This window comes from Cellulomonas sp. P2_F12 (assembly GCF_056403775.1).
The window spans coordinates 112581-169574 of the sequence record NZ_JBFUEV010000005.1 but is presented as its reverse complement, the minus strand read 5'-3'; the positions used below and the strand labels follow the sequence as shown (position 1 = coordinate 169574).

At 72.6% G+C, this 56994-nt stretch carries 51 protein-coding genes and 1 riboswitch (2 of these 52 running past the window's edge); of the genes, 34 read left to right on the top strand and 17 right to left on the bottom strand.

Going from position 1 to position 56994, the window contains the following annotated elements; genetic code table 11:
- A protein-coding gene (gene purH, locus AC1DWH_RS13390) for a bifunctional phosphoribosylaminoimidazolecarboxamide formyltransferase/IMP cyclohydrolase (RefSeq protein WP_477094087.1) crosses the window boundary here: on the top strand, positions 1-349 show its 3' portion. 1244 nt of this gene lie to the left of the window's left edge; the window shows 349 of its 1593 coding nt (coding positions 1245-1593); the start codon falls outside the window, past its left edge; the stop codon is at positions 347-349.
- A 6-nt stretch (positions 350-355) separates the two neighbouring features.
- Here purH and AC1DWH_RS13385 read toward each other — a convergent pair whose 3' ends face one another.
- Positions 356-1621: an NAD(P)/FAD-dependent oxidoreductase gene (locus AC1DWH_RS13385; RefSeq protein WP_477094086.1), complete on the bottom strand. Its 1266-nt coding sequence runs from the start codon at positions 1619-1621 to the stop codon at positions 356-358.
- A gap of 79 nt (positions 1622-1700) precedes the next feature.
- Between AC1DWH_RS13385 and AC1DWH_RS13380 the strand changes: the two genes are divergently transcribed.
- On the top strand, positions 1701-2234 hold the full coding sequence (locus AC1DWH_RS13380; RefSeq protein WP_477094085.1) for a DUF3017 domain-containing protein: 534 nt from the start codon (positions 1701-1703) through the stop codon (positions 2232-2234).
- Positions 2235-2299: 65 nt separating this feature from the next.
- On the opposite strand, the gene AC1DWH_RS13375 is transcribed toward AC1DWH_RS13380, so the two are convergent.
- Entirely contained in the window at positions 2300-3358 is a 1059-nt protein-coding gene (locus tag AC1DWH_RS13375; protein ID WP_477094084.1) for an aquaporin, read from the bottom strand.
- A gap of 276 nt (positions 3359-3634) precedes the next feature.
- Between AC1DWH_RS13375 and AC1DWH_RS13370 the strand changes: the two genes are divergently transcribed.
- From AC1DWH_RS13370 to AC1DWH_RS13355, 4 genes are all read left to right on the top strand, one after another.
- Positions 3635-4852 carry an NADP-dependent isocitrate dehydrogenase gene (locus tag AC1DWH_RS13370; protein ID WP_456847500.1) on the top strand — a complete coding sequence of 406 codons (1218 nt, stop codon included), beginning with the start codon at positions 3635-3637 and terminating at the stop codon, positions 4850-4852.
- A 116-nt stretch (positions 4853-4968) separates the two neighbouring features.
- Positions 4969-5958, top strand: coding sequence for a malate dehydrogenase (locus AC1DWH_RS13365; RefSeq protein ID WP_477094083.1), 990 nt, complete (start codon positions 4969-4971; stop codon positions 5956-5958).
- Positions 5959-5960: 2 nt separating this feature from the next.
- Entirely contained in the window at positions 5961-6347 is a 387-nt protein-coding gene (locus AC1DWH_RS13360; protein WP_456847502.1) for a hypothetical protein, read from the top strand.
- A 1-nt stretch (position 6348) separates the two neighbouring features.
- On the top strand, positions 6349-6615 hold the full coding sequence (locus AC1DWH_RS13355) for a DUF167 domain-containing protein (protein ID WP_477094082.1): 267 nt from the start codon (positions 6349-6351) through the stop codon (positions 6613-6615).
- Here AC1DWH_RS13355 and AC1DWH_RS13350 read toward each other — a convergent pair.
- Positions 6612-7232, bottom strand: coding sequence for an alpha/beta fold hydrolase (locus tag AC1DWH_RS13350; RefSeq protein ID WP_477094081.1), 621 nt, complete (start codon positions 7230-7232; stop codon positions 6612-6614). The two genes, AC1DWH_RS13355 and AC1DWH_RS13350, sit on opposite strands and share 4 nt — an antisense overlap.
- Before the next feature lie 163 nt (positions 7233-7395).
- Between AC1DWH_RS13350 and AC1DWH_RS13345 the strand changes: the two genes are divergently transcribed.
- The 13 genes from AC1DWH_RS13345 to AC1DWH_RS13285 all read left to right on the top strand — a co-directional run bounded on the left by AC1DWH_RS13345 (position 7396) and on the right by AC1DWH_RS13285 (position 27227).
- Positions 7396-8943: an ABC transporter ATP-binding protein gene (locus AC1DWH_RS13345; RefSeq protein WP_477094080.1), complete on the top strand. Its 1548-nt coding sequence runs from the start codon at positions 7396-7398 to the stop codon at positions 8941-8943.
- Complete coding sequence (locus tag AC1DWH_RS13340) at positions 8940-10043, top strand: ABC transporter permease (RefSeq protein ID WP_477094079.1); 1104 nt, start codon at positions 8940-8942, stop codon at positions 10041-10043. The genes AC1DWH_RS13345 and AC1DWH_RS13340 overlap by 4 nt, the downstream gene beginning before the upstream one ends.
- A complete protein-coding gene (locus AC1DWH_RS13335; RefSeq protein ID WP_477094078.1) occupies positions 10040-10951 on the top strand; it encodes an ABC transporter permease in 912 nt (303 codons plus the stop codon). Before AC1DWH_RS13340 ends, AC1DWH_RS13335 begins: the two co-directional genes overlap by 4 nt.
- A 37-nt stretch (positions 10952-10988) precedes the next feature.
- A complete protein-coding gene (locus tag AC1DWH_RS13330; RefSeq protein WP_456846590.1) occupies positions 10989-12140 on the top strand; it encodes a BMP family ABC transporter substrate-binding protein in 1152 nt (383 codons plus the stop codon).
- Positions 12141-12196: 56 nt separating this feature from the next.
- Positions 12197-12760, top strand: coding sequence for a cysteine hydrolase family protein (locus tag AC1DWH_RS13325; RefSeq protein ID WP_477094077.1), 564 nt, complete (start codon positions 12197-12199; stop codon positions 12758-12760).
- Positions 12760-13485, top strand: coding sequence for a biuret amidohydrolase (gene biuH, locus AC1DWH_RS13320; protein WP_477094076.1), 726 nt, complete (start codon positions 12760-12762; stop codon positions 13483-13485). Before AC1DWH_RS13325 ends, biuH begins: the two co-directional genes overlap by 1 nt.
- 139 nt (positions 13486-13624) lie before the next feature.
- Positions 13625-19459, top strand: a complete 5835-nt coding sequence (gene pulA, locus AC1DWH_RS13315; RefSeq protein ID WP_477094075.1) for a pullulanase-type alpha-1,6-glucosidase — start codon at positions 13625-13627, stop codon at positions 19457-19459.
- A gap of 366 nt (positions 19460-19825) precedes the next feature.
- Positions 19826-20971, top strand: a complete 1146-nt coding sequence (chvE, locus tag AC1DWH_RS13310; RefSeq protein WP_456845499.1) for a multiple monosaccharide ABC transporter substrate-binding protein — start codon at positions 19826-19828, stop codon at positions 20969-20971.
- Between the two features lie 137 nt (positions 20972-21108).
- Positions 21109-22626 carry a multiple monosaccharide ABC transporter ATP-binding protein gene (mmsA, locus tag AC1DWH_RS13305; protein WP_477094129.1) on the top strand — a complete coding sequence of 506 codons (1518 nt, stop codon included), beginning with the start codon at positions 21109-21111 and terminating at the stop codon, positions 22624-22626.
- Positions 22623-23804, top strand: a complete 1182-nt coding sequence (mmsB, locus tag AC1DWH_RS13300) for a multiple monosaccharide ABC transporter permease (RefSeq protein ID WP_456845498.1) — start codon at positions 22623-22625, stop codon at positions 23802-23804. The genes mmsA and mmsB overlap by 4 nt, the downstream gene beginning before the upstream one ends.
- Positions 23805-23866: 62 nt before the next feature.
- Positions 23867-25063: an ROK family protein gene (locus tag AC1DWH_RS13295; RefSeq protein WP_456845501.1), complete on the top strand. Its 1197-nt coding sequence runs from the start codon at positions 23867-23869 to the stop codon at positions 25061-25063.
- 59 nt (positions 25064-25122) lie between these two features.
- On the top strand, positions 25123-25908 hold the full coding sequence (locus tag AC1DWH_RS13290; protein WP_456845497.1) for an ATP-binding cassette domain-containing protein: 786 nt from the start codon (positions 25123-25125) through the stop codon (positions 25906-25908).
- A 335-nt stretch (positions 25909-26243) separates the two neighbouring features.
- A complete protein-coding gene (locus AC1DWH_RS13285) occupies positions 26244-27227 on the top strand; it encodes a type IV toxin-antitoxin system AbiEi family antitoxin domain-containing protein (RefSeq protein WP_477094074.1) in 984 nt (327 codons plus the stop codon).
- Between the two features lie 93 nt (positions 27228-27320).
- Here the strand turns inward: AC1DWH_RS13285 and purU are convergent, their stop codons facing one another.
- Complete coding sequence (gene purU, locus AC1DWH_RS13280; protein ID WP_456845495.1) at positions 27321-28184, bottom strand: formyltetrahydrofolate deformylase; 864 nt, start codon at positions 28182-28184, stop codon at positions 27321-27323.
- A 39-nt stretch (positions 28185-28223) separates the two neighbouring features.
- On the opposite strand from purU, the gene AC1DWH_RS13275 reads away from it, so the two are divergent.
- From AC1DWH_RS13275 to AC1DWH_RS13235, 9 genes are all read left to right on the top strand, one after another.
- On the top strand, positions 28224-28727 hold the full coding sequence (locus AC1DWH_RS13275) for a GNAT family N-acetyltransferase (protein ID WP_456845494.1): 504 nt from the start codon (positions 28224-28226) through the stop codon (positions 28725-28727).
- 12 nt (positions 28728-28739) lie between these two features.
- Positions 28740-28828: riboswitch (ZMP/ZTP riboswitch) on the top strand.
- A gap of 63 nt (positions 28829-28891) precedes the next feature.
- Complete coding sequence (gene glyA, locus AC1DWH_RS13270; protein WP_477094073.1) at positions 28892-30181, top strand: serine hydroxymethyltransferase; 1290 nt, start codon at positions 28892-28894, stop codon at positions 30179-30181.
- Positions 30181-31062: a bifunctional methylenetetrahydrofolate dehydrogenase/methenyltetrahydrofolate cyclohydrolase gene (locus AC1DWH_RS13265; RefSeq protein ID WP_477094072.1), complete on the top strand. Its 882-nt coding sequence runs from the start codon at positions 30181-30183 to the stop codon at positions 31060-31062. The genes glyA and AC1DWH_RS13265 overlap by 1 nt, the downstream gene beginning before the upstream one ends.
- Positions 31063-31130: 68 nt before the next feature.
- On the top strand, positions 31131-31610 hold the full coding sequence (locus tag AC1DWH_RS13260) for a VOC family protein (protein WP_477094071.1): 480 nt from the start codon (positions 31131-31133) through the stop codon (positions 31608-31610).
- Between the two features lie 43 nt (positions 31611-31653).
- The gene (locus AC1DWH_RS13255) at positions 31654-32466 is read left to right on the top strand and encodes an exodeoxyribonuclease III (protein ID WP_477094070.1); all 813 of its coding nucleotides are present in this window, start codon (positions 31654-31656) and stop codon (positions 32464-32466) included.
- Positions 32467-32531: 65 nt separating this feature from the next.
- The gene (locus tag AC1DWH_RS13250; protein WP_477094069.1) at positions 32532-35234 is read left to right on the top strand and encodes an Ig-like domain-containing protein; all 2703 of its coding nucleotides are present in this window, start codon (positions 32532-32534) and stop codon (positions 35232-35234) included.
- Between the two features lie 91 nt (positions 35235-35325).
- Entirely contained in the window at positions 35326-36450 is a 1125-nt protein-coding gene (locus tag AC1DWH_RS13245) for a sensor histidine kinase (RefSeq protein ID WP_477094068.1), read from the top strand.
- A complete protein-coding gene (locus tag AC1DWH_RS13240) occupies positions 36447-37121 on the top strand; it encodes a response regulator (RefSeq protein WP_477094067.1) in 675 nt (224 codons plus the stop codon). The genes AC1DWH_RS13245 and AC1DWH_RS13240 overlap by 4 nt, the downstream gene beginning before the upstream one ends.
- 112 nt (positions 37122-37233) lie before the next feature.
- Positions 37234-37518 (top strand): SHOCT domain-containing protein, encoded by a 285-nt coding sequence (locus tag AC1DWH_RS13235; RefSeq protein ID WP_477094066.1) that lies wholly within the window; start codon positions 37234-37236, stop codon positions 37516-37518.
- A gap of 45 nt (positions 37519-37563) precedes the next feature.
- Here the strand turns inward: AC1DWH_RS13235 and AC1DWH_RS13230 are convergent, their stop codons facing one another.
- Positions 37564-38850: an MFS transporter gene (locus AC1DWH_RS13230; RefSeq protein WP_456845229.1), complete on the bottom strand. Its 1287-nt coding sequence runs from the start codon at positions 38848-38850 to the stop codon at positions 37564-37566.
- 57 nt (positions 38851-38907) lie between these two features.
- Here AC1DWH_RS13230 and AC1DWH_RS13225 point away from each other — a divergent pair, with 57 nt between their 5' ends.
- Positions 38908-39456 (top strand): helix-turn-helix domain-containing protein, encoded by a 549-nt coding sequence (locus AC1DWH_RS13225; protein WP_477094065.1) that lies wholly within the window; start codon positions 38908-38910, stop codon positions 39454-39456.
- Positions 39457-39590: 134 nt separating this feature from the next.
- Here the strand turns inward: AC1DWH_RS13225 and AC1DWH_RS13220 are convergent, their stop codons facing one another.
- From AC1DWH_RS13220 to AC1DWH_RS13195, 6 genes are all read right to left on the bottom strand, one after another.
- The gene (locus AC1DWH_RS13220) at positions 39591-40835 is read right to left on the bottom strand and encodes an ABC transporter permease (RefSeq protein ID WP_456845231.1); all 1245 of its coding nucleotides are present in this window, start codon (positions 40833-40835) and stop codon (positions 39591-39593) included.
- A complete protein-coding gene (locus tag AC1DWH_RS13215; RefSeq protein ID WP_477094064.1) occupies positions 40832-41623 on the bottom strand; it encodes an ABC transporter ATP-binding protein in 792 nt (263 codons plus the stop codon). Before AC1DWH_RS13215 ends, AC1DWH_RS13220 begins: the two co-directional genes overlap by 4 nt.
- Positions 41620-42642, bottom strand: a complete 1023-nt coding sequence (locus tag AC1DWH_RS13210; protein ID WP_477094063.1) for an efflux RND transporter periplasmic adaptor subunit — start codon at positions 42640-42642, stop codon at positions 41620-41622. Before AC1DWH_RS13210 ends, AC1DWH_RS13215 begins: the two co-directional genes overlap by 4 nt.
- Before the next feature lie 219 nt (positions 42643-42861).
- Entirely contained in the window at positions 42862-44061 is a 1200-nt protein-coding gene (galK, locus tag AC1DWH_RS13205) for a galactokinase (RefSeq protein WP_477094062.1), read from the bottom strand.
- A complete protein-coding gene (gene galT, locus AC1DWH_RS13200) occupies positions 44058-45233 on the bottom strand; it encodes a galactose-1-phosphate uridylyltransferase (RefSeq protein WP_477094061.1) in 1176 nt (391 codons plus the stop codon). Before galT ends, galK begins: the two co-directional genes overlap by 4 nt.
- Complete coding sequence (locus tag AC1DWH_RS13195) at positions 45230-46015, bottom strand: DeoR/GlpR family DNA-binding transcription regulator (protein ID WP_477094060.1); 786 nt, start codon at positions 46013-46015, stop codon at positions 45230-45232. The genes galT and AC1DWH_RS13195 overlap by 4 nt, the downstream gene beginning before the upstream one ends.
- 117 nt (positions 46016-46132) lie before the next feature.
- On the opposite strand from AC1DWH_RS13195, the gene AC1DWH_RS13190 reads away from it, so the two are divergent.
- Positions 46133-46792: a dihydrofolate reductase family protein gene (locus AC1DWH_RS13190; protein ID WP_477094059.1), complete on the top strand. Its 660-nt coding sequence runs from the start codon at positions 46133-46135 to the stop codon at positions 46790-46792.
- A 4-nt stretch (positions 46793-46796) separates the two neighbouring features.
- Here AC1DWH_RS13190 and AC1DWH_RS13185 read toward each other — a convergent pair whose 3' ends face one another.
- Genes AC1DWH_RS13185 through AC1DWH_RS13175 form a run of 3 tightly spaced genes read right to left on the bottom strand, consistent with a single transcriptional unit; the run spans position 46797 to position 49850 of the window.
- Positions 46797-47936, bottom strand: a complete 1140-nt coding sequence (locus AC1DWH_RS13185) for an Mrp/NBP35 family ATP-binding protein (RefSeq protein ID WP_477094058.1) — start codon at positions 47934-47936, stop codon at positions 46797-46799.
- Between the two features lie 29 nt (positions 47937-47965).
- The gene (locus tag AC1DWH_RS13180; protein ID WP_477094057.1) at positions 47966-48547 is read right to left on the bottom strand and encodes a DUF1003 domain-containing protein; all 582 of its coding nucleotides are present in this window, start codon (positions 48545-48547) and stop codon (positions 47966-47968) included.
- Positions 48540-49850, bottom strand: a complete 1311-nt coding sequence (locus AC1DWH_RS13175; protein ID WP_477094056.1) for a magnesium transporter MgtE N-terminal domain-containing protein — start codon at positions 49848-49850, stop codon at positions 48540-48542. The genes AC1DWH_RS13180 and AC1DWH_RS13175 overlap by 8 nt, the downstream gene beginning before the upstream one ends.
- 120 nt (positions 49851-49970) lie before the next feature.
- On the opposite strand from AC1DWH_RS13175, the gene AC1DWH_RS13170 reads away from it, so the two are divergent.
- Positions 49971-50669: a YflT domain-containing protein gene (locus AC1DWH_RS13170; protein WP_477094055.1), complete on the top strand. Its 699-nt coding sequence runs from the start codon at positions 49971-49973 to the stop codon at positions 50667-50669.
- Between the two features lie 202 nt (positions 50670-50871).
- Here the strand turns inward: AC1DWH_RS13170 and AC1DWH_RS13165 are convergent, their stop codons facing one another.
- Positions 50872-52395: an aminopeptidase P family protein gene (locus AC1DWH_RS13165; RefSeq protein WP_477094054.1), complete on the bottom strand. Its 1524-nt coding sequence runs from the start codon at positions 52393-52395 to the stop codon at positions 50872-50874.
- 38 nt (positions 52396-52433) lie between these two features.
- Between AC1DWH_RS13165 and AC1DWH_RS13160 the strand changes: the two genes are divergently transcribed.
- Both AC1DWH_RS13160 and AC1DWH_RS13155 read left to right on the top strand, forming a co-directional pair.
- Positions 52434-53276, top strand: a complete 843-nt coding sequence (locus AC1DWH_RS13160; protein WP_477094053.1) for a PHP domain-containing protein — start codon at positions 52434-52436, stop codon at positions 53274-53276.
- Positions 53273-53896: a MarC family protein gene (locus AC1DWH_RS13155; protein WP_456845244.1), complete on the top strand. Its 624-nt coding sequence runs from the start codon at positions 53273-53275 to the stop codon at positions 53894-53896. The genes AC1DWH_RS13160 and AC1DWH_RS13155 overlap by 4 nt, the downstream gene beginning before the upstream one ends.
- Positions 53897-53953: 57 nt before the next feature.
- On the opposite strand, the gene AC1DWH_RS13150 is transcribed toward AC1DWH_RS13155, so the two are convergent.
- The gene (locus tag AC1DWH_RS13150) at positions 53954-55684 is read right to left on the bottom strand and encodes a DEAD/DEAH box helicase (protein ID WP_477094128.1); all 1731 of its coding nucleotides are present in this window, start codon (positions 55682-55684) and stop codon (positions 53954-53956) included.
- 333 nt (positions 55685-56017) lie between these two features.
- On the opposite strand from AC1DWH_RS13150, the gene AC1DWH_RS13145 reads away from it, so the two are divergent.
- Positions 56018-56728 carry a ferritin-like fold-containing protein gene (locus AC1DWH_RS13145; protein ID WP_456845245.1) on the top strand — a complete coding sequence of 237 codons (711 nt, stop codon included), beginning with the start codon at positions 56018-56020 and terminating at the stop codon, positions 56726-56728.
- Positions 56729-56828: 100 nt separating this feature from the next.
- Here AC1DWH_RS13145 and AC1DWH_RS13140 read toward each other — a convergent pair whose 3' ends face one another.
- Positions 56829-56994, bottom strand: partial view of a DUF3107 domain-containing protein gene (locus AC1DWH_RS13140; protein WP_456845250.1) — the 3' portion only. 65 nt of this gene lie beyond the right edge of the window; 166 of the gene's 231 nt are visible here — the last part of the coding sequence; the start codon falls outside the window, past its right edge; the stop codon is at positions 56829-56831.

Sequence of the window (56994 nt, the reverse complement as noted above, 5' to 3'; positions counted from 1 at the left end):
GGACCTCGTGTTCGCCTGGCGCGCCGTCCGGGCCGTGAAGTCCAACGCGATCCTGCTGGCCGACGACGGCGCCTCGGTGGGCGTCGGCATGGGCCAGGTCAACCGGGTGGACTCGTGCCGGCTCGCGGTCGAGCGGGCCAACACCGGGGACGTCGAGCGGGCGCGCGGGGCCGTCGCGGCCTCGGACGCGTTCTTCCCGTTCGCGGACGGCGCGCAGGTGCTCATCGACGCCGGCGTGCGGGCCATCGTGCAGCCGGGCGGCTCGGTCCGCGACGAGGAGGTCGTCGCGGCCGCGGCGGCCGCCGGCGTGACGCTGTACCTCACCGGGACGCGGCACTTCGCCCACTGACCGTCCTCAGACGAGGGCGGCCTCGCGCAGCGCACGCCCGGGGTCCCGGGCGACCGCTCGGTCGAGCCGAGGCAGCCGCGCGCCGGTGAACAGCCGGCGCGCGGCACCCACGTCGCGGGGGCGGTCGACGGTGAGGATCGCGGCGACCTCCTCGGTGCCCCGGCGGAACCAGAGGGCGGCCCAGCCCTCGCCCGCGGGGTCGCCGCGGAGCACGACCTCGTCGTCGGGATGCGGGTGCCCGAACAGCGCCAGCTCGTGCCCGAGCTGGGTGGAGAAGACGTAGGGCGCGACGTCGAGCGCGTCCTGCGGCGCGCCGAGCAGGTCGGCGACGAGGGCGGCCGGACCGCGCAGCGCGCCGTCCCAGTGGCCGCCGGGGACCCAGCCGTGCCGGGGCGAGCGGCGCAGGGCCACGTCGCCGACGGCCCGGACGGTCCGGACGTCCGCCGGCGCGCCGATCACCGCTTGGTGCTCGTCGACCCGCAGCGACCCGTCGGCCTCGCGCGGGAGCGCGCCGGCCAGCCAGTCCGTGGTCGGACGGGCGCCCACGGCCGCCAGCACGACGTCGGCGGGGATCAGCTTGCCGTCGGCGAGGAGCACGCCGTTGGTGCCCACCTCGACGACGTGCTCGCCGGTCAGCAGCCGCACGCCGGCCGCGGCGTACCAGGGGGCGGTGAGCTCGCCGACGGCCGGCCCCAGCGCGCCGGCCAGGGGAGCGCCCGTGGCCTCGAGGACGACGACGTCGACGCCCGCCGCCGCGGCGACCCCGGCCACCTCCGCGCCGATCCACCCGGCGCCGATCACCACCAGGGCCGTGCCGGGCGCCAAGGCCTCGCGCAGGCGCCGGGCGTCCGCGGCGGTGTGCAGCGTCAGGGCGGCCTCCCACCCGGGAGGCCGGACGGCGTGCGCGCCGGTCGCCACCACGAGCGTGTCGGCCGTGAACGAGCCGTCCGCGGTCTGCACCTCGGGCCGGCCACCCGCGAAGGAGAGGCCCCGCGCCGGGGTGCTCAGGTGGACCTCGTCGGCCATCGCGAGCAGGTCCACGCCGATCTCGTCGGTCAGCCACGTGGGCTCCGGCCGGTCGAGCAGGTGCTTGGACAAGGGCGGCCGGTCGTACGGCGCGATCCCCTCGGCGCCGAGCACGACGACCCGCCCGTCGAAACCGCGTTCCCGCAGGCCGGCGACGGTCTGGGTCGCCGCGAGGCCCGCGCCGACCACGAGCACCTCCCGGACGCGCGACGTGTCCAGGGGCTCGTGGTCCGTCCGGGCGATCACCACGCAACGGTAGTCTCCCGTCGGGAGGCAAGGACGGATGGCGGAGGAGCGGATGAGCGGGGGAGCCGGGGTTCGGCGCGTGGGTTCCGCGCGCCCCGACGCCGTCGACCCCGTGCTCGAACCCGTCGGTGCCGCGCCCGCACCCGAGCCCGCGGCCAGCCAGGCCCGACCGGTCGAGCCGGTCGAGGCCGCCGTCCCGGTCGACGCCGTCCCGGTCGACGCTGTGCCGGTCGACGCCGCGCCCGTCGACGCTGCGCCGGTCGACGCCGCGCCCGTCGAGCCCTCGCTCCACACGGGCCCGATCCCGGTCGAGGAGGCGCCCCTGGACCCGCGCGTCATCGCTCGCGCCTCGCTCGACGCGGCGCGCAACGCCTCGCTCTGGTGGTCCAGCTCGGGGATCGTCGTCGCGACGCTCGTCGCCCTCGTCGTCGGCACCCGCGCCGGTGCGTTCGTGCTGGCCGCCGTCGCCCTGGCGTGCGCCGTGGTGCGCGGGGTGCTCCCGTCGCCGGGGCCGGTCGCGCTCTCCGTGCGGGCCAAGGCGATCGACGTCGCCGTGCTCGTGCTGCTGGGCGTCGGGCTCGCCGTGCTCGCGCAGATCCTGCCCAACGGCTGACCGCACGACGAAGGCCCGGGACCAGCTGGTCCCGGGCCTTCGCGCGTGCGGTCAGCGGGAGCGGGTCAGCGCTCCGTCACCACGAGGACGTCGTCGGTCGTGACGTAGGCGTCGTCCTCCTCGAGCAGGTTGTCCTCGGCCGGCTCGGCCGCGAACGCGCGGTAGACCAGGCCGGCCAGCGCGGCGCCGACCAGCGGGGCCACCCAGAACAGCCAGAGCTGGCTCAGCGCCCAGCTCTCGGAGAAGAGCGCCGTGGCGGTCGAGCGGGCCGGGTTCAGCGACGCGTTGGTGACTGGCAGGGCGACGAGGATCAGCACGGCGAGCCCCAGGCCGATGGCGAACGGCGCCTGCTTGTTGGCGGAGCGACGGTCGGTCGCGCCGAGGATGATGCCGACGAACACCGCGGTCACGACGATCTCGACCAGCAGCGCGATGACCAGCGAGAACTCGACCTGGCCGCTGGAGAGCTTGGACAGGGGCGAGTGCGCGCCGTACCCGTTGGAGACGCTCGAGTAGAACGACTTCGCCGTGGCGCTGCCGCTGGTGTCGATGAGCGCCGGCAGCTTCGACGGGATGGTGATGAAGAGGATCGCCGCCGCGAGGATGCCACCGACCAGCTGGGCGAGCCAGTAGGGCAGGACGTCCTTCCACGCCGTCCGGCCGCCGATGGCGGCACCGAGCGTCACGGCCGGGTTGAAGTGGCCGCCCGAGATGTGGCCGACGGCGATGGCGCCCGCGAGCACCGCGATGCCGAAGCCGAGGGCCACGGCGAGCGTGCCGCCGACGCCGCTGAAGCTGGAGTACAGCGCGATGCCGACGCCCACCAGGACGAGCGTGAAGGTGCCGAACGCCTCGGCGCCGAGCCGGGCGACCAGGCCCGAGCCGGTGACGACGACGGTGCCGGCGGGGACGACGTACGCGTCGAGCTCCTCGACGACGACGTCCTCGTCCTCCTCCTCGACCTCATCGGCTGCCGCGGGGAGGGGCGCCGTGGGCGCCGCGGGCTCGACGGGCGCTGCGGGAGCGGCGGCGGGTGCGGCCGCGGCGGGCTCGGGGGTGCCGGCGACCGTGGTCTCGTCGGGCTCCGGGGAGCCGGCGGCCTTGTCGGGGGTGTCCTGTGACATGTCGATCCTGTCGTGAGTAACCGTCGATGAAAGGGGCTGGTGCGCGGGGAGCCTGCCACGTCCGGCTGTGCGGTCGTGGCGACGCGACGATCGGCGCCATGCCCCTGGTGGTGCCAGCATGCCAGTAGCGGTGCCATCGGTCACGGTGCACACCCGGCCTGTGGCCGACCAGCACAGATCTCTCGACGTCGAGTAATCTTGTCCGCGGACCCGCGCCGGCACACCCGCAAGACCCGTGCCGTGCCCCCACCCGTCCCCATCACAGGAGATACCCGCATGGCGAAGATCAAGGTTGTCGGCCCGGTCGTCGAGCTCGACGGCGACGAGATGACGCGCATCATCTGGCAGTTCATCAAGGACCGGCTGATCCACCCCTACCTCGACATCGACCTGCGCTACTACGACCTGTCGATCCAGAACCGGGACGCCACCGACGACCAGGTGACCATCGACGCCGCCCACGCCATCAAGGAGCACGGCGTCGGCGTCAAGTGCGCGACGATCACGCCCGACGAGGCCCGCGTCGAGGAGTTCGGCCTGAAGAAGATGTGGGTGTCGCCCAACGGCACCATCCGCAACATCCTCGGCGGCGTCGTCTTCCGCGAGCCGATCATCATCTCCAACATCCCGCGCCTGGTGCCGGGCTGGAACAAGCCGATCATCATCGGCCGTCACGCGTTCGGCGACCAGTACCGCGCGACCAACTTCAAGGTCCCCGGCGCCGGCACGCTGACCATGACCTACACGCCCGCGGACGGCTCCGAGCCGATCACGCAGCAGGTCGTCACGTACCCCGACGGCGGCGGCGTCGCCATGGGCATGTACAACTTCAACGACTCGATCCGCGACTTCGCCCGCGCCTCGTTCGCGTACGGCCTGCAGCGCGGCTACCCGGTCTACCTGTCGACCAAGAACACGATCCTCAAGGCCTACGACGGCTCGTTCAAGGACATCTTCCAGGAGGTGTTCGACGCCGAGTACGCCGCGCAGTTCGCCGAGGCCGGCCTCACCTACGAGCACCGCCTCATCGACGACATGGTCGCGGCGGCCATGAAGTGGGAGGGCGGCTACGTCTGGGCGTGCAAGAACTACGACGGCGACGTGCAGTCCGACACCGTGGCCCAGGGCTTCGGCTCGCTCGGCCTGATGACGTCGGTGCTCATGACCCCCGACGGCAAGACCGTCGAGGCCGAGGCGGCGCACGGCACGGTCACGCGCCACTACCGCCAGCACCAGGCCGGCAAGCCGACGTCGACCAACCCGATCGCGTCGATCTTCGCCTGGACCGGTGGCCTCAAGCACCGCGGCAAGCTGGACAGCACGCCCGAGGTCACGCAGTTCGCCGAGACCCTCGAGCAGGTCGTCGTCGAGACCGTCGAGAGCGGCGCCATGACCAAGGACCTCGCGTCGCTGGTCGGCCCGGACCAGGCGTGGCAGACCACCGAGGAGTTCCTGGCGACCCTCGACGCCAACCTGGCGGCCAAGCTCGCCTGAGCACCCGCCTCGTCAGTAGAGGCGACGGCGCCCGTCCTCTTCTGAGGGTGGGCGCCGTCGGTCGTCTGCGGGGTAGCGTGAGGGCGCCGTCGTCGTCGACCGAAGGAGCCCGTTCCGTGGCCAGCTCGCCCGTCACCGTCACCGTCACCGGAGCCGCCGGGCAGATCGGCTACGCGCTGCTCTTCCGGATCGCCTCCGGGCAGCTGCTCGGCGCCGACACCCCCGTCCGCCTGCGGCTCCTCGAGATCCCGCAGGCCGTGAAGGCCGCCGAGGGCACGGCGATGGAGCTGGATGACTGCGCGTTCACCACGCTGGACAGCGTCGAGATCTACGACGACGCGACGGCGGCCTTCGACGGCGTCAACGTGGCGCTGCTCGTCGGCGCCCGGCCCCGCACCGCCGGCATGGAGCGCGGCGACCTGCTCTCGGCCAACGGGGGCATCTTCAAGCCCCAGGGGCAGGCGATCAACGCCGGCGCGGCCGAGGACGTCCGGGTCCTCGTCGTGGGCAACCCGGCCAACACGAACGCGTTCATCGCCTCGTCGCACGCCCCCGACGTGCCGGCGCACCGCTTCACGGCGATGACCCGCCTGGACCACAACCGGGCGGTCTCGCAGCTGGCGACGAAGACCGGCGCGAAGGTCGGGGACATCGAGCGGCTGACCATCTGGGGCAACCACTCCGCCACGCAGTACCCGGACCTGTCGCACGCGACCGTGGGCGGCCGCCCGGCGCTCGACGTCGTCGGCGACGACGCCTGGGTCCGCGACACGTTCATCCCCACCGTGGCCAAGCGCGGCGCCGCCATCATCGAGGCCCGCGGCGCGTCGTCGGCGGCCTCGGCGGCCAACGCGGCCATCGACCACGTGTACTCCTGGGTGCACGGCACGCCCGCCGGGGACTGGACGTCGGCAGGCATCGTCTCGGACGGCTCGTACGGGGTGCCCGCCGGCCTCATCTCCTCGTTCCCGGTGACGTCGTCCGGCGGCGAGTGGGAGATCGTGCCGGACCTGTCGATCGACGAGTTCTCGCGCGGCCGCATCGACGCGTCCGTCGCGGAGCTGGTCGAGGAGCGCGACGCCGTGAGGGCGCTCGGCCTGGTCTGACGGTGTGGGCCGAGGAGGTCACGGTCCGGCGCCCGGGCACCGGCCTCGGCGCGTTCCTGGGCTGGGTGCTGCTCGGCGCGGGCATCGGCCTCGGCCTCGGCGCCGTGCTGGTGGCCGGGCTGGTGGTCGCGCTCGCGCTGCTGGCGGTCGCCGGCGTGCTCGTCGCGCGTCAGGGGCTGCGGCCCGCCCAGCTGGGCGTGATCACCGGCCTCGGGGCGCTGCCGCTGACGATCGCCTGGCTGAACCGGCACGGGCCCGGGGAGTACTGCACCAGGACCGCGAGCGGGACCGAGTGCGTCGCGCAGTGGAGCCCGTGGCCGTTCGCGCTGGTCGGGCTCGCGCTGGTCGTCGTCGGGGTGGCCTTGTTCGTGCGCACACGGCGGGGTTGAGGTGCGCCTCGCGATCCGGGTCCGGCCCGGGGCCTCGCGCACGGCCGTCGGTGGCGTGCACGCCGACCGGCTCGTGGTGGCGGTGAGTGCGCGGGCGGTCGACGGGGCGGCCACGGAGGCGGCGCTGGACGCGCTCGCGGCCGCCCTCGGGGTGCGACCCCGCCACGTCACCCTGGTGTCCGGCGCGACGAGCCGCGACAAGCTGGTGGACGTCGACGCGGACGAGGCGCTGGTGCGGGTGCGGGTCGCGGAGCTGCGCGGGGACTAGACCAGGGACCGGACGACCGCGGCGAGGGCCGCGGGGTCGTCGTGCTGGACGAAGTGGCCGACGCCGGGCAGCACGAGGACCTCGACGCCGAGCATGTCGTGCAGGGCCCGGGCGGCCTCGTGCCGTGCGGGCGGCGACAGCTCTCCGACGGTGACGACGACCCGCCCCTGCCCGGGCAGGAGCGGCGCCGGCTCGAAGCGCCGGAACATCGCGAGGTCCCGCGCGACCGCGCCGGGGTCGGCCGGAGCCATCGTGGGCCGCCACGACGGTCCGTACAGGGCCGTGCCGAAGCCCGGGATGCCATCGGCGGCGTAGCCGGCGACCACGTGGTCGAGCAGGCCGGGCACGAGCGACCCGACGGCGGGCTCGTGCAGGACGGCACCCGCCAGGACCTGGGAGGACGCCAGCGCGAGCCCGAGCGTCGCGCCTCCGCTGACGCCGACGACGACGCAACCGGCCGGGTCGAGCGCGGCCAGCTCGACCGCCAGCTCGCCGCTGCTCGGCCGGTCGGGCGCGACGACCTCGAGCCCGTCGGCGCGCAGGAGGCGGGCCAGCGGCGCCCAGACCTGCGACGTCGTCGCGGCTCCGTGCACCAGGAGCACGCGGGAAGTCGGCATGGCGTGAGCGTAGGCGGCCCGGGGAGTGCTCCCGCAGGTCAGACACGTAAGCGTTACGTGTGTCGTCAGTGTCCGAAACATCACACTCCTAGTCTCCGAGCATGGATACACGCTCGGATACCGCTCTGGATACGGAGCGAGACCGCCTGCCTCGGAGCCGTCGATGACCTCCGACGCCGTCGCCCGCGCCAGCAGCCGGGTGGGCAAGCCCGCCGCCCTGCTCGAGGTGCGCAGCCTGTCCAAGCGCTTCGGTGAGGTGCAGGCCAACTGGGACGTGGACCTGACGGTCCTGCCGGGCACCGTGCACGGCCTCATCGGCGAGAACGGTGCCGGCAAGAGCACGTTGCTCAAGATGATCTACGGCGTCTACACGCCCGACGAGGGGCGCATGTTCGTCGACGGGGCGCCGGTCGCGCCGGGCAGCCCGGCGGACGCGCGGGCGCTCGGCATCGGCATGGTGTTCCAGGACCTGCGGCTCGTCCCGGCGCTCAGCGTCGCGGAGAACATCGCGCTCGCGCTGCCGGACGGCCCCAGGCTGCGGCTCCCTCAGCTGTCGGCGCGCATCACCGAGGCGTCCGAGGCCTACGGGCTGGCGGTCGACCCGTCGGTCAAGGTCCGGCACCTGTCCATCGGCGAGCGGCAGCGGGCCGAGATCCTCAAGGTGCTGATGACGGGTGCCCGCCTGGTCATCCTGGACGAGCCCACCAGCGTGCTGGCGCCGCAGGAGGTCGAGTCGCTGTTCGGCACGGTCGCGCAGCTGCGGGACCGGGGTCTCGGTGTCGTCCTGGTGACGCACAAGCTGGGCGAGGTCCGGGCGATCGCCGACCAGGTCACGGTGCTCCGCGGCGGGCAGGTGATCCTCAACGCGGAGGACCCGGGGAACTTCTCGGACGCGGAGCTGGTCGAGGCGATGGTGGGCCGGCGCGTGCCGCCGCTGGCCGTCGAGCGCGTCGCGGTCCCCGAGCGGGGCCGGGCGGTGCTGGAGCTGCAGGGTGCCACGGCGCTCGGTGACCGCGGGCACGTGGCGCTCAAGGGCGTCGACCTCGAGGTGCACCCGGGGGAGCTGGTCGGCGTGGCCGGTGTCGCGGGGAGCGGTCAGAAGGAGCTGTGCGAGGTCGCCCTCGGGCTCCGGCCCGTGACCCACGGCTCGGTCCGGGTGGGGGACTCGGCGGACGGGCTCACCGCGCGGACCGCGATCGACGGCGGCGCGGTCGCGGTGCCGGAGGACCCGGTGGCGGACTCGGTGGTCCCCGGGCTGACCGTGCTGGATCACATGGTGCTCGACGGCCGCCGGGCGCCCCGCAAGGGGTTCGGCATCGACTGGCAGGCCGTGGGGGCGCGGACCGCGGTGCTCGACGAGCGCGTCGGCCTGCACATGGCCCCGACCAAGCGGACGCTCTCGGCGCTGTCGGGCGGCAACATCCAGCGCGTCCTGCTCACCCGCGAGCTCGGCCAGGACGCGTCGCTCGTGGTCGCCGCCTACCCGAGCCGGGGGCTCGACGTGGCGAACACGCGGCGCACGCAGGAGCTGCTGCTCGAGCACCGGGCCCGCGGGGCCGCCGTGCTCATGGTCTCGGAGGACCTCGACGAGCTGATCTCCGTGGCCGACCGGATCGCCGTCATGCACGACGGGCACCTGGTGGGCGTCGTCGACACCGCCGGTGCGGACCGGATGTCCATCGGACGACTGATGCTCGGAGGCGTCGCATGAGCCAGGACGTGACGAAGGAGGCCCCGCCGGCCCCGGCGCCGCCACCGGCCGCGGCGGAGGTGAACGACCCGCAGGCGCGGCTCAAGAGCGGCGGCTACACGCTGCTGCGCTGGGTGGGCGCGCTCATCGCCGGGCTGGTCGTCTTCGGGGCGTTCGTGCTGGCCAACGGGGCGGACCCGATCGCCGTCTACGCCGACATCTGGAGCTCGACCCTGACCCAGTCGGGCCAGTTCCAGCAGATCATCCTGCGGGCGGCGCCCATCGCGCTGGCCGGGCTCGCGGTCGTCGTGCCGGCCCGCGCCGGGCTCGTGAACGTCGGCGGCGAGGGCCAGCTGATCATCGGCGGCATCGCGTCGGCGGCCGTCGCGCTGTGGCTCACGCCGATCGCCTCGCCGTGGCTGGTGATGCTGCTCATGATCCTCGCGGCGATGGTCGCCGGGGCGGCGTGGGCGGGAATCGCGGCCGCCATGCGGATCGTCGTCAAGGTCAACGAGGCGGTCACCACGCTGCTGCTCAACTACGTCGCGCTGTACTCGATGCTCTTCCTCATCCTCGGCCCGTGGAAGGACCCGGCGGCGCTGGGGCAGTCCACCAGCGTCGAGCTGAACGACGCGATGAAGCTCCCGGTGTTCGCCGGCACGGCGATCCACGTGGGGGTCGCGCTGGCGGTGATGGCGGCGCTCGGCGTGTGGTTCGCGCTGAGCCGCACGACGTGGGGCTTCCGGCTGGCGGTCGTCGGCGGCAACTCCGAGGCCGCCCGCCGCGCGGGACTGCCCGTGGTCACGCTGCTGCTCACGGCGCTGCTCATCGGCGGCGCCCTGGCCGGCCTGGCGGGCTACATCCAGTTCGCGGGGATGGAGTACAAGCTGCGCCCGACGTTCGGCCTGACCATCGGGTACGTCGCGTTCCTGGCCAGCTGGCTCTCGCGGCACAAGCCGTTGCCGCTGCTCCTGGCGTCGCTGGTGCTGGCGGCCATCGCGGTGTCCGGCAACAGCCTGCAGATCGGTTCCGGCCTCCCGGCCGCGACCGTCAACATCCTCATGGGTCTGGTGCTGCTGGCAGTCCTCGGCTGGACCGGCCCGCGGAAGGTGACGTCGTGATCATCGACATCCTGGCGGGGGCGGTCCGCGGCGGCACGTCCATCATGTACGCGGGCCTGGGGGAGACCGTCTCCGAGCGCGGCGGCGTCATCAACCTCGGGACCGAGGGCGCGATGCTGCTGGGTGCGCTGGGCGGGTACGCGGTCACCGCGCAGACCGGGAGCCCGTGGATCGGGGTGCTCGGCGGCGCGCTGGCCGGCGCCCTGCTCAGCCTCGTGCACGCTCTCCTCGTGGTGAGCCGGGGCGCCAACCAGTTCGCCAGCGGGCTGACGCTCTACTTCCTCGCCCTCGGCATCACGTCGCTGTTCGGCGTCAGCTACGTCAGCCGCCAGATCAACGCGTTCACGCCGGTGCCCGTGCCGGGCCTGAGCGAGATCCCGGGGCTCGGGCCGATCCTGTTCGACCACGACCCGCTGGTGTACCTCGCGTACGTCGCCGCGCCCGTCATCTGGTGGGTCCTGTTCCGCACGCGGGTCGGGCTGCTGGTCCGGACGGCCGGGGAGCGCAAGGAGGCTCTCGAGGTGAACGGCTACAGCGTCAAGGCCGTCCGGTACGGCGCGACGATCGTCGGCGGGGCGCTCGCGGGCGTCGGCGGTGCGCACATCTCGATCGCCTACGCCAACAGCTGGTTCGAGAACATGATCGCCGGCCGCGGGTTCATCGCCGTCGCGCTGGTGATCTTCGCGATGTGGAACCCGATCCGCATCATGGCCGGCGCCTACCTGTTCGGCGCCGCGCTGTCGCTGGCCTCGGTGCTGCAGACCTCCGGCATCGCCGTGAACCAGTTCGCGCTGAACGCGGTCCCGTTCGTCCTCACGCTCGTCGTCCTGGCCATCCTGGGCCGCCGCACGATGCTCGCGGCCCCGGACGAGCTGCTCAAGGTGTTCGACAACAGCCGCACCACCTGACCCTCCCCCTCCCTGCAGGACCTCCGGAAGGATCACCATGCGCATCTCCCGAACAGCTCGCGTCGCGCTCGTCGCGGCGGTGCTGGCGGTGCTCGCCGCGTGCAGCCCCGCCGCCTCGTCGCCCACCTCCGCCGGCTCGGGGCCGGCATCCGACTCGGCCCCCGGCGCGGGTGCCACGACGGTCGGCGTCATCGCCGTCGGGCCCAAGGACGACTTCGGCTACAACCAGGCCGTCTACCAGGGCGTCGAGGCTCTGCGGGAGAAGTTCCCGGACATCAAGGTCCTCGACGCGTACAACATCCCCGAGGACGACACGGCCGCGACGACGATGGAGAGCATGGTCGCGCAGGGGGCGACCATCCTCTTCGCCACCAGCTACGGCCACCTCGACGCGGCCAAGGAGGTCGCGGCGGCCCACCCGGACGTCGTCGTCGTCCACCAGGGCGGCCTGATCGACCCCGTCCCGGCCAACATGGGCTCGTACTTCGGCAGCGTCTACGAGCCGGTGTACCTGGCGGGCATCGCGGCGGGTGCGGCGACGAAGACCGGCAAGCTCGGCTACGTCTACGCCATCCCGATCCCGCAGACCCTGGCCAACATCAACGCCTTCACGCTGGGCGCGCAGTCGGTGCGTCCCGACGTGGACGTGACCGCGGTCTCGACGACCAGCTGGTGCGACCCGGCCACGCAGGCCGACCGCGTGGCGTCGCTGCTCAGCTCGGGCGTCGACGTGGTGACCCAGCACCAGGACTGCACCAAGACGATCATCGAGGCGACCGAGGCCGCCGGCGCGTACACGGTCGGCTACCACGCGGACGCCTCGTCGCTGGCGCCGAAGGGCTGGCTCACGGGCTCCGAGTGGAACTGGGGACCGCTCTACTCGGACATCGTCCAGACCGCGATCGACGGTGACTTCACCGGCAGCGAGTACAACGCCAACTACCGGGCCAACATGGCCGGCGGCGCCAACCCGTTCGTGGCCTCCCCGTTCGGGCCGAGCGTCACGGACGACACGAAGGCGCTGATCGCGGCCGCGACCACCAAGATCGAGGGCGGGTGGAGCCCGTTCACCGGCCCGATCACAGCGCAGGACGGCACCGTCAAGGTCGAGGCCGGGGTGACCCCGCCGATCGAGACCATCGAGCAGATGGACTACTTCGTCCAGGGCGTCACCGGCACCCTCTCCTGACCGTCGCCGGGGCCGGTCCTCGCGGCCGGCCCCGGCCACCACCCTGGGAGACCCCCATGCACGTCACCGGCACCACGCCGTACCCCTGGCCGTTCGACGGCGACCTCGGCGGCCCGGGCACGGCCCTGCTCGTCGTCCTGCCCGTCGGCGTCGACCCGCCCGCCGCGATCGACCCCCTGGCCGAGGCGGTCCGCGGCGTCGGGGGCCGCGTCATCGTCGTGCGGACCACCGCGCCCGCGCCCGGCACCGACCGGCCGCCCGGCATCCCGGGGGAGGCGGCCACGGGGGTCGCCGACCTCGACCTCGCCGCGGGTGGGGTCGACGGGTTCTACGCCAGCGACCTCGACCTCGTGCTGCGGACCGGCCGGGTCCGGCGCCTGCTGTTCGCCGGCGTGGGGCTGGAGACCTGCGTGCACTCGACGATGCGCGACGCGAACGACCGCGGGTACGAGTGCCTCCTCGTGCTCGACGCCTGCGTGCCGATCGATCCCGACCTCGTGGCCGCCTCGGTGTCCAGCATCGAGATGTCGGGCGGCATCTTCGGCGCGGTGGGCACCGTTGCCTCCGTCATCGACGCCCTCGCCACACCCGTCCTCGCGCTGACCTCAGGAGACCTGTGATGACCGACCAGCTGACCACCGCGACCGCCACCTTCGGCCCGGTCGAGGCCGACCCGTACGCGTGGCCGTACGACGGCACGTTCTCCGCCGCGACCACCGCGATCCTCAACATCGACTGGCAGCGGGACTTCTGCGGTCCGGGCGGCTACGTCGACGCGATGGGCTACGACCTCGAGCTGACCCGCGCCGGCCTGGCGCCGACCGCGGCGATGCTGGCGGTGGCGCGCGAGCTGGGGTTCCACATCCTGCACACCCGCGAGGGCCACCGCCCGGACCTCTCGGACCTGCCGGCCAACAAGCTGTGGCGCTCGCGGCGGATCGACGCCGGAATCGGGGACGTCGGGCCGTGCGGCCGGATCCTCACCCGGGGGGAGCCGGGCTGGGAGATCGTGCCCGAGGTCGCGCCGTGGCCGGGGGAGCTCGTCATCGACAAGCCGGGCAAGGGCTCGTTCTACGCCACCGACCTCGACCTGATCCTGCGCAGCCGGGGTATCACGCACATCATCCTCACCGGCATCACGACCGACGTCTGCGTGCACACCACCATGCGCGACGCCAACGACCGGGGCTACGAGTGCCTGCTGCTGTCCGACTGCACGGGCGCGACCGACTACGGCAACTACCTCGCGGCGCTGAAGATGGTGACGATGCAGGGCGGTGTGTTCGGCGCCGTCGCGGACTCGGCGGCCCTGCTGGCCTCGCTGGCGAACCCGCTCCCGGCCTGATCGCGAGCGGGCGGCGCCCGCCCGTTCTCTCCGATCCCTGCAAGATTCTCCCGATTCTCTTGCTGCAAGTTGCTGCAAGCGGATACGGTCGGCGACACCTGCCCCACACATCGACGTGCGGGGAGACGAAGGAGTCGCCATGTCGCCCGCCGACGCCCCCGTCCGCCATCCCTCTCGCGTCCTGGCCGCGCTGACCGCCCTCGCGGTCGCGGGGATCGGGCTCGCCGCCGCCGTCGCTCCCACCCCCGCGCAGGCCGCCGACCGCACGGTCGCCCTGGTGGGGGACCTGCAGACCGAGCTCGGGTGCGCGAGCGACTGGCAGCCCGACTGCACGCAGTCCGAGCTCGCCCCGACGTCGACGGCGGGGGTGTACTCCGCGGACTTCACGGTCCCCGCCGGCACCTACGGCTACAAGGTCGCGATCAACGACTCGTGGGACGAGGCGTACGGCAAGAACGGCGGCGCCGACAACATCCCCCTGGTCGTCGACGGACCCTCGAGCCTGCGGTTCACGTACGACGACACCACGCACCGGATCGCGGTCACCCCACTGGACCTGGGCGCGGGCTACACGCCGGCGGACGACGCCCTCGTCGCGGCCCCCGTGCGCGACCCCGGCGCCGACCAGCAGTTCTACTTCGTCATGACGGACCGGTTCGCCGACGGGGACACGTCGAACGACACCGGCGGCCTCACGGGCGACCGCCTGACCACGGGCTTCGACCCCACGGACAAGGGCTTCTACGAGGGCGGCGACCTGGCCGGGCTGCAGAGCAAGCTCGACTACATCCAGGGCCTCGGCACCACGGCGATCTGGCTGACCCCCTCGTTCAAGAACAAGCCCGTGCAGGGCACCGGCGCCAACGCCTCCGCCGGGTACCACGGGTACTGGATCACGGACTTCACGCAGATCGACCCGCACCTGGGCACCAACGCCGAGCTGCAGACGCTGATCGCCGACGCCCACGCGCGCGGCATCAAGGTCTACTTCGACATCATCGCGAACCACACCGCCGACGTGATCTCGTACGCCCAGAACGAGTACACGTACATCGACCAGGCGACCAAGCCGTACAAGGACGCCAGCGGCACGGTCTTCGACCCGCACACCTACGCGGGCACCGACAGCTTCCCGACGATGGACCCGGCGACCAGCTTCCCGTACACGCCGGTGATCGCCCCCGCGGACGCGAACGTCAAGGTCCCGGCCTGGCTGAACGACCCGACGCTGTACCACAACCGCGGCGACTCGACGTACTCCGGGGAGTCGACGACGTACGGCGACTTCTCCGGCCTGGACGACCTGATGACCGAGAACCCGACCGTGGTGAACGGGTTCGTGGACGTCTACGACCAGTGGGTCGACCTGGGCGTCGACGGCTTCCGCATCGACACCGCCAAGCACGTCAACTTCGAGTTCTGGCAGAAGTTCACGACGGCGGTCCGGGCGCACGCGTCCTCCGTCGGCAACCCGGACTTCTTCATGTTCGGTGAGGTGTACGACGCCGACCCGGCCAAGCTCTCCCCGTACCTGCGGGACAGCGACATGAACGCGGTCCTCGACTTCACGTTCCAGGCGGCGGCCAGCGGCTACTCCAACGGCTCGTCCTCGGCGTCCGCCCTGAGGTCGCTGTACGCGGGCGACGACATGTATACGACGCCGACGACCAACGCCCAGGCTCTGCCCACGTTCCTCGGCAACCACGACATGGGGCGCATCGGGCACTTCGTCGGCAACGCCGCCAGCCCGGAGCAGCGCTCGGAGCTGGCGCACTCGCTGATGTACCTCACGCGCGGCCAGCCGGTCGTCTACTACGGCGACGAGCAGGGCTTCGTCGGCGCCGGGGACGGCACGGACAAGGACGCGCGGCAGTCGATGTTCGCCACGCAGGTGCCGGAGTACGCCAACCAGAACCTGCTCGACGGCACGCTCGCCGGCTCGGTCGACCGGTACGACACCGGCTCCGCGCTGTACCAGCACATCGCGGAGCTCGCGGCTCTGCGCAGCAGCTCGCGCGCGCTGCAGGACGGCGCGCAGATCGAGCGGTACGCCAGCGGCGCGGTCTACGCGTTCTCCCGGGTCGACGCGACCGAGAAGATCGAGCACCTCGTCGCGACGAACAACGGCGCCACCCCGGCCACGGTCACCATCGACACCCTCACCCCCGGGGCCACGTTCGCCCCGCTGTACGGGACGGCGACCGGCGTGACCGCGGCCGCGGACGGGAAGGTCTCGGTGACGGTCCCCGCCCTGAGCGCGATCGTGCTCAAGGCCGGGACCACGGTCGGCGCCCCCGCGACCGCCGGCAGCATCAGCGTCACGGTGCCGTCCGCGGGCGCCGGCCTCTCCGGGCTGGTGCCCGTGAGCGCCGACGTGGCCGACGACGTCTGGAGCCAGACGTCGTTCGCCTACCGGGTGCTCGGCGACACGACCTGGACGCCTCTCGGCACGTCGGAGACGACGTCGCCCCGCGTGTACCACCAGGTCACGGGCCTGCCCGACGGCGCGATCGTGGAGTACCGCGCCGTGACGGTGGACGCCGCGGGTCACAGGTCGGCCGCGTCGACCTTCGCCGGCGTCGGCGGCGCGATCGACGGCGTGGTGCCGGACACGGGCCCGGTGCCGCCGACGTCGGTCTCCGTGCCCGGCAGCCACAACAGCGAGCTGGGCTGCGCGGGCGACTGGCAGCCGGCCTGCGACGCGATCCAGCTGACCGCGCGCCCGGACGGCATCTGGTCCGGCACGTTCACGCTGCCGGTCGGCAACTACGAGTACAAGGTCGCGATCAACGGCAGCTGGGACGAGAACTACGGCAAGGGCGGCGTGAACAACGGCGCGAACGTCCTGTTCTCGGTGACGACCGCCGGCCCGGTGACGTTCTACTACGACCCGGTGACGCACTACTTCTCGTCGACCGCGCAGGGCCCGATCCTCACGGTCCCGGGCTCCGTCAACAGCGAGCTGGGCTGCCCCGGCGACTGGCAGCCGGACTGCATGAAGACCTGGCTCCAGGACCTGGACGGCGACGGGACGTACACGTTCACCGCGGAGGTGCCTGCCGGCAGCTACGAGGTCAAGGTCGCGCACAACCTCGGATGGGACGAGAACTACGGCGCCGGCGGCGTCGCGGGCGGCGCGAACATCCCGTTCACCGCGCCCGGCGGCAAGCCCGTGACCTTCTCGTACGTCCTGGCGACGCACGTCCTCACCATCCAGGTGACGGACCCGCCGTTGCCGGGTGCGGGCCTGCAGCAGGCGCTGTGGATCGACCGTGGCACCATCGCGTGGCCGTCCGACTGGGCTGCTGACCCGGCCACCTCGACGTTCGCGCTGCACAGCTCCGCCGTCGGCGGGATGTCGGTGCAGGACGGCGCGCTCGTCGGCGACGACGGCGTCCCCGTGCCGCTGACGTACGACCCGACCGGCCTCACCGCGGCCCAGCTGGCCCGGTTCCCCGCGCTCGCGACGGGGTACCTGGCGCTGCACGTCGGGGACGACGCCCAGGCTGCGGACCTCCTCCGTGGCGCGCTGCTGGTCACCCAGCAGGCAGCCGACGGCACGTACCAGGCCGCGACAGGGGTGCAGATCCCGGGCGTGCTGGACGACCTGTACGCGGCGAAGGCGGGCAAGCGCGCGCTGGGTGCCACCTGGAGCAAGAGCGGCGTCCCGTCGCTCGCGGTGTGGGCGCCGACGGCGCAGAAGGTCGACCTGCTGCTCTGGACCGGCTCGGCCACCGCGGACCCGCAGCGGGTCACGGCCACGCGCCAGACCGACGGCTCGTGGACGGTCGCCGGCGCGAAGTCGTGGGCCGGTGCGCAGTACCTCTGGGAGGTCACGGTCTACGCGCCGACCACCGACAAGGTCGAGGTCAACCAGGTCACCGACCCCTACTCGGTCGCGCTGACCACCAACTCGACCCGCTCGGTCCTGGTCGACCTCGCCGACAAGGCCTTCCGGCCGTCGCAGTGGGAGAAGACGAAGCAGCCGGTGGTGCGGCCCGTGGACCAGACGATCTACGAGCTGCACGTGCGGGACTTCTCGATCAACGACACGACGGTCCCCGCCGCGAAGCGGGGCACCTACCTCGCGTTCGCGACGAACGGCGCCGGGCGCACGCACCTGCGTGAGCTGCAGAAGGCGGGGCTGACCACGATCCACCTGCTCCCGACCTTCGACATCGCGTCGATCCAGGAGGACCGCGCCCTGCAGAAGACGCCGGACTGCGACCTCGCGTCGTACGCCCCGGACTCCGAGCAGCAGCAGGCCTGCGTGACGGCCGTGGCCGACGCGGACGGCTTCAACTGGGGGTACGACCCGCTCCACTGGTCGGCGCCCGAGGGCTCGTACGCGGTGAACCCCGAGGGCGGGGCGCGCGTGGCCGAGTTCCGGACGATGGTCGGTGCCCTGCACTCCGACGGCCTGCAGGTGGTCCTCGACCAGGTGTTCAACCACACCACCGCGAGCGGGCAGTCGCCGCAGTCGATCCTCGACCGCGTCGTGCCCGGCTACTACCAGCGGTTGACCGCCACGGGCACGGTCGAGAACTCGACCTGCTGCCAGAACGTGGCGACCGAGCACCTCATGGCGCAGAAGGCCATGGTCGACTCGGTGGTGACGTGGGCCCGCGACTACAAGGTCGACGGCTTCCGGTTCGACCTCATGGGCCACCACTCGGTGGACACCATGAAGGCCGTGCGCGCGGGGCTGGACGCGCTGACCCCCAAGAAGGACGGGGTCGACGGGTCGAAGGTCTACCTCTACGGCGAGGGCTGGAACTTCGGCGAGGTGATGGACAACGCGCTGTTCACGCAGGCCACGCAGGGCCAGCTGGGTGGCACGGGCATCGGCACCTTCTCCGACCGGCTGCGCGACGCCGTCCGCGGCGGAGGTCCGTTCGACGCCAACCCGCACATCCAGGGCTTCGGCTCCGGCGGCGGCACCGACCCGAACGGGGACCCGATCAACGGCACGGAGGCCCAACAGCTGGCCCGGGCGGCGCACGACGGCGACCTGGTCCGGCTCGGCATGGCCGGCAACCTGCGGGACTTCGCGTTCGAGACGAGCGCGGGGACGGTCCAGAAGGGGTCGGAGATCGACTACAACGGCCAGCCGGCCGGGTACGCCGACTCCCCGGAGGAGGTCATCACCTACGTCGACGCGCACGACAACGAGACCCTGTGGGACTCGCTCACCTACAAGCTGCCGACGGACACCCCGATGGCGGACCGGGTGCGCATGAACACGGTCTCGCTGGCGACGACGGCCCTGGCCCAGACCCCGTCGTTCTGGCACGCGGGCGCCGACCTGCTGCGCAGCAAGTCGCTCGACCGCAACAGCTTCAACTCGGGCGACTGGTTCAACAGCCTCGACCTGTCCGGCCAGGACAACGGCTTCGGCCGCGGTCTGCCGCCGAAGGCCGACAACGTGGACAAGTGGCCCTACCAGCAGCCGCTGCTGGCCGACCCGGCCCTCAAGCCGACGCCGGCCGACATCGCGACCGCGTCCAAGGCCGCCGACGACCTGCTGCGGCTGCGCTTCTCGACGCCGCTGTTCCGGCTCGGGTCCGCCCAGCTGATCGAGCAGAAGGTCGGCTTCCCGGGCTCCGGTCCGGACGCCGACCCCGGGGTGGTCGTCATGACCATCGACGACGCGCCCGGCTGGGACGCGACGACGAGGACGTGGGCCAAGGACGTGGACAAGAAGCTCGACGGGGTGCTGGTGGTGGTCAACGCGTCCGACGAGGCGACCACCCAGACCGTGTCCTCGCTGAGCGGCCACAAGCTGACCCTGTCGCCGGTCCAGGCCAAGGGCAGCGACCCGGTGGTCAAGGGCACCAGCTGGGACAAGGCCGGCGGCACCGTGACCGTCCCGCCCCGCACCGTCGCGGTGCTGGTGGAGAACCACGCGAGCGGCCACCACGGTGGCGGCTGGTGGCACTCGTTCCGCGGGTGGTGGGCCTCGCACGTGGCGTGAGCCGACGAGCCGCCGCAGCGGCAACCGGTGAGGGCGAAGGGCCTCGCGACCTCGGTCGCGGGGCCCTTCGGCGTCTCGTGACGTGGACCACTGTCTTCGTGGCGCGAAGCCAAGAGCGCGGGGATACGTCCTGAAGGTGACCTGTTAGCGTTCACTTCGTAATGACTTCGTGATGTTCACACGCTCAGAGGTCGATTGACTTCGAGAAACGAATGTAACAAGGTTGGGGCCGCTGCACCCGACGGAGCACTACCGACGGTCGCAGCCGGGACACCGGACCGGGAGCGCAGATGCTGCCTGTTCGACGAACCCGAGCACTCCCAGGCCCGAGTCACCGGGCCCTCAACGACGAGAAGGAGCACAGCAATGCGACGGATCACTATCGCGGCAGTGGGTGCGGTCTTCGCACTCGGCCTGGCCGCATGTTCGGGCAGCGGCGCCGGCGGCGACGACGCGGCGACCAGCGGTGCGACCAAGGACGCGAGCGACCTCACGGTCGGCGTCGCGATGCCGACGCAGACCTCGGAGCGGTGGATCGCCGACGGCAAGGCCGTCAAGGAGGGCCTCGAGAAGGCCGGCTACAAGGTCGACCTGCAGTACGCCGGGGACGACATCCCCACGCAGCAGCAGCAGATCGACCAGATGATCACCAAGGGCGCGGACCTGCTGATCCTCGCCTCGATCGACGGCACCGCCCTGGCCACGCAGCTCCAGGCCGCCGCCGACGCGAACATCCCGGTCATCGCGTACGACCGCCTGATCCGCGACAGCGAGAACGTCGACTTCTACGTGACGTTCGACAACTACAAGGTCGGCGTGCAGCAGGCGACCTCGCTGCTGACCGGCCTGGGCATCCTCAAGGACGACGGCTCGAAGGGTGACGCGGCGGGTCCGTTCAACATCGAGCTGTTCGCGGGCTCGCTGGACGACAACAACGCGCACTTCTTCTACCAGGGTGCGATGGACACGCTGCAGGAGTACATCGACAACGGCACGCTCGTCGTGAAGTCGGGCCAGACCGACATCGAGCAGGTCGCCACGCTGCGCTGGCTGCAGGAGACGGCGCAGAAGCGCATGGAGGACCTCCTCACGTCGACCTACTCGGACGGCTCCAAGGTCCAGGGCGTGCTGTCCCCGTACGACGGTCTGTCGCGCGGCATCATCACGGCGCTGCAGAACGCCGGCTACGGCCCGGCGATCTCCGGCGGCATGCCGATCGTCACCGGCCAGGACGCCGAGATCGCGTCGGTCAAGCTGATCAACGACGACGTGCAGTACTCGACGATCTTCAAGGACACGCGCAAGCTCGCCGACCAGGCCATCGTCTCCGCGCAGGCCTTCCTCGCGGGCAACGAGCCCGAGGCGAACGACACCAAGACGTACGACAACGGCGTCAAGGTGGTCCCGTCCTTCCTGCTCGACTCGGACGTCGTCGTCAAGGACGGCATCCAGAGCCTGCTGATCGACTCGGGCTACTGGACGGCCGACCAGGTCGCCAGCGGCCAGGCCTGACCCGTTCGACCTGACCCTCGACCGGCCGGCACCGCGTGCCGGCCGGTCGGGGGTCACCCCCACCAGCGGAGGGCCCGGCGACCGAGCCCTGCACGACGAAGGACGGTGGAAGCCGCGTGGCCAACCCCATTCTCGAGATGCAAGCCATCACCAAGACTTTCCCCGGCGTCAAGGCACTGCAGGACGTGTCGATGTCGGTCGAGCGTGGCGAGATCCACGCGATCTGCGGCGAGAACGGTGCCGGCAAGTCCACCCTCATGAAGGTGCTCTCCGGCGTGTACCCGCACGGCTCCTACGAGGGGTCGATCCTCTTCGAGGGCGAGGAGGTGCAGTTCGGGTCGATCAACGACTCCGAGGCCAAGGGCATCGTGATCATCCACCAGGAGCTCGCCCTCGTCCCGTACCTGTCGGTCGCGGAGAACATCTTCCTCGGCAACGAGCGCTCGCAGCGCGGGCTCATCGACTGGAACCGCGCCAACGCCGAGGCGGCTGCCCTGCTCGCCCGGGTGGGCCTCGACGAGCTCCCGGTCACCCCGATCGGCCAGCTCGGCGTCGGCAAGCAGCAGCTCGTGGAGATCGCGAAGGCGCTCTCCAAGGAGGTGAAGCTGCTGATCCTCGACGAGCCCACCGCGGCCCTGAACGACAACGACTCCGAGCACCTGCTCGGGCTCCTGCGCCAGCTCAAGGCCCAGGGCATCACGTGCATCATGATCTCGCACAAGCTGAACGAGATCGCCGAGATCGCCGACACCACGACGATCATCCGCGACGGCCGGACCGTCGAGACGCTGAACATGGCGGCCGACGAGGTCACGCAGGAGCGGATCATCCGCGGCATGGTCGGCCGGGACCTCGGCCACCGGTTCCCCCCGCACGACTCGACCATCGGCGAGGAGGTGCTGCGGATCGAGGACTGGACCGTGCACCACCCGACCGACCCCGAACGCATCGTCGTCGACGGCGCCGCCCTCTCGGTGCGCGCGGGCGAGATCGTGGGCCTGGCCGGGCTCATGGGCGCGGGCCGCACCGAGCTCGCGATGTCGGTCTTCGGCCGGTCCTACGGCAGCAACATCTCCGGCAAGCTCTTCCTCCACGGCGAGGAGATCAAGGCGTCCACCGTGAGCGAGGCCATCTCGCACGGCATCGCGTACGCCACCGAGGACCGCAAGAAGTACGGCCTGAACCTCATCGAGGACATCCGGTCCAACATCTCCGCCGCCAACCTCGGCAAGGTGTCCCGCTCCGGGTTCGTCAACGCGAACGAGGAGATCAAGGTCGCCGAGGAGTACCGCCAGAGCATGAACATCAAGGCGCCGACGGTGCTGGCGCTGGCGGGCAAGCTCTCGGGCGGCAACCAGCAGAAGGTCGTGCTGAGCAAGTGGCTCTTCACGGACCCGCAGGTGCTCATCCTCGACGAGCCGACGCGCGGTATCGACGTCGGCGCCAAGTACGAGATCTACACGCTGATCAACGCCCTCGCCGACGCCGGCAAGGCCGTGCTCGTCATCTCCTCGGAGCTGCCCGAGCTGCTCGGCATCTGCAACCGGATCTACACGCTCTCGGCCGGCCGGATCACCGGTGTGCTGCCGCGGGAGCAGGCGACTCAGGAGAACCTGATGGAGCTCATGACCAAGGAAAGGGACCAGGTTCGATGACCGCCATGGCAGGCCTGAGGGACCTCTTCACGAGGAACCTGCGTCAGAGTGGGATCGTCGTCGCGTTCGTCGCCATCGTGGGGCTGTTCACCATCCTCACCGACGGCGTCCTGCTCTCCCCGGGCAACGTGACGAACATCGTCCTCCAGTACTCGTACATCCTCATCCTCGCGATCGGCATGATGATCGTCATCGTCGGCGGTCACATCGACCTGTCGGTGGGGTCGGTGGTCGCGCTCACCGGCGCGGTCTCCGCGGTGGTCGTCATCAAGCAGGGGCTCCCGTGGTGGGTCGGCGTGCTCGCCGGTCTCGCGGTCGGCCTCCTGGTCGGCTTCTGGCAGGGCTTCTGGGTCGCGTACGTCGGCATCCCCGCGTTCATCGTGACGCTGGCCGGCATGCTCCTGTTCCGCGGCATGACGCTGCGCGTGCTCGACAACGTGTCGCTCTCGCCGTTCCCGGCCGAGTACCAGCGGATCGCCGGTGGCTTCCTCAACGGGTTCCTCGGCGGCAACGGCATCGACGTCTTCACGCTCGTCATCGGCGCGATCGCGGTGCTCGGCTACGCGGTGAGCCAGGTGCGTGCCCGCCAGGGGCGGATCAAGTACCAGCAGGTCGTCGAGTCGATGCCGATCTTCGTCACCAAGATCGTGCTGGTCGGGCTCGTCGGCATGGCCTTCACCTACCAGCTGGCCCGCAGCCGTGGCCTGCCGATCGTGCTGATCATCCTGGGCATCCTGATCATCGCCTACACGGTCGTGACGACGAAGACGGTCTTCGGCCGCCACGTCTACGCGATCGGCGGCAACCTCTCGGCCGCGCAGCTCTCGGGTGTGAAGGTCAAGAAGGTCAACTTCTGGATCTTCGTCAACATGGGCGTGCTCGCCGCGGTCGCCGGTGTCGTGTACTCGTCGCGGTCCAACGGCGCACAGCCGGGCGCGGGCAACATGTTCGAGCTCGACGCCATCGCCGCCTGCTTCATCGGCGGTGCGTCCACCACGGGCGGCGTCGGCCGCGTCACGGGCGCCATGGTCGGTGGCCTGATCATGGCCGTCATGAGCAACGGCATGCAGCTCATGGGCATCGACCAGTCGGTGCAGCAGATGGTCAAGGGACTCGTCCTGCTGCTGGCCGTCGCGTTCGACATCTACAACAAGCGGCGCGCGGGCGCGGCGCGCTGACGAACGACCGATCGGAGCAGAGGCTCGGGGCTATGCTCGCGGGCGTGGGAGGGCGACTGACGATGTCGGGCTCCCAGTCGTCGCTCCGTGAGGCGAACCGGGCCCTGATCGTCGAGACGGTCCACCGGCACGGCGGGCTCACGCAGGTGGAGCTCGCCGGTGCCACCGGCCTGTCGGCCGCGACCGTCTCGACGATCGTGAAGGAGCTGCTCGGCGCCGGCGTCGTCGAGACGCGGAACACCACCCGGAGCGGGCGACGTGCCCAGATGGTCACGCTCGCCCACCGGGTGGGTCTGGCGGTGGGCATCATCATCGGCCACCGGCAGCTGCGTGTGGCGCTCGGCGACGTGACCAGCGAGGTCGTCGCCGAGCAGACCCTGCCGCTGCCCCCCGAGCACCGGGTGGACACCAGCCTCGACCGCGCCGCCCTGCTGGTCGCGGACCTGCTCGAGCGCGTGGGCTCGACCGGCGACGAGGTCGTCGGCATCGGGGTCGGCCTGCCGGCGCCCGTCGACAGCACGACCGGCATGATCTCCGTGCGCGGCATGATGCGCGGCTGGGACGAGGTCCACGTCGCCCACGTGCTGTCCAAGCGCCTCGCGAGCCCCGTGTTCGTCGACAACGACGCGAACCTCGGGGCGCTCGCCGAGAGCGCGCACGGCGCGTCTCGCATCTACCGGGACTCCGTCTACGTCCGCGCGTCGTACGGCACGGGCGCGGGGATCGTCATCGGCGGCCAGGTGCACCGCGGCTTCGCGGGGACCGCCGGCGAGATCGGCCACGTGCAGGTGGACCCCCAGGGCGACATCTGCCGGTGCGGCAGCCGCGGGTGTCTCGACACCGTCGTCGGCGCCGCCGCCCTGCTCGAGCCGCTGCGGTCCAGCCACGGCTCCCTCGCGCTGCGCGACGTCATCCAGCAGGCGATCGACGGCGACCCGGGGTGCGCGCGCGTGATCGCCGACGCCGGGTCGACCATCGGCGAGGTCGTCTCCGGGCTGGCCATGGCCGTGAACCCGGAGTGCATCGTGGTCGGCGGCGAGCTGGCCGAGACCGGCGAGCTCCTGCTCGGCCCCCTCCGCGAGGCGATCCGCCACCGGGTGCTGCTCAACCAGATCGCCCCGCTCGAGGTCGTGCCCGCCGAGCTGGGTCAGCGCGCCGAGGTCATCGGCGCGCTCGAGCTCGTGCTGCGGTCGACCGACTTCGTCCAGCGTTCCGACGACCAGGCCCGGTCGGCGAGCCAGCAGGAGGACGACGATTGACGCGCGAACCAGGCGGGGTTTCACTGCAGGTACGTGCCCAACGAGGAGCAGGTGAGGTCATGAGCGCATCCCCCCGGGTGCCGCTGCTGTCCCTCAGGCAGATCAGCCTGCGGTTCGGTGCGGTCGAGGCGCTCGTCGGCGTCGACCTCGACGTGTTCGACCACCAGGTGGTCGCGCTCGTCGGGGACAACGGCGCCGGCAAGTCGACGGTGGCCAAGGTGATCTCCGGCGTGCTCACGCCCGACTCCGGGATCATCGAGATCGACGGCGAGCAGGTGACCATCCCCTCGCCGTCCGCGGCGCACGCGCTCGGCATCGCCACGGTGTTCCAGGACCTCGCGCTGGCGGGCAACCTCGACGTGACGTCGAACATCTTCCTCGGCCGTGAGCTGACCGACGGGGTGCTGCTCGACGACGGGAGGATGGAGCAGGTGGCCCGAGGGATCCTGCGCGACCTCACCCTGCGCATCCCGTCGGTGCGCACGCCGCTGTCCGAGCTCTCGGCGGGGCAGCGCCAGGCGGTCGCGATCGCGCGCACCCTCATCGGGTCCCCGCGCCTGGTCGTGCTCGACGAGCCCACCGCCGCCCTGTCCGTCGCCCAGACCGCCGAGGTGCTCACGTACATCGAGCGCCTGCGCGACCTGGGCCACGGCGTCATCCTGATCAGCCACAACATGAACGACGTGCGCGCCGTGTCCGACCGGATCGTCGTGCTGCGGCACGGGCGCAACAACGGCTCGTTCGATGCCTCCAGCGCCACCTACGAGTCGGTCCTGGCCGCGATCACCGGGGCGACCAGCCTGGACAACAGCGACATGCTGCGCCGGATGGGCGCGCTGCACTGACCCCGCACGCACGAGGGGCCCGCGACCGGTGAGGTCGCGGGCCTGTCGGCCGTGCCGGGTCGAGGCCCGCGCCACCACGGACGACTGGCCCGCGCGGGGCTGCCGTCCGCCAGGTCGACGCCCACGGAAGGGGGCGAGCGCCGGCGCCAGAGGTTCGCGTGAAGACTTCGTTCCGCTGAGCGCAACAAAGTCTTCACGCGAACCCTGTAGGGCGTCGCGGTCTCCGGCGGCGCGCTGCAGCGCCGCGCCCTCGAGCCCTCCGGGTGTGCGCTCCCAGCCCGCCCCTCTGTGGATTGCCGGCGTCATCGATCTCGCTCCCGCGGGACGCTGCGGCCGTGAGCGACGCCCGCCCTGCACCCCGACCGGCTCGGTTCCCGCTCCAGCTGGACGTTGCAGCGCGGAGCACCGTCGTCCGGCAGGAGGCCGTGGTGACATCGGCGCAGCTGCATGCGTGGGGAGTGGGCCGTGCGGTCGTGTCCCGACGAATTGCCCAAGGTGACTGGCAGCGGCTGTGGCGCAGCGTCGTCGCCCTGCACTCGGGCGCGATCACGTGGCGGGAGCGCGCTCGTGGAGCTGTGCTCTACGCCGGCGACGGTGCCGCTCTCTCGCACGCCTCGGCGGCCTTCGTGCACGGGATCGTCTCGGCGCCCGGCCCGCAGATCGTGGTGAGCGTCCCCGCCCACCGCGTCGTGTCGACACCGCCCGGTCTCGTGGTGCGGCGCCGGCGGACGATGCCGTACGCGGGCGGGCCGATCCGAGCCACCGGCGTCGATGACACCGTGCTGGACCTGGTGCACGAGATCGACTCGGAGGATGACGTCGTCGGCCTCGTCTGCGACGCGGTCCGCGCTGGCGTGCTGCCCGGCCGGCTCCTGAGGTACGCCGGCGAGCGGCGGCTCCTCCGGCACCGTGACCTGGTGGAGGACCTGCTCGGGGACGACGGCCAGGGCATCGAGTCGCCGCTCGAGCACCGCTACGTCCGCGACGTCGAACGGCGCCACCGGCTGCCCACCGGACACGCCCAGGTGCGCGAGCGGACCGGCGGGCGCTGGATCCGGGCCGATCGGGTGCATGTCGGGCTCGGCGTCCGGATCGAGCTGGACGGGCAGCTCGCCCATCCGTCCGGCCGCACGGACCGCGACACCTGGCGCGACAACGCGGTGCTGATCGAGCGGTCCGAGATCACCCTGCGATACCGGTGGCAGCACGTGGTGAGCGAACCGTGCGCCACGGCCGCGCAGGTGGTGGCTGCGCTGCGCTCGCGCGGCTGGACAGGCCGAGCTCGACGCTGCTCGCCGACCTGCCCTGTGCTCGCGTGAAGACCTTGTTCCGCTGAGCGCAACGAAGTCTTCACGCGAACGGCTTTCGCTCCTGCCGCCCGCCGACGTCGACCGGTCAGCGGGTCGTACTGCTCAGCGGAAGACGATCGTGCGGTGGCCGTCGAGGAGCACGCGGTGCTCGGCGTGCCAGCGCACGGCCCGGGCCAGGGCCCGTCGCTCGACGTCCTGCCCCAGCGCCACCAGGTCGTCGACGTGGCGGGAGTGGTCGACGCGCTCGACGTCCTGCTCGATGATCGGGCCCTCGTCGAGGTCGCCGGTGACGTAGTGGGCGGTGGCGCCGATGAGCTTGACGCCGCGGTCGTGGGCCTGCGCGTACGGCCGGGCGCCCTTGAACGAGGGCAGGAACGAGTGGTGGATGTTGATGATGCGGCCCGGCAGGGCGCGGCAGAGGTCGTCGGACAGGATCTGCATGTAGCGCGCGAGCACCACGAGCTCGACGTCGAGCTCCTCCACCAGCTCGAGCAGCCGGGCCTCGGCCTGCTGCTTGGTCGCGGCCGTCACGGGGACGTGGTGGAACGGGATGCCGTAGAACGCGGCCAGCGGCTCGAGGGCGGTGTGGTTGGACACCACGGCGACCAGGTCGATCGGCAGGTTCTCGGACCGCTGGCGGAACGCGAGGTCGTTGAGGCAGTGTGCGGCGGTCGATCCCATGACGAGCGTGCGGACCGGGCGGCCGACGACGTCGAGCGACCACTCCATCGCGAAGCGCGCGGCCACGGGCGCGAACGCCGCCTCGAGCTCGTCCCGCGGGGTGGACGCAGTGACCTGCACCCGCATGAAGAACAGCCCCGACAGCGGGTCCCCGAACTGCTGCGACTCGGTGATGTTCCCTCCGTGCTCGGCCAGCAGCCCGGCGACCGCGTGCACGATCCCGGGGCGGTCGGGGCAGGAGAGGGTGAGGACCCAGTGGATGCTGTCGAGTGAGTCGGAGGACACGAGGTCCGAGAGTAGTGGTCGCGCGGATCGGCTGACACGATGGGCCGCATGACGCAGGCCGACCTCCAGATCCGTTCGGTGACCCCCGACGACGCCGGCGAGCTGCTCACGCTGCGCCGCGCCGCGTTCGTGACCGAGGCCCAGCAGTACGGCGACCCGCACATCCCGCCGCTCACGCAGACCCTCGAGGAGCTCGAGGCCGACCTGCAGAAGGACGGCGTCATCACGCTGGGCGGCTGGTACGGCCACCGCCTCGTCGGCTCGATCCGCGTGCTCATCGAGGGCCCGAAGGCGACGCTGGGCCGCTTCGCGGTCGCCCCCGACCTGCAGGGGCAGGGCTTCGGCACCCAGATGCTCATGGCGATCCTGCCGTTCCTGCCCGAGGGCATCGAGGAGGTCTGGGTGTTCACCGGCCGTGACTCGGTGCAGAACCTCGCGCTGTACGCCAAGCACGGGTACGAGCACCAGCACGACCAGACCGCCGGTGACCTCACCTACGCGTACCTGCGAAAGATCCTGGGCGACGGCTCCGACGAGGGCTGAGCCTTGGTAGCCTGTCCGCGTCGCGACTGGCGAAACGGGTGGGTCACCACCGGGGAGCGACGCAGCAGCAGACCAACGGGTCGGACGCCTGGGCCCCCGGTCACCACACACGAGTGTGCGGGTGCCGGTGCGCGCGTACACGCTGACTGCGAACAGGAGTGCCGATGAGCGCCGACCAGATCCCCTTGATGGATCAGAACATCTCCCAGCTGGACCCGGAGATCGCCGCCGTCCTCGACGGTGAGCTCGCCCGCCAGCAGGGCACGCTCGAGATGATCGCGAGCGAGAACTTCGTGCCCCGCGCCGTCCTGCAGGCGCAGGGCTCCGTGCTCACCAACAAGTACGCCGAGGGCTACCCGGGCCGCCGCTACTACGGCGGCTGCGAGCAGGTCGACATCGCGGAGAACATCGCGATCGCCCGTGCCAAGGCCCTGTTCGGCGCCGAGCACGCCAACGTCCAGCCGCACTCGGGTGCCACGGCGAACGCGGCCGTGCTGCACGCCCTGATCAACGCGGGCGACAAGATCCTCGGCCTCGAGCTGGCGCACGGCGGCCACCTCACGCACGGCATGAAGATCAACTTCTCCGGCAAGCTCTACCAGGTCGGCGCCTACGGGGTGGACCCCGAGACGTTCCTGGTCGACATGGACGTCGTGCGCGAGAAGGCGCTCGAGCAGCGCCCCGACGTGATCATCGGCGGCTGGTCCGCGTACCCGCGCCAGCTCGACTTCGCGGCGTTCCGTTCCATCGCCGACGAGGTGGGCGCCAAGCTCTGGGTCGACATGGCGCACTTCGCCGGCCTGGTGGCCGCGGGCCTGCACCCGAGCCCCGTCCCGCACTCCGACGTGGTGTCCTCCACGGTGCACAAGACGATCGGCGGCCCCCGCTCGGGCTTCATCCTGAGCCGCGAGGAGTACGCCAAGAAGATCGACTCGGCCGTGTTCCCGGGCCAGCAGGGCGGCCCGCTCATGCACGTGATCGCCGCCAAGGCCGTCGCGTTCAAGGTGGCCGGCACCGAGGAGTTCAAGGACCGCCAGCAGCGCACGCTCGACGGCGCCCGCCTCATCGCCGAGCGCCTCTCGGCCCCGGACGTCACGGCGGCCGGTGTCTCGGTGCTCACGGGGGGTACCGACGTGCACCTCGTGCTCGTCGACCTGCGCCACTCGGACCTCGACGGCCAGCAGGCCGAGGACCTCCTGCACGCGGCCGGCATCACCGTGAACCGCAACGCGGTGCCCTTCGACCCGCGCCCCCCGCGCGTCACCTCCGGCCTGCGCATCGGCACGCCGGCGCTGGCCACCCGCGGCTTCGGCGACGCCGAGTTCACGGAGGTCGCGGACATCATCGCGAACGCCCTGATCAACGGTGCCGCGACCGACGTCGAGGCGCTCCGGGCCCGGGTGCTCAAGCTCACCGAGTCCTTCCCCCTGTACTCCGACCTGCAGCAGTACTGATGACGGCTCGGCTTCTCGACGGGACCGCCACGGCGGCCCGGATCAAGGCGGAGCTGACCGAGCGTGTGGTCGCCCTCGCCGCGCGAGGCGTGACCCCGGGCCTCGGCACCCTGCTCGTCGGCGACGACCCCGGCTCGCGCTGGTACGTCGCCGGCAAGCACAAGGACTGCGCCGAGGTGGGCATCGCCTCGATCCGTGAGGACCTGCCCGCCACGGCCACGCAGGACGAGATCGAGGCGGCCGTGCGCCGGCTGAACGAGGACCCGGAGTGCACCGGGTTCATCGTGCAGCTGCCGCTGCCCAAGGGCATCGACGCCAACCGGGTGCTCGAGCTCGTCGACCCCGACAAGGACGCCGACGGCCTGCACCCGACCAACCTCGGGCGCCTGGTCCTGCGGGTCAACGAGCCGGTCACGTCTCCGCTGCCGTGCACGCCGCGGGGCATCATCGACCTGCTGCTGCGGCACGACATCGACCTGCACGGGGCAGACGTGGTCATCGTCGGCCGAGGCGTGACCGTCGGCCGCTCGATCGGCCTGCTGCTCACGCGGCGGGAGATCAACGCGACCGTCACGCTCACCCACACGGGCACGGAGGACCTGGCGGAGCACACGCGCAACGCCGACGTCATCATCGCCGCGGCCGGGGTCCCGGGGATCATCACGGCCGACATCGTCAAGCCGGGCGCCGTCGTCATCGACGTCGGTGTCTCGCGGTCGACCGACCCGGAGACCGGCAAGAGCCGGGTCGTCGGCGACGTCGACCCCGGCGTGCGCGAGGTCGCCTCGTGGGTGTCGCCCAACCCGGGCGGCGTCGGTCCGATGACCCGCGCGATGCTGCTGAGCAACGTGGTGGACACCGCCGAGCGCCTGCTGGGCTGAAAACTTCCACGATCGGGGCCAGGCTGGTGCGGTGGCGGCCGGCCCCGGTCGTCGGAGGGAGATCAGTCATGGGCATCGTCCGTCCGCACCTCTGGTTTGACCGTCAGGCCGCCGAGGCGGCGCGGTTCTACGCCGAGGTCATCCCGCGGACGACCATCCACTCCGTGGTGACCGCGCAGCCGGGCACGCCGGGCGTCGACGAGGGAGCGGAGTTCATCGTCGAGCTGTCCATCGACGGCATGCGCGCGACGTTCCTCAACGCCGGCCCGGTGTTCGTGCTCGACGAGGCGTTCTCGTTCGTCCTCGACTGCCAGGACCAGGCGGAGGTCGACCACTACTGGGAGACGCTGATCGCCGACGGCGGCCGGCCGAGCCAGTGCGGCTGGCTCGTCGACAAGTTCGGCGTGTCGTGGCAGGTGGTGCCCGTGCAGCTGGACGAGATCATGTCCCGGCCCGACGCCGAGGGCGTGTCGCGCGCGATGGCGGCCATGCTGACGATGGGCAAGCTGGACGTCGAGGGCCTCGAGAGGGCCTATCGCGGGGAGTGAGCGGCCGTCCGGCCGTGTGGGCGAACTGAGGTTGGATGGTCCGGTGCTGACCATCGCGAGCGTGAACGTCAACGGGATCCGGGCCGCCTACAAGCGGGGGATGGGGGCCTGGCTGGAGGCGCGCAAGCCCGACGTGATCCTCCTGCAGGAGGTGCGCGCCACGGACGAGATCCTGGCCGACCACCTGCCGCCGGGGGACTGGCACCTGGCGCACGAGGCGAGCGAGACCAAGGGCCGCGCGGGCGTCGCCATCGCCAGCCGGCTGCCCATGACGGCGGTCCGGATCGGGCTGAGGACCGGGGTCACGGGCGACTCGGGCCGCTGGGTCGAGGCGGACCTGGCCCTGCCGGCGCACGAGGGCGCGCCACCGCGCAGCATCACCGTCGTGTCGACGTACCTGCACTCCGGCACGCTCGGGACGCCGTCGATGGACGAGAAGTACGCGTTCCTCGACCACGTGACCGGGCGGCTGGCGGACATCGCCGAGCAGGGCGGGTACGCCGTCGTCGCCGGGGACGTGAACATCGCCCACCGCGAGGCCGACATCAAGAACTGGAAGGGCAACCTGAAGTCGGCGGGCTTCCTGCCGCGCGAGCGCGCCTACCTCGACCGGTGGTTCGACGACCTCGGCTGGCACGACCTGGGGCGCGAGCTGGGCGGCGACGGACCCGGGCCGTTCACGTGGTGGTCCTGGCGCGGGCAGGCGTTCGACAACGACTCGGGCTGGCGCATCGACTACCAGCTGGCCACGCCCGACCTCGCCGACGCCGCCGTGAGCGCGACGGTCGACCGGGCCGCCACGTACGCGGAGCGCTTCTCGGACCACGCGCCGGTGGTGGTCGAGTACGACCTCTGAGGAGCGGGACCCGAAACGTTTTGGGTACGGTGTCCGGAACAGGGGAACGGACGAATGGGGCGGGCGTGCTGAGGTCGACGACGATCCGCGCTGGAGCGGCGCTCCTCTCGCTCGTCCTTGCGGTCGCCGCCCTGGTGGTCGTGCCGTCGTCCGTCGCGCAGGCCGACTTCGCCTCGCAGTGCGCGGCACCGACGCGCACGCAGGATCCCGGCGCCTCGTCGGTCGGGGTCGCCCCCGGGGAGGTCGTCCTGGTCGCGACGAGCTTCACGGGCGGCATCGACTCCCTGCCGGCGGGCGGGACGCTGTGCGTCGGGTCCGGCGCGACCCTGACCGGGCTCTACATGAACAACGCGGCGGGCGCGATGGTCGTCGCGGCCGGCGCGTCGCTGGTGATGCCGTCGATCGTCGTGTCCGCCGGCTTCTCGCTCGACGTCGAGGGGACGGCGGCGTTCGTCGGCCTGGGCGTGAACGGGGCATCGGACATCCACGTCGCGCCGGACGCCCAGCTGACCGTGGCCACCGACTTCAGTCCGGCGGCCGGCGCGTTCGTCAACGAGGGTGCGTTCGTCGTCGAGGGATCGATGAACCTCAACTCCGGTGTCACCGTCGACAACTCGGGCACGTTCACGGTGCAGGGCGGGGCGACGGTCAACGGTCCGCTGGCCAACTCGGGGGCGCTCGTCGTCGGAGGCGGCCTGACCATCAACGGCTCGGGTGCGTTGCAGAACACCTGCGCCGTCACGACGGCGGGCCCCCTGATGAACAACGGCACGACGTCGAGCAACTCCGGGTTGGTGCAGGTCGGTGGCGACTTCACCAACAACGGCGGCTGGCAGCAGAGCCAGGCCGGCATCACCAGCGCGGTCGGGCTCACGGACGACGGGTCGGTCAGGGGATTCGGCGCGTACCAGTTCTCGGGCACCACCCGGGTGCAGGGAAGCTTCGTCGGGAGCTCGGCGACCGACCCGATCCGCGTGCAGTCCGTGGCGCCGCCCGGCCAGGTCTTCGACGTCGAGACCGGGACGATCCAGAACGTCGTCCGGACGACGGTCGCGGTGCTCGCGGCGACCCCGATCTGCGTAGGCCCGCCGGCACCCGACAACGCGGACGTGACGGTGAGCAAGTCCGGCCCGGCGACCGTGCTCGAGGGCGGCACCGTCGCGTACTCCATCGCCGTGCACAACTCCGGCCCGTCGTCCGCGCAGGACGTGGTGGTCAGCGACACGCTCCCGGCAGGCTTCACGCTCGACCCGGCGTCGACGACCGGCACCCTCGTCGGCAACGTTCTGTCCTGGTCGGTGGGCACGCTGGCGCTGGACCAGGTCGTGGCGCTGTCGTTCGCCGGGACGGTGACGGCGGCGGCAGGCTCGACCCTGCTGAACGTCGCGAGCTCGACGTCCAGCACGATCGACACGGTCCCGGCCAACAACGACGGGTCGGCGGACGCGTCCCGGGTGTCCACCCTGGTCCTGGCCGTCCCGCCGCCGCTGAACCAGCCGCCGGTCGCCGACGACCTGGTGCTGGACACGACCACGGGACACCTGCTGGTCCACAGCGTCACGGCGACGGACCCGGACGCCGGCCAGGAGCTGACGTTCACGGTGAGCTCGGGGCCGGCGGAGGGCGTCGTCGACCTCGCCCCCGGCGGTGGGTTCGGGTACGTCTCCGACCTCGACTTCGCCGGGATCGACGTCTTCCAGTTCCAGGTCTGCGACAACGCCGCGCCCGTCCCGGCGTGCGACACCGGCACGGTCACCATCAACGTGTACCCCCGAGCGCACGACGACGTCGCGACGACGGCGGAGGACACCCAGGTCGTCATCCCGCTTCTCTCCAACGACAGCGACGGCGCCCCGCTGGACGCCACACCCGTGACCGCGCCGGCGAACGGATCGGTGCTCCTCGACCCCACGACCGGCGAGGCGACCTACACGCCGGCGCCGGGGTTCACCGGCACGGACACCTTCGAGTACCGGATCTGCTCGCCGACGACGACTCCGCCGCCGCTGCCGCTGTGCGACACGGCGGTCGTGACCGTGACTGTGGAACCGGGCAACGACCCGCCCACCATCGAGCCGCTCACCCTGGTCACCACCACGGGGACCCCGGTGACGGGGACGCTGGTGGTCGCGGACCCGAACGCCGGCGACACCCTGGCGGTCTTTCGCGGGATCCCGCCCCGCAGCGGGAACGCCACCGTCTCGCTCTCCGGGTCGACCAGCTACGTGCCGCTGGGCGGGTTCGCGGGCCGGGACTTCTACGGAGCGATCGTCTGCGACGACGGTGCGCCGCGGCTGTGCGCGACCGCGCGAGTGACGGTCGAGGTCTCCCCGGTCGCCCAGCCCGACACCGCCACCACGACCGAGGGCACCGGCGTGGACATCGACCTGTCCGGTAACGACCGGGGAAGCGTCGCCCCCCCGACCGTGACGAGCCCGCCCTCCCACGGGACCGTCACGATCGACGGCGGCACGGCCCACTACGTGCCGGAGGCCGGCTTCACCGGGACGGACACGTTCGAGTACACGATCTGCGCCGCGATCGCCGACGACCTGTGCGCCACGACGACGGTGACGGTGACGGTGACGGCAGCGACGCCGACTCCGACCCCGACGCCCGTGCCCCCGACGCCGGCCCCCGGTCCGCAGCCCGACGACGGCGGGGTCCTGGCGACGACGGGAGCGGAGTCCGGCCCGGTGGGGCTGCTCGGCCTCGCGCTCGTGCTGGCCGGCGGGCTGCTGGTCCTCCTGCGCCGCCGCGGGGCGTAGTCCCACCGTCGGGAGGGTCGTCCGTCGGGAGCGGCGACGACGCTCCCGACGGAGCACGCGCGACCGCTGCGCCCGTCGCTACCGTGGGCGGATGACGCCCGCGCCCGCCCCGTGGCAGGGCCCGCCGTGGGGCCGCGGGCGGTCGGCCTGGATCGCGGTCCCGGCCACGCTCCTCGCGCTCTTCACGGTCCTGGGCTGCGCGGGCGCGAATGCCTGGCACCCGGCCGCCCGTGCGTTCGATGCCCTGGCGGTGACGCTCCTGCTGCTGGCCCCGGCCTCCTTGGTCCTCGTGGTCCGGCGCGGGGCGCCCGCGGTCGTCGGCGCGGTGCTCGCCGTCGCGGCCCCCGTCGTCTACCTCGCGCTCGGGTACGAGCCCGGCCCGGCGCTCGTCCCCCTGGGCTTCGTCGTCGTGGCCCTCGGCGTCACCCGACGACGGCTGCTGTCGCTGAGCGCGGGGACCGCCGGCGCGCTCGCGGTGGTCGTGCTGGCGCTGCGCCCGGACGGCCTCAGCCCGGTGTACACGACGCTGACGATCACCGGGCTGGCGGTCGCGATGCTGCTGGGGGAGGGCGCCCGGGGCCGCGCCGAGCGGGTGCAGGCCGTCCGGGCCGCCAGGGTCTCGCGCGAGGAGTCGGCGGTGGCCGCCGAGCGGCTCCGGATCGCCCGCGAGCTGCACGACGTGCTCGCGCACTCGCTGTCGGGGATCACCGTGCAGGCCGGCGTCGGGCTGCACCTCATGGACCGCGAGCCCGAGGCGGCGCGCCGCGCGCTGGTCGAGATCCGCGAGGCGAGCCGCGACGCGCTCGACGAGGTCCGGGACGTGCTCGGGGTCCTGCGCGCCGACGGCGAGGCGCCGCGAGCCCCCGCGGGCGGGCTCGGTGCGCTGGTCGAGCGGGCGCGTGCGGACGGGCTGGTCGTCGACGACGTGGGCCTCGACGTGGCGGTCCCCGAGCCGACTGCGGCCGTGCTCCACCGCGTCCTGCAGGAGGCGCTCACCAACGTCCGCCGGCACGCCCCGGGTGCATCCGTGCAGGTCACGCTGGTCGTGGGGGAGACGGTCGTGCTCGACGTGCGCGACGACGGGCCGCCGGTCGGGCCGCTGGTCGACGGGTACGGGCTGCGCGGGATGCGAGAGCGCGCGGCTGCGGTCGGCGGGTCGCTGACGGCGGGCTCCGGGCCGACCGGCTTCCACGTCCGGCTGGAGGTCCCGCGATGAGCACGACCATCCGGGTCCTCCTCGCCGACGACCAGGGCCTGGTGCGCGGCGGCTTCCGGGCGCTCATCGACGCCGAGCCGGACATGACGGTGGTGGGTGAGGCGGCCTCCGGCGACGAGGCGGTCCGGCTCGCGCTCGAGCTGCTGCCCGACGTGGTGCTCATGGACATCCGGATGCCGGGCACCGACGGGCTGACGGCGACGCGGCGGATCGTCGACGAGCCCCGGGCGGCGGGCGTCCGAGTGGTCGTCGTCACCACGTTCGAGCTCGACGAGTACGTGGCCGAGGCGATCCGTGGGGGAGCGTCGGGGTTCCTGGTCAAGGACACCGAGCCGGCGGACCTGCTCCGGGCCGTGCGCGTGGTGGCCGCCGGTGACGCGCTGCTCTCACCGACCGTGACGCGGCGGCTGCTGGCCACGGTCGCCCGGGCCACGCGGGAGGTGCCGACCTCGTCGGCGCTCGCGGACCTCACGCCGCGCGAGCGCGAGGTGCTGGTGCTCGTCGCCGAGGGGTTGTCCAACGACGAGATCGGTGCGCGCCTGTTCCTCAGTCCGCTGACCGTCAAGACGCACGTGCTGCGGGCCGCGACGAAGCTGGGCGCGCGGGACCGGGCGCAGATGGTGGTGCTCGCCTACGAGTCGGGGCTGGTGCGGCCCGGGTGGGCCGGCTGACTCCGATCGGAGCGACCAGGACGGTCCGGGTGGACGACGACCCGGACGGGGTCGCGGGGCGACGGTGGTGGTGCGGTCGACGGTCGGCCGCCACGCATCGTCGGAGGTCGTCATGCTCACCACGCTCCTGTCCCACCCGGTCGGCTACGGCTGGGGGTGGGGATGGGGACCCGGTCCCTGGTTCCTGCTGATCCCGCTGTTCTGGTTCGGCGTGATCGCCCTGTTCTTCACGTTCGGCGCCCGCCGGCGGCGCCGCTACTGGGAGGGCGAAGGCCCGCGCGGGACCAGCGGCGCGCGCAGCGTGCTCGCCGAGCGCTACGCCCGCGGGGAGATCGACGAGACCGAGTACCGCGCCCGGCTCGAGGTGCTGCTCGCCGCGGACGCGCCACGCGGCTGACGCCTGCCCAGCCCTGGTCGGGTCGGTGCGTCCCGACCAGGGCGGTCAGGCCTCGCTCGGTGCGTCCTGCGGCTCCGGCGCGGCGGGTGCGCCGGGCAGGTCGCGCATCCGGAGCAGCGGGGAGAGGACCACGGGCAGCGCCGCGAACGCCATGATCCCGACGGAGACCCAGAGCGTCGGAAGCACCCCGAGGTGGGTGCCGAGCCAGCCGCCGAGCAGCCCGCCGATGGGCATCGTGCCCCACACGATGAACCGCACCGACGCGTTCATCCGGCCGAGCAGAGGCGGCGGGCAGACGCGCTGCCGGAAGCTCACCTGCCCCACGTTGTAGACGATCACGGCGAAGCCGAACACCGCGCCGCCGGCGATGAGGAGCACCGTCGCGGGCACCGTGCCGGACGCAGCGAGCGGTGTCAGAGCGGCGGCGGGAGCCATCAGCAGCGCGGACAGCGGGATGATCCGGCCCTCGCCGATCCACTGCGCGAGCCGGCCCGCGACGACGGCGCCGAGCAGCGCGCCGATCGACCCGGCCGACAGGATGGCGCCGTACGCCGCCGTGCCGAGCCCGAGGGTCCGCAGCACGAAGATCACCGTGACGGCGCCACCGATCGCGCCGGCGAAGTTGCCCAGCCCGGTGCACGCGACGATCCGGCGCAGGTAGGGCTCGTGCACGACGAACTGCAGTCCCTCGGCGATCTCGACCTTCAACGGTCGTCTCGTGTCCGGGTGCGGCGTCTGCTCCTGGTGGCGGATGCGGCCGACCGAGAACGCCGACACGAGGTAGGTGACCACCGTGACGGCGATGAGGGCGGGCGCGGTGATCACGCGGAGCAGCACGCCACCGATGGCCGGAGCCACGACCTGGGCGACGGACGCGGTCGCCTGGAGCTTGGAGTTGCCCTCGACCAGGTGGTCGATCCCGACGAGCCCGGGGATGTAGCTCTGGTGCGACACGTCGAAGAAGACGGTGGCGACGCTGATGACCAGCGCGGCGCCGACCAGCAGGGGGATCGACGCGTGGCCGGTCAGGGCGGTCACGACGACCACGGTGAGGACCGCGGCGCGGACCAGGTCGGCGACGATGAGCACCCGGCGCTTGCGCATCCGGTCCACCCACGCGCCGGCCGGCAGGCCGATGACCAGGAATGCCGCGTACTCGGCGGCGTTGAGGACGCCCATCTGCCACTCGGTGGCGGCGAGCGTCTGGACCGCGAAGATGGGCAGGGCGAGAGCGGTCAGCTGGGCGCCCAGCTGGCCGAAGGCGTCGCCGGTCCACAGCCGCCGGAAGTCCGGGTGGTGGATCAGCGATCGGGTGGGTGTCTCGGTGCTCACGGCGACCAGCATCGACAAGTGATTGGGAAAAGTCAATCACTGTGCTTGGATCGACCCATGACGGAGAACGCTCGCGCCGAGAGCAGCGCGGAGAGCACGGCCGACAGCACTGCCGAGGTCGACGCCGACGCGCGAGCCCTCGCGAGCACGCTGCGCCTGCGGATCCTGCGGCTCTGTCTCGACGAGCCGCTGACCAACCGGGAGATCGCCGACCGGCTGGACCGCAACCCCGCGACCGTGCTGCACCACGTCCGCACCCTGGTGGACCGCGGCTTCCTGGCGGCCGAGCCCGTCCGGCGCGGTGCGCGCGGGTCCCGCGAGGTGCCGTACCGGGCGACCGGGAAGTCGTGGCGCACACCGGGGGCCCCAGGGATGAGCCGGATCCTCATCGACACGTTCCTCGAGGAGGTCGCGCTCGTCGACCCCGCCGAGGTGCTCGCCACCCGCCTCGGGCTCCGCCTGGACCAGAGCGGCCTCGAGGAGCTCCTTGCCCGGCTGGACGCGGTCTTCCAGGACTTCGCCGCCCGCCCCCCGCACCCCGACGGCACGCCCTACTCCCTGTTCTGGGCCCTGCACGAGGACGTCACCCGCCGCGCGACCGCATGAGGAACGCCGGGCTCCCGCCCCTCCGCGGTCGCCCGGCGCTCCTCATCCCCTGCGCGGTGCTACTGGTGTGACGCTACGGAGCGCGTCAGTTCGACACATCCACCTCAAGTAGCACAACCGGTCCGGCGCGTCCGTCAGTACCGGATCGCATCGATCACCTTGACCCGCACCGCGAACGTCGCCGGGATGAGGCCGGCCAGGGCGCCGACGGCCACCGCCGCGGCCATCCCCACCAGCGCGGCGCTGATCGGGAACGGCGGCATGTCCTGGATGCCGCCGCCGAAGACCCGGTCGACCGGGATGTTCTTGATGATGGCCACGGCGAGCACGACGCCGACCAGCCCCGCGACGACCGTCGCCACCACGGACTCGAGCAGCACGCCGAAGAACACCCGGCCGGACGTCGCCCCGAACGACCGCCGGATGCCGATCTCCCGGATCCGGTAGCGCACGGTCACCAGCGCGATGTTGACCAGCCCGAGCCCGCCCAGCAGCAGCGCGAAGCCGCCGACGCCGATGCCGACCCACTTCGTCGCCCGGTCGAGCCCGCCGCTGTCGTAGTTGTTGTCGTTCACCTCGACGTGCCAGCCGGGGGCAACGGCCTGCATGTCCCGCTTGATCTGGTCGCCGAGCGCCGCCGACTGGTCCGTGGGCACCCAGAGGTACATCGTCGGCACCTGCGTGGGCGCCATCGGGTTCGGCAGGGCCGGTCCCGAGGTGCCCGCCTGCGTGCCCGAGCCGTCCGGCCCGATCCACCGGTGGAACTGGTCGTAGAGCACGAACGCCGTCGGGTCGACCCCGGGCCACTCGTCGCGGACCACGCCGACGACCGACGCGGTCACCGGTGCCCGGTCGCCCAGCTGGACGGTCGGGTGCGACGCGAGGTCGCCCAGTCCCTGCGCCGCGAGGAACGCCTGGTTGACGACGAGCGTCGGGGCCATGGCCTCCTCGTCGGCGTCGGCGAACCAGCGGCCCTGCTCGGGCACGATCCGGTCGATGGTGCCCAGGTCGGCGTCGACCGCCCGCAGCTGGACGGGGCGGGTGCCGTCCGGGAAGCGGATCATCGCCTGCGTCCACTCGTCGTGGCTGGCGTAGGTGATGTCGTAGCGGTCGAGCACCCGCGCGAACTCGTCGTCCCAGGTCGCCGGGGTCGCCGCGGCGCCGTCCTGCGGCCAGGCGTTGATGTTGAGGGTGACCACGCGGCCCGACTGGCGCTCGTTCTGCTCCTTGAACGACTGGTTGAGCATGGATACCAGCGCGGTGACCCCGGTGATCGCGGTGACCGCGCAGGCCACGCCGATGAGCGCCAGCAGCACCCGGAGCTTGTGGATGCGCAGCTCGCCCCAGGCCTCGACGATCGCGCCGACGACCCCGGTCATGCGGGCACCCCCGACTCGTCCGCGTCGGGCAGCCGGCGCTCGGTGTGCGACGACCGGTCGGCGACCAGCGTCGGCACGTCGCCCACCCAGTCGGACGTCGTGTCGAGCCGGATGGGCACCAGGACCCCCTCGGTGAGCCGGTACTGGCGCTCGGCGCGCGCGGCCACCGCCAGGTCGTGCGTGATGGTCACCAGCGCGGCGCCGGTCTGCGACGCGATCTCGTCGAGCAGCGACATGACCTCCCCGCCCGTCTCGACGTCGAGGGCACCGGTGGGCTCGTCGGCGAGGATGACGCGCGGACCGCGCACCAGCGCCCGGGCGATGGCGACGCGCTGCTGCTCGCCGCCCGAGAGCTTGTCGGGCATGGTGTCCACCCGGTCGCCCAGGCCGACCCGCTCGAGCATCTGCGTCGCGAGTCGCTTGCGGGACCAGAACTGCCGGCCCCGCGCGTAGAGCAGGGGGGCGGCGACGTTCTCGAGGGCCGTGCGGCCGGGCAGCAGGTTGAACTGCTGGAACACGAACCCGAAGTCCCGGCCCCGCCGCCTGGTGCGCGCACCGTTGGACAGCTTGCCGATGGGCACGCCCTCCAGCAGGTACTGCCCGGTGGTGGGCGCGTCGAGCAGGCCGAGGATGTTGAGCAGCGTCGACTTGCCCGTGCCGGACCGGCCGACGATCGCGACGTGCTCGCCGGCGTCGACCGCGAGGGTCACGCCCTGGAGGATGTGCAGCAGCCGTTCGTCGGGCAGCCGGACCGACCGCGTGACGTCGGTGAGCTCGAGGAGGCTCATCCGCCGCACACCGCGGGGTCGTACGTGAGGTTGCAGTCGACAGGCGCGCCGGCGCCGCCGGGCACCGGGATGAACTGCAGGATCGTGTCGCCGGCCGCCAGACCCTCGGTGATCTGCACGTTCGCGCCGTCCGTCAGGCCCAGCCCGACGGGCCGCTTCTCGTCGGTGCCGTCGGCGGCGACCACCCAGACGTTGCCCTTCTGGACCGTGCCCTGCACCGCGGTGATGGGCACGACGACCGCGTCGGAGACCGTGCCGTTGGTGATCTCGACGGTCGCGCCGAGCCCGGGGAACGCGGTCACGCCCGCGGGGATCGCGCAGGTCACGGTCCCCGACGACGCCGGCGTGGAGCCGTCGCCGGTCGGGTCGGTGCCGGTGGCCGCCGCCGCGCCGACCCGCAGGCCCGTGCAGTCGAACGGGGCCGGTCCGCCGTTGAGCGTGACGCCGGCCTGGGTGGGCGCCCCGACCAGCCGGTACTGCTGGTCGGGCGTGAGGGTCCCGGTGACCGAGAGCGTGCCGGGCGCCACCTTGCCCACCTCGTCGCCGACCGAGACGACCTGGTCCTTGAGGGTCGGCATCGACAGCGTGCCGGCGACGGGAGCCTTGACGGTCTCGACGACGACCTTGGGCCGGCGCTCGGTGGTCGTCTGCTCGCCGGTCTCCTGGTTCGTGGTCACGATCGGGTCCTGCGGGGTCTCCTGCCGGATCTCGAGGATCGGCGTGCCGACGGCGACGGCCGCTCCGTCGGCCACCAGCAGCTTCGACACGGTCCCGGCCAGCGTGGCCCGGACGACGACCGCCGGGTCGGCCACGACCGACGCCTGCACGGTGACGGCGTTGGTCACGGTTCCCGTGGCCACCTCGACGGTCGGCTGGATGATCGCGCCCGTCGGCTTGAGCGAGTTGTCCGTCGTGGTGACGTCGGCGCCGGCGAACGCGATCTTCACCAGGGCGGCCGCGATGATCGCCCAGAGGATCAGGCGGATGGTCGGGAAGATGATCCTGCGGGTGACCCCCACGGTCGGGCTCCTCGGTCTCGGCGTCGGGACGGCGTCCGGAACGTATCGACACCGCCCTGGCCTGCGGATCCACCGCAAGGATGACGTGGCCGGCGGGTCGACCCGTTACCGTGCGGCAGACACTACTGCGCGATGTGCACTAGCGGTCAAGCACCGGCGCGCGTGTCGTCGACGATGACAGCGTCCGGCGCGCGACGCCGCGCCGGACCCGTCGCCCGATCAGCCCGCTGCTGCCGCGGCCGTCGCCACCAGGAACGCCGGCGCCCGGAGCCCGGCGTCCGCGAACGCGTCCGCGACCGCGTGCGCCACGTGGTCCACCTCGCTGGCGTCGACCAGCGCGATCGCCGACCCGCCGAACCCGCCGCCGGTCATCCGCGCCCCGACGGCACCGGCGGCGCGCGCGGTGTCGACCACGAGGTCGAGCTCGCGGCAGGACACCTCGTAGTCGTCGCGCAGGGAGGCGTGGGACTGGTTCATGAGCGTCCCGACCAGCCCGACCTCGCCGGCGTCGAGCAGCGCGACGAACCAGGTCACGCGGTCGATCTCGTTCACCACGTGCCGGACGCGGCGCACCTGCACCTCGTCGTCGAGCTTGTCCAGCGCCCACTCCAGCCCGCGGGGGTCGTCGGAGATCTCGCGCAGCGTGCCGACGCCGAGGCGCGCCGCCGCGGCCTCGCACGACGCGCGGCGCTCGGCGTACTGGCCGTCGACCAGCGCGTGCTCGGCGCGGGTGTCGACGACGAGCAGGGCCAGCCCGTGCGCGGCCAGGTCGAACGGCACGTGCCGGACCGACCCGTCGAGGCAGTCGAGCAGCAGCGCGTTCCCCTCGCGGGCTCGCAGCGCGGCCGCCTGGTCCATGCCGCCGGTCGGGGCGCCCGCGATCTCGTTCTCGGCGCGGACGCAGAGCGCGGCCAGGGTGGCGCGGCCCTCGTCGGAACCCGCCAGGCCCAGCCCGAACACCGCGTCGAGCCCGACCGCCACCGACGCCTCGAGGGCCGCCGACGACGACAGCCCGGCGCCGTACGGCACGCAGGAGTCGACCGCGACGTCGAAGCCGGTCACCGGGTGCCCGGCCTGGCGCAGCGCCCAGGCGACGCCCACGACGTAGCCGGCCCAGCCGTCGACGGTGCCGGGCGCGACGTCCGCCAGGTCGATCGTCCGCAGGCCGGTCGGCTCCTGCGCCGAGACCAGCCGGACGACGTCGTCGTCGCGACGCCGCAGTGCCGCGTAGGTGCGGTGGGGGAGCGCGATGGGCAGGCAGAGGCCGCCGTTGTAGTCGGTGTGCTCGCCGATGAGGTTGACGCGACCGGGCGCGGACCACGAGCCGTCGGGCTCGACCTCGAAGCGTGCGGTGAAGAGCCCGACGGCGCGCTCCGCGCCGTCGGACGGGGTCCAGGCCTCGAGCCACTCGGGGGTCATGCCAGCTCCTGCAGTCGGGTCGCGATGCGCTCGGGGGTGGTGTCGCTGATCCAGGCGCCCATGCCGGACTCGACGCCGGCCAGGTACTTGAGCTTGCCCGGCGCGCGCAGCACCGAGAAGAGCTGCAGGTGCAGGCGGGAGTCCTCGCGGCCCTCGCGGACGGGCGCCTGGTGCCAGCCGGAGATGTACGGCAGCGGGATGGCCTCGCCGTCGGGGCCGACGAAGAACCGGTCGAGCCGTTGCAGCAGCGTCAGGTACGTCGTCGCGAGGTCCTCGCGCTCGGCGTCGGTGAGCGCCGGCAGGTCGGGGACGTCGCGGCGCGGGGCCAGGTGCACCTCGACGGGCCAGCGCGCCGCGAACGGCACGTAGGCCACCCAGTGCTCCGACTCCAGCACGATCCGCTCGCCGTGCGCGAGCTCGGCGTCGAGCACGTCGCGGCCCAGCAGGCGGCCGGTCCGCTCCCGGTGCGCGCGCGCCTGCGCCAGCATCGAGGTCGTCCTGGGCGTGAGGTACGGGAACGCGTAGATCTGGCCGTGCGGGTGGTGCAGCGTGACGCCGATCTCCTTGCCCCGGTTCTCGAACACGAACACCTGCTCGATGCCGGGCAGCGCGTGCAGCGCCTCGGTCCGCTGCGCCCACGCCTCGACGATGGTCCGCATGCGCGTCGGGGAGACCGTGCTGAGCGACGCCGTCGAGTCGGCCGAGAAGCAGATGACCTCGCACCGGCCGGCGGCGGGCCGCACCGTCCACAGCGGCTCGTCGTCGCGCTGCACCGGCGCGTCGGGGACGCCCGGGACGGCCAGCAGCGACGGGAAGCGGTTCTCGAACACCACGACGTCGTAGTCCTGCGCCGGGATCTCGCCGTCCTGGTACGCGGCGCCGGGCTTGGCGGGGGCCAGCGGGTTGGCGTCGGCGGGCGGCAGGAACGTGCGGTTCATGCGGTGCGCGGCCATGGGGATCCACTCGCCCGTGAGCGGGTCGCGGCGCAGCTCCGGGCCGGTCACGGGCTGCGGCACGCCGTCGGCGTCGAGCACGGGCGCGAACCGGTCGACCAGCGGGCGGGCGTCGTGGAGCTCGCGCGTGGCCGCGCCGGACACGTAGGGCTCGGAGTCGTCGAAGTAGAGCAGCTCCCGCCCGTCGGCGAGCGTGGTCGTGGTCAGTCGGACGGTCACAGGGTGGCTCCAGTGGTGTCGACCAGGACCAGGGTGGTCGCGGTCAGGTGTCGTCGGGCGTCGGCGGGCAGACCGTCGTCGGTCAGCAGGACGTCGATGTCCTCGAGGGGGGCGATGCGGGCCAGGCCGACGACCCCCCACTTGGTGTGGTCGGCGAGCACGGTGGTCGCCGCGGCGCAGGCCATGAGCGCGCGGTCGGTCGCCGCCTCGGCCAGGTTCGGTGTGGTCGGGCCGTGCGCGTCGAGCCCGTGCACGCCGAGATAGGCGCGGTCCACGCGCAGGCTCATGAGCGTCGCGTCGGCGACGGGGCCGACCAGCGCGTCGGACGGCGTCCGTACCCCGCCGGTGAGGATCACCTCGATGCCCGGCGCACCGTCCAGCGCCTCGGCGATCCGCAGGCCGTTGGTCACGACCGTGAGGCTCCCGATGCCGGCGCCGGCCAGCAGCTCGGCCAGCAGGTACGTCGTCGTGCCCGCCGACAGCGCGATCGCCTGACCGGGCTCGATCGTGGCCAGCGCGGCGCGGGCGATCGCCGCCTTCTCGGGTCCGGCCCACGCGCGCTTGGCCTCGAAGCCGGGCTCGTCGGTGGGCCGGCCGGGCGCGTCCGGCGCGACCGCGCCGCCGTGCACCCGCCGCACGAGTCCCGCGCGGGCCAGCTCCGCGATGTCGCGGCGGACCGTCATGTCCGAGACGTCGAGGCTCTCGACGAGGTCCGACACGCGTGCGGCGCCGTCGGCACGCACCACGGCCAGGATCCGGTCCTGGCGTTGGGAGGCGAGCACCCGAACAGCCTCGCACGAAACCAAACAAACTTCAACACAGAGGCTTCGGGTTGCACACCTCGGCATGCATCCTCCATGGTCGGACGTGGGTCGTCGGCGACCCGCGAAGGAGATGACATGTCCCGCGTCCGCGTGCACAACTTCTCAGTCTCCCTCGACGGATTCGGCACCGGCGAGGGTCAGCAGCTCGATGCCCCGTTCGGTCACGCCGGCTCACGGCTGATGGAGTGGGCCTTCGAGACGCGCACGTTCCGCGAGATGGGCATCCACGGGGAGACCGAGGGATCCCACGGCGTCGACGAGGCGTTCGCCAGCGCGTGGGGTCCCGGGATCGGCGTCGAGATCATGGGGCGCAACAAGTTCGGCCCGCAGCGCGGCCCCTGGCAGGACGAGGACTGGAACGGCTGGTGGGGCGACGACCCCGTCTTCCACACGCCGGTCGTCGTCCTGACGCACCATCCCCGGCCCGTGCTCGAGATGGAGGGCGGGACGACCTTCCACTTCGTCGACGCCGACCCCGTGGCCGCGCTCGAGCAGGCGCGCGCCCTGGCCGGCGACCTCGACGTCCGGATCGGTGGCGGCGTCAGCACGGTCCGGCAGTTCCTCGAGGCCGACCTGATCGATCACCTGCACGTCGTCCTGGTGCCGATCGTCCTGGGCCGCGGCGAGCGGCTCTGGGACGGGCTCGAAGGGCTGGAGCAGCGCTTCGACATCGAGGCGACCCCGTCACCGTCCGGGGTCGTCCATCTCGTCCTCACCCGGCGCGCGGCCCGCTAAGGGGTCAGCGGCCCGCCGGGGTCAGGCCCAGGGAGCGGCCCGCGAGGCCGCGCCGGCGGGACACGAGCGAGCGGGCGACGTCGCGCAGCGCCACGGCCGCGGGGGAGTCCGGGTCGGACAGGACCACGGGCGTGCCGTCGTCGCCGGCCTCGCGCAGGCGCACGTCGAGCGGGACCTGCCCGAGCAGCGGCACGTCGGAGCCGGTCAGGCGCGTGAGGTTCTCGGCGACCCGGGTCCCTCCGCCGGACCCGAACAGCTCCAGCCGGGACCCGTCGGGCTGCTCGAGCCAGGACATGTTCTCCACGACGCCGACCACGTGCTGCCGGGTCTGCACCGCGACGGACCCGGCGCGCTCGGCCACCTCGGCCGCGGCCACCTGCGGCGTGGTCACCACGACGATCTCGGACGACGGCAGCAGCTGCGCCACCGAGATCGCGATGTCCCCGGTGCCGGGCGGCAGGTCGAGCAGCAGCACGTCGAGGTCGCCCCAGAACACGTCGGCGAGGAACTGCTGCAGCGCGCGGTGCAGCATCGGCCCCCGCCACACGACCGGCTGCCCCGGCGGCACGAACATGCCGATCGAGACGACCAGCACGCCGAAGGCCTCGGGCGGCAGCAGCATGTCGTCGACGCGCGTCGGCTGGCGCGTGACCCCGAGCATCCGGGGGATCGAGAAGCCGTAGATGTCGGCGTCGACGATGCCGACCTTCAGCCCGTCGGCCGCCATCGCGACGGCGAGGTTGGCGGTGACCGACGACTTGCCGACGCCCCCCTTGCCCGACGCGATCGCGAACACCTTGGTCAGCGACTGCGGCTGCGCGAACGGGATCACGGGCTCGGCCGACGTCCCACGCAGCAGAGTCCTGAGCGCCGCGCGCTGGTCGGCCGACATGACGCCGAACACCACGGACACGTCGGCGATCCCCTCGACGGTCGCCGCGGCGGCGCTCACGTCGCGCGTCAGCGTGTCCTTCAGCGGGCAGCCGGGGGTGGTCAGGTCGATGCCGACGGTGGCGTGCGCGCCGACGACCTCGACCGACCGGACCATCCCGAGCTCGGTGATCGGGCGCTTGATCTCGGGGTCCAGCACGTGCGAGAGCGCCTCGCGGACGGCGTCGGACAACGGGTCGGTGGGCTCCGGCATGCGGCCCATCGTAGGTGTCGTGCGCAGGGTCAACCGCGCGCGGCCTTGTCGGCCGCCCCGCGCGGCTGGCGCTTCTTGTCCCCGCGGTCGGACTTCTTCTCGGGGCGCTCCCGGTCGCGGTCGTCGTCGTCGCCCTCGCGGTCCGCGACGAGGTCCTCGAGCATGTTGCGCAGCTCGGAGCGGACGAAGTCGCGGGTGGCCACCTCGGACAGCGCGATGCGCAGCGCCGCCATCTCGCGGGCCAGGAACTCGGTGTCGGCCAGGTTCCGCTCGGACCGCTGGCGGTCCTGCTCGGCCTGCACGCGGTCGCGGTCCGTCTGCCGGTTCTGCGCGAGCAGGATCAGCGGCGCGGCGTAGGAGGCCTGCAGCGAGAGCACCAGGGTCAGCGCCGTGAAGCCGTTGGCCGCCTGGTCGAACCGGATGCTGTCGGGGGCGTAGACGTTCCAGGCGATCCAGACGAGGCAGAAGACCGTCAGGTAGATGATGAACCGCGGGGTCCCCAGGAACCGCGCGATGCTCTCCGAGATCTTGCCCGAGGCGTCCTCGTCGATCTGCGGCCGCCGGATGAACCGGCGGCGGGACTCCAGCGGCGTGTCGAGGCGGTCAGCCACGGCTCACCCCCGGGCGGGGTGCGCCGCCGAGCAGGCTCGCGTCCGAGAGGTTGCCCTCGTCGTCGGTCTCGCGCCAGTCCTCGGGCAGCAGGTGGTCGAGCACGTCGTCCACCGAGACGACGCCGAGCAGCCGCTTCTCGGCGTCGACCACGGGCAGCGCCAGCAGGTTGTAGGTGGCCAGGTTGCGGGTGACCGAGAGCAGCGGGGCGTCGACGGGGATCGACTCGATGTCCGTGTCGACGATCGAGCCGATGGCCTCGTGCGGGGGCTCGCGCAGCAACCGCTGCAGGTGCACGACGCCGATGAACCGGCCGGTCGGCGTCTCCAGCGGCGGGCGTGCCACGAACACCATCGACGCCAGCGCGGGCGTGAGGTCCTGGCGGCGGACGTGCGCGAGCGCCGCGGCGATGGGCGTCTCGGGGCCGAGGATCACGGGCTCGGTGGTCATCAGACCACCGGCGGTGTTGTCCTCGTACGCGAGCAGCCGCCGGACGTCCTTGGCCTCGTCGGGCTCCATGAGCTCGAGCAGCTCGGCCTGCTGGTCGTCGGGGAGCTCGCCCAGCAGGTCGGCGGCGTCGTCGGGCTGCATGGCCTCGAGGACGTCGGCGGCGCGGGTGCGGGCCAGACCCTGCAGGATGCCGACCTGGTCGTCCTCGGGCAGCTCCTCGAGCACGTCGGCCAGGCGCTCGTTGTCCAGCGCGCTGGCCACCTCGAGCCGTCGGGTGAGACCGAGGTCGTGCAGGACGTCGGCGAGGTCGGCCGGCTTGAGGTCCTCGTACTGGGCGAGCATCAGCTCCGCGCCCTGGGCCGCGGTCGCCTGACCGAGGCCGGTGACCTCGTCGACGGACACCAGCAGCGTCTCGCCGCGGCGACGCAGGATGCCCCGGCCGCCGACGGGCACGCGGCGGGCGAAGACCTTGGAGATGACCCAGTCGCCGTTGCGCTGGAGCTCGATGGCGACGTCCTCGATGACGGCCGGGCCGGAGCCGTCGACGAACTCGACGGTGCGGTCGAGCAGCTCGCCCACGGCCAGGGTCTCGAAGGCGCGCTGCTCGAAGCGGCGCATGTTCACCAGGCCGGTCGAGATGACCTGCCCGGAGTCGATCGAGGTCACGCGCGTGAGCGGCAGGAACACGCGCCGTCGCGCCGCCACCTCGACGACGAGGCCCACGGCTCGGGGCGCGCCCTTGGGGCGCACCAGCACGACGACGTCGCGGACTCGTCCCACCTGGTCACCGAGGGGGTCGAACACGTTGGTCCCGGCAAGGCGCGCGACGAACACCCTGGTCCCGACGCTGCTCACGTCGGCCAGCCTAGACCGGCCTCCGGCCGTGGGCCGCCGCCCCGCCGGTTGTTCGGCCACGCGTCACCCGGGCGTCGCCAGGCTCTGGCGATCCTCGCGGCCCTGGGAGAGGATCGCCGCATGTCGTTCTCCGGCAACGCACGCCCCCCGCGCACCCCCACCCCGCCGCAGGGTGAGACCGTCGCGGCCTACGCCACGTACCTCGAGGCGCAGAAGGCCGTCGACCACCTGGCCGACAAGGCGTTCGCCGTCCAGCTGGTGACGATCGTGGGCACCGACCTGCGGATGGTCGAGCGCGTCACCGGGCGGTTGTCGTACCCCCGGGCCGCGCTGGGCGGGTTCCTGTCCGGCGCCTGGTTCGGCCTGTTCGTCGGCCTGCTGCTCAGCCTGTTCTCGTCCCCGGGGTCGCAGAGCCCGCTCGTCCCGGCGATCTTCATCGGCGGCGCGTTCGGCCTGCTGTTCTCGGTGATCACGTACTCGTTCTCGCGCGGGCGGCGGGACTTCACGTCGACCAGCCAGATCGTCGCGTCGTCCTACGCCGTGCTGTGCCGGTCCGAGCAGGCGCACAAGGCGCGCGAGCTGCTGCGCGAGATCGGTGGCGTGCAGTCCGGCTGGCCCGCGCGGCCGCCCGCGCCGCTCACCACCACCAGTCCGTCGGATCCGTCGGGTGCGTACCCGCCGGGTGCGGCGTCGCAGCCGTGGGGCTCGCCGACCGTGCCTCCGGTCGGGCCGCCCGGACCACCTGCTCCGCCGAGCGGACCGCCTGCCGACCGGCCCGGGCCGTCCGCGCCGCCGAGCGGGCCGCCGACCGCGCTCTGAGCCGTTCGGCGCGGCGCTCGCGGCGCGTCGGTCCCGGCTCGACCTGCGGCGCGTCGGGGAACGCGCTGCGGACCTCGCGGATCGTCGCCCCCCTCGCGTACAGCAGTGCGAGCCCGAGGTTCATGCCGTCCATGTCTGCCTCCTGTGTCGGTGGTGTCCCTCCTCGCAGGAGTGACGCCGACGGGCAGACCAGATCGACAACTCAGCGGTCGAGCAGCCCCGCCATCCACGCCTCGATGGCGTCGACCTCGCGGGGCAGCGCCGCCGACAGGTTCTCGTTGCCGCCGACGGTGACCAGGACGTCGTCCTCGATGCGCACGCCGATGCCGCGGTACTCCTCCGGCACCAGCAGGTCGTCCGACTTGAAGTAGAGGCCCGGCTCGATGGTGAACACCATGCCCGGCTCCAGCACGCCGTCGAGGTAGAGCTCGGCCCGCGCGACCGCGCAGTCGTGCACGTCGAGGCCCAGGTGGTGGCTGGTCCCGTGCACCATCCAGCGCCGGTGGTGCTGGTTCTCGGGCAGCAGCGCCTCCTCGGCGCTGACGGGGAGCAGGCCCCACTCGGCCAGCCGCTCGGCGATGACCTTCATGGCTGCGTCGTGCACGTCGCGGAAGCGGGCGCCGGGGACGGCGGCGGCGAAGCCCGCGTCCGCGGCGTCGAGCACGGCCTGGTAGACCCGGCGCTGCACCTCGGTGAACGTGCCGTCGACCGGCAGCGTCCGCGTGACGTCGGCGGTGTAGAGCGAGTCGACCTCGACGCCGGCGTCGACCAGCACCAGCTCGCCCGCCCGCACCTGGCCGTCGTTGTCGATCCAGTGCAGCGTGGTCGCGTGCTCGCCGGCGGCCGCGATGGTCTCGTAGCCGACCGCGTTGCCCTCCTGGCGGGCGTGCCCGACGAAGGTGCCCTCGATGACCCGCTCGCCCCGCGGGTGCGCGATCGCGTCGGGCAGCGCGCGGACGATCTTCTCGAAGCCGTCGATCGTCGTGTCGACGGCGAGGCGCATCTGCTCGATCTCGTACGCGTCCTTGACCAGCCGCAGCTCGGACAGCGCCTCGGCCAGCCGCTCGTCGCGCTCGTGGGCCGCCTCGGTCGCGCGGATCTCCTCGACCAGGGCGTCGATGCTCTCGTCCACGTCGGTGACGAGGCGCACCTGGACGCCGTCCTCGCCGACGTCCTTGGCCACGCCGTCGCGCAGGCCGTCGATGTGCGTCGTCGTGATCCCGGTCAGGGTCTCGAGGTCCTCGAGGGTCGGGCGGGCGCCCACCCAGAACTCGCCGTACTGGGCGTCGGAGAAGAACTCGACGGTGTCCCGGCCGGCCTGCGGGCGGATGTAGAGCACGGCGCGGTGACCGCTGCCGTCGTCGCCGGTGCCGTCCTCGACCGGGTGCAGCACCAGCACGGCGTCGGGCTCGTGCTCGGCGCCCAGGCCGGTGAGGTGCGCGAACGCGGAGTGCGGGCGGAACCGGTAGTCGGTGTCGTTGGAGCGGACCTTGAACGTGCCGGCGGGGACGACCAGCCGGTCGCCGGGGAACTGGGCCGAGAGCGCCGAGCGGCGGGCGGCGGTGTGGTCGGCGGCGGGGCCGCGCCCGAGGGTCGAGGACGGGCGCTCGCCCCAGCCGGACGTGATCCACCGGACGAACTCCGGCGAGCCCGGCCGCTGGGACCGGTTGCTGCCGCGGTCGGCGAGCGGCTGGGCGGGTGCGGTCTCGGGCGTCACGTCACTCATGGCGTCATCCTCCCATCCGTCCCGGCTACCGTGAGGCCGTGCGCATCGACCTCCACACCCACTCGACGGCGTCGGACGGGACCGAGGCGCCCGCGCAGGTGGTGGCTGCGGCGGCCGCCGCCGGCCTCGACGTCGTCGCGCTGACGGACCACGACACGACGGCCGGCTGGGCCGAGGCGGAGGCTGCGGCGACCGAGCACGGCATCGCGCTGGTCCGGGGCACCGAGGTCTCCGCCCGCGCGGCCGGCATCAGCATCCACCTGCTGTCCTACCTGCAGGACCCGTCGCACCCGGCGCTCACCGTCGAGCTCGACCGCACGCGCGACGCCCGCCTCAACCGAGCCCGGCAGATCGTCGAGCTCCTGGCGCGGGACGTGCCGATCACGTGGGAGGACGTGCTCGCCCAGTCCAGCGACGCCGTGGTCGTCGGCCGCCCGCACATCGCCGACGCCCTGGTCGCGCGCGGCGTCGTGCCCGACCGCGACGCGGCCTTCGCCTACCTGCTGGCCTCCGACGGGCCGTACCACGTGCCCCACTACGCGCCCGACGGCCCCGACGCGGTCCGGGCGATCCGGGCCGCCGGCGGGGTCCCCGTCTTCGCCCACCCGGGGGCCGACGCCCGCGGGCACATCGTGCCGGACCGGGTCTTCGACCGCCTGGCCGCCGCCGGTCTGGGCGGCCTCGAGGTCGACCACCGCGACCACTCGCCCGCGCAGCGCGCCCGGCTCACGGCCATCGCGGACCGCCTGGGCCTGCTGGTCACGGGCTCCAGCGACTACCACGGGGACGGCAAGGCCAACCGGCTGGGGGAGAATCTCACCGCGCCCGAGGTGCTCGCGGCGATCGAGGAGCAGGGGGCGACGACGGTGGTGCGGCCGTGAGCAACGTGTTCGACGCGTACCTGTTCGCGTCCGTCTTCATCACGCTCTTCGTGATCATGGACCCGCCCGGGGTCGTCCCGATCTTCCTGGGCCTCACCGGGGCGATGACCCGCCACCAGCGCAACCGGGCGGCCCGGCAGGCCGTGCTCGTCGCGCTCGGCGTCATCGTGGCGTTCGCCCTGTTCGGGCAGTCGCTGCTCAACTACATGCACATCACGCTCCCGGCGCTGCAGGCGTCGGGCGGCCTCCTGCTGCTGCTCATCGCGATGGAGCTGCTCACCGGCAAGATGGAGGAGCCGCAGCCGTCGGGGAACGGCAAGGTCAACGTCGCGCTGGTCCCGCTGGGCACGCCGCTGCTGGCCGGCCCGGGTGCCATCGTCGCCACCATGGTGTTCGTCCAGCAGTCCGACAAGACCGTCGCCGACTGGGTGGCCATCACGCTCGGCGTCGTCGCCGTGCACGTCGCGCTCTACCTGGCGATGCGGTTCGCCAACGTCATCCACCGCATCCTCGGCGACTCCGGCACCATCCTGGTGACCCGGATCGCCGGCCTCCTGCTCGCCGCCATCGCCGTCCAGCTGGTCGCGGACGCGGTGGAGGCCTTCATCAAGGCGGCGTAGACGACGGACGGGGTGCGGGCTCCGTCGAGCCCGCACCCCGTCCCGACTGTCTGCCGGTCAGCCCTCGGTGGCCGACGGCTGCGCGGTGCCGCCACCCTCGGCGGCCTGGCCGCTGCGCGTGCGACGACGGCTCCGGCTGCGCCGCGTGCCCCCGGTCGACGCACCCTCGGCGCCCTGCTCGGCGGCGGGTGCGGACGACTGCGTGGCGCCCTCGACGTCGGTCCCGCCCTCGCCGCGACCGCGGCCACGGCCCCCGCGACGACGACGGGCGGAGCCCTCGCGGGCCTCGCCGGACTCGTCGGCGGGGCGCTCGGTCTGCGGGCCGGAGCTGCGCGGGGCGGAGCTGTGGGGTGCGGAGCCGGACCGCGAGTCGCCGGAGCGGGAGTCGCCGCGACGCGAGTCGCCGGACCGCGAGCCGCCGCGGATCGCGTCGGAGTGCGAGCCGGACGGGCGTCCGCCGCCGCGCTTGCCGGTCTCGCCGAGGTCCTCGAGCTTCTCCGCGCCCAGGCCCTCGCGGGTCTGCTGCGCCTTGGGCAGGCGGCCCTTGGTGCCCTCGGGGATGTCGAGGTCCTCGTAGACGTGCTTCGAGCTCGAGTACGACTCGATCGGCTCGGGGATGCCCAGGCCGAGCGCCTTGTCGATCAGGCCCCAACGCGGGATGTCGTCCCAGTCCACGAACGTCACGGCCGTGCCCTTGGCGCCCGCGCGGCCGGTGCGGCCCGTGCGGTGCAGGTAGGTCTTCTCGTCCTCGGGGCACTGGTAGTTGATGACGTGCGTGACGGCCTCGACGTCGATGCCGCGGGCGGCGACGTCGGTGGCGACGAGCACGTCGACCTTGCCGTGGCGGAACGCCCGCAGGGCCTGCTCGCGAGCGCCCTGGCCCAGGTCGCCGTGCAGCGCGCCGGCCGCGAAGCCGCGCTCGACCAGGTCGTCGGCCACCTTGGCGGCCGTGCGCTTGGTGCGGGCGAAGACGATGGTCAGGCCGCGGCCCCGGGCCTGCAGGATGCGGGCCAGCATCTCGACCTTGTCCAGGGCGTGCGCGCGGTAGACGACCTGCTTGATGTTCTTGACGGTCTGGCCGTCGTCGTCCGGGTCCGCGGCGCGGATGTGCGTCGGCTGCGTCATGTAGCGGCGCGCCATCGCGACGACGGCGCCCGGCATGGTCGCCGAGAACAGCATGGTGTGGCGGCTCGCCGGCGTGGCCGCGAGGAGGGTCTCGACGTCGGGCAGGAAGCCCAGGTCGAGCATCTCGTCGGCCTCGTCGAGCACGACCGCCTTCACGTGCGACAGGTCGAGGTGCTTCTGCTTGAGCAGGTCGATCATGCGCCCGGGCGTGCCGACGACCACGTCGACGCCGCTGTTCAGCGCGGCGATCTGGGGCTCGTACGCGCGGCCGCCGTAGACCTGCAGCACGCGGACCGACCGGCGCGAGGAGGCGGTGGCCAGGTCACCGGCGACCTGCACCGCGAGCTCGCGGGTGGGCACGACGACGAGCGCCTGCGGCTTGCCGGGGTGGGCCATCTGGTCGTAACCCTCCTCGCCGGGGGCGACCACGCGGTGCAGCAGCGGGACACCGAAGCCGAGGGTCTTGCCGGTACCGGTCTTGGCCTGGCCGATGATGTCGTGGCCGGACAGGGCGACCGGCAGGGTCATCGCCTGGATGGGGAACGGGTGCGTGATGCCGGCGTCGGCCAGCGCCTGGACGATCTCGGGGCGGACGTCGAAGTCCGCGAACGAGGCCTCCACCGCCTGCACGGAGGACCAGGTGTTCTTCAGGGGACGGGTCATGGGCTCGGCCAGAGCAGAGACCTGCTCCGGCGTCTCGTCGGTGGTGGTCACGAAGACTCTTCACTGCGAAGGGTGGTGGGCCGCGCGCTGCCGGGGCCGACGGGTGTCGGAGCGTCCCGGGCGACAGCGGAGTTCACCACGCGGGTTGGCCGGCAGCCGATCGTGAAAGTCGACTCGCGAGCGTCGTCCGGACGGGTCCGGGGCTGCGCGAGAATAGGTCTGATCGTCGAACAAACTGGGGAACCGAGACGACCGGGCAACCGAATTACGTGCACAGTCTATCCGACCGCTCCGACCAGCCGGTCGACGCCCCGCCGGGGCTACGATCCTCGGATGACGACGACGCACGCACGGACCGGTGCTGAGGCCATCCCGGCGCCGGGCTCCCTCGAGCTCGCCGACGCCGTGGAGCTCCTGGGGCTCGTCGCGCAGCTCGAGCACGTCGCGTTCTCCCGCCTCGCCGCCGACTCCACGCTGGCCCCGACGATCGAGCAGAGCCTCGAGCTCAGCCGGTTCGCGGCCGCCGCCGTCGAGCGCCGCGACCGCGTCCTGGCCCGCATCACCGCGATCGGCGGTGACCCCGTCGCGGCCGTGCGGCAGTACCACGACGTGCTCGACGACTTCGACGCCCGGACGCAGCCGAGCTCCTGGTGGGAGCGGCTGCTGAAGGCCTACGTCGGGTACGGCGTCGCCGACGACTTCTGCCGGCTGGCCGCGGAGGGGCTCGACGAGGGGTCGCGCGCCGTCGTGCTCGAGGTGCTCGACGACGCCTCGCACGCCGAGCTCGCGGTGGCCGAGCTGGACGCCGCGGGGGCCGAGGACGGCGTGCTCACCGCGCGTCTCGCCCTGTGGGGCCGGCGGCTCGTCGGCGAGGCGCTCGGCGTCGTGCAGCGGCTGCTGGTGCAGCGCCCCGCCCTCGTCCGGCTGGTGGCCCTGGGCTCCGCGAACCTGGACGCCGCGCCGCCCAACCCGCCGACCAAGCTCTTCGGTGAGCTCACCGCGCAGCACACGCGGCGCATGAGCCGCCTCGGCCTCACGGCCTGAGCACCTCCCGGCCCGAGCACACGAGAGCCCCGCACGGAGATCGTCTCCGTACGGGGCTCTCGTCGCGTCGCGTCGCGTCGGACGTCGCGCCAGAGTCGCGTCAGATGTTGCCGAAGCCGACGCGGCCCTTCGACTCGGAGCCGATCTCGACGTAGCCGATGCCCGCCGTCGGCACGATGAGCCGGCGGCCGCGGACGTCCACGAGCTCCAGGGCCGGGCGGCCGCTCAGGGCGGCTGCCACGGCGGCGGCGACCTCGTCCGGCGTC

Excerpts from the sequence above, each read along its gene's own strand:
- AC1DWH_RS13345 (WP_477094080.1), top strand. The coding sequence starts at position 7,396 with ATGACCTCCGACGCCGTCGCCCGCGCCAGCAGCCGGGTGGGCAAGCCC.
- AC1DWH_RS13170 (WP_477094055.1), top strand. The coding sequence starts at position 49,971 with ATGTCGTTCTCCGGCAACGCACGCCCCCCGCGCACCCCCACCCCGCCG.
- AC1DWH_RS13275 (WP_456845494.1), top strand. The coding sequence starts at position 28,224 with ATGGGCCGCATGACGCAGGCCGACCTCCAGATCCGTTCGGTGACCCCC.
- mmsB (WP_456845498.1), top strand. The coding sequence starts at position 22,623 with ATGACCGCCATGGCAGGCCTGAGGGACCTCTTCACGAGGAACCTGCGT.
- AC1DWH_RS13325 (WP_477094077.1), top strand. The coding sequence starts at position 12,197 with ATGCACGTCACCGGCACCACGCCGTACCCCTGGCCGTTCGACGGCGAC.
- AC1DWH_RS13350 (WP_477094081.1), bottom strand. The coding sequence starts at position 7,232 with ATGCCGACTTCCCGCGTGCTCCTGGTGCACGGAGCCGCGACGACGTCG.
- AC1DWH_RS13260 (WP_477094071.1), top strand. The coding sequence starts at position 31,131 with ATGGGCATCGTCCGTCCGCACCTCTGGTTTGACCGTCAGGCCGCCGAG.
- AC1DWH_RS13220 (WP_456845231.1), bottom strand. The coding sequence starts at position 40,835 with ATGACCGGGGTCGTCGGCGCGATCGTCGAGGCCTGGGGCGAGCTGCGC.
- AC1DWH_RS13215 (WP_477094064.1), bottom strand. The coding sequence starts at position 41,623 with ATGAGCCTCCTCGAGCTCACCGACGTCACGCGGTCGGTCCGGCTGCCC.
- AC1DWH_RS13185 (WP_477094058.1), bottom strand. The coding sequence starts at position 47,936 with ATGCCGGAGCCCACCGACCCGTTGTCCGACGCCGTCCGCGAGGCGCTC.
- AC1DWH_RS13265 (WP_477094072.1), top strand. The coding sequence starts at position 30,181 with ATGACGGCTCGGCTTCTCGACGGGACCGCCACGGCGGCCCGGATCAAG.
- AC1DWH_RS13225 (WP_477094065.1), top strand. The coding sequence starts at position 38,908 with ATGACGGAGAACGCTCGCGCCGAGAGCAGCGCGGAGAGCACGGCCGAC.
- AC1DWH_RS13295 (WP_456845501.1), top strand. The coding sequence starts at position 23,867 with ATGTCGGGCTCCCAGTCGTCGCTCCGTGAGGCGAACCGGGCCCTGATC.
- biuH (WP_477094076.1), top strand. The coding sequence starts at position 12,760 with ATGACCGACCAGCTGACCACCGCGACCGCCACCTTCGGCCCGGTCGAG.
- AC1DWH_RS13150 (WP_477094128.1), bottom strand. The coding sequence starts at position 55,684 with ATGACCCGTCCCCTGAAGAACACCTGGTCCTCCGTGCAGGCGGTGGAG.
- AC1DWH_RS13370 (WP_456847500.1), top strand. The coding sequence starts at position 3,635 with ATGGCGAAGATCAAGGTTGTCGGCCCGGTCGTCGAGCTCGACGGCGAC.
- chvE (WP_456845499.1), top strand. The coding sequence starts at position 19,826 with ATGCGACGGATCACTATCGCGGCAGTGGGTGCGGTCTTCGCACTCGGC.
- AC1DWH_RS13190 (WP_477094059.1), top strand. The coding sequence starts at position 46,133 with ATGTCCCGCGTCCGCGTGCACAACTTCTCAGTCTCCCTCGACGGATTC.
- mmsA (WP_477094129.1), top strand. The coding sequence starts at position 21,109 with ATGCAAGCCATCACCAAGACTTTCCCCGGCGTCAAGGCACTGCAGGAC.
- AC1DWH_RS13240 (WP_477094067.1), top strand. The coding sequence starts at position 36,447 with ATGAGCACGACCATCCGGGTCCTCCTCGCCGACGACCAGGGCCTGGTG.
- AC1DWH_RS13145 (WP_456845245.1), top strand. The coding sequence starts at position 56,018 with ATGACGACGACGCACGCACGGACCGGTGCTGAGGCCATCCCGGCGCCG.
- AC1DWH_RS13330 (WP_456846590.1), top strand. The coding sequence starts at position 10,989 with ATGCGCATCTCCCGAACAGCTCGCGTCGCGCTCGTCGCGGCGGTGCTG.
- AC1DWH_RS13340 (WP_477094079.1), top strand. The coding sequence starts at position 8,940 with ATGAGCCAGGACGTGACGAAGGAGGCCCCGCCGGCCCCGGCGCCGCCA.
- AC1DWH_RS13245 (WP_477094068.1), top strand. The coding sequence starts at position 35,326 with ATGACGCCCGCGCCCGCCCCGTGGCAGGGCCCGCCGTGGGGCCGCGGG.
- pulA (WP_477094075.1), top strand. The coding sequence starts at position 13,625 with ATGTCGCCCGCCGACGCCCCCGTCCGCCATCCCTCTCGCGTCCTGGCC.
- galK (WP_477094062.1), bottom strand. The coding sequence starts at position 44,061 with ATGACCCCCGAGTGGCTCGAGGCCTGGACCCCGTCCGACGGCGCGGAG.
- AC1DWH_RS13235 (WP_477094066.1), top strand. The coding sequence starts at position 37,234 with ATGCTCACCACGCTCCTGTCCCACCCGGTCGGCTACGGCTGGGGGTGG.
- glyA (WP_477094073.1), top strand. The coding sequence starts at position 28,892 with ATGAGCGCCGACCAGATCCCCTTGATGGATCAGAACATCTCCCAGCTG.
- AC1DWH_RS13375 (WP_477094084.1), bottom strand. The coding sequence starts at position 3,358 with ATGTCACAGGACACCCCCGACAAGGCCGCCGGCTCCCCGGAGCCCGAC.
- AC1DWH_RS13165 (WP_477094054.1), bottom strand. The coding sequence starts at position 52,395 with ATGAGTGACGTGACGCCCGAGACCGCACCCGCCCAGCCGCTCGCCGAC.
- AC1DWH_RS13290 (WP_456845497.1), top strand. The coding sequence starts at position 25,123 with ATGAGCGCATCCCCCCGGGTGCCGCTGCTGTCCCTCAGGCAGATCAGC.